The organism is Methylobacterium currus (assembly GCF_003058325.1).
Lineage (GTDB): Bacteria > Pseudomonadota > Alphaproteobacteria > Rhizobiales > Beijerinckiaceae > Methylobacterium > Methylobacterium currus.
Genome location: NZ_CP028843.1, coordinates 2,997,229 through 3,053,056, shown reverse-complemented (window position 1 = coordinate 3,053,056; position 55,828 = coordinate 2,997,229). Strand labels below are relative to the sequence as shown.

Here is a 55,828-nt window from a genome sequence, read left to right as displayed (position 1 = left end):
TGGCCGTTGCCCTGGGGATCGAGCGCCACGGAGAGCGCCGCCTTGGCGCGGCGCCAATCCTCGCCGGACAGGTCCGAACCGAAGTTCTTCGGCGCCGCGGGCTCGATGCTGCCGGTGCTCTCCGGCTCCGGCGGCGCCACGTCCACCTGCGGCGTGAACATGATGAGCGGCTGGCTGCAGCCGCCGCTCGCCAGGACGCTGCCCAGGGCGCTCGCCGCGACGACGAGCCCGAGCGTCACCGAACCGACTTTACATGCACCGCGACGCATTACACCTGTTCTCACGACCGGACGGCCCGCCGCGACGCATGAGGATGCGACGCCGGCCCGCCCCCGGTTCCGGTTGTCACATTGGCACTGAAGCCACTTGGGTAAGGACGATGCCGTGGACGGGTTAACGAAAGATGATTTCACCCAGAACCCGGATCCCTGGGGCCTGTTCCGGCAGTGGTTTGCCGACGCGCAGGCCTCGGAACCCGAGGATCCGAACGCCATGGCGCTCGCCACGAGCGGCGCCGACGGGCTGCCGGACGTGCGCATCGTGCTCCTGAAGGACGCCGACGAGCGCGGATTCGTGTTCTACACCAACACCTTGTCGATGAAGGGGCTGGAACTCTCGGACAATCCGCGCGCCGCCCTCGTGCTGCACTGGAAGAGCCTGCGCCGCCAGGTGAGGGCCCGCGGCACCGTGACGAAGGTCGAGGACGCCGAGGCCGACGCCTATTTCGCCACCCGCGCCCGCGACAGCCGCCTCGGCGCCTGGGCGAGCCGCCAGTCGCAGCCCCTCGACAGCCGCGAGACCCTGATGCGGGCCGTCGAGGAGGTGGGCGCGCGCTTTCCCGGCGAGACCGTGCCGCGCCCGCCCCACTGGACCGGCTACCGCATCGCCCCGGTGACGATGGAGTTCTGGCAGGACGGCGCCTATCGCCTGCACGACCGGGTCCGCTTCACGCGCCGGGACGGAGGCTGGCAGGGGACCCGGCTCTATCCCTGATCGGTGACGCGCCGGAGCTTTGCTGCGGCGCGGCGAGCCCTGGATTTCCGGGGCGCCGGGCCCTACCCTGGGGCTCTCCGCGCCGCGCGCCAGCCGCCGGCGCCCCGCACCGGACATCCCGAGGAACGGCCGTGGCCCAACCGTCGAACGAACGCCGCCGCGTGATGCTGCTCACCGGCGCGAGCCGGGGCATCGGCCACGCCACCGTCAAGCGCTTCTCGGCGGCGGGCTGGCGCGTCATCACCTGCTCGCGCCACTCCTTCCCGGAGAATTGCCCGTGGGAGATGGGGCCGGAGGACCACCTCCAGGTCGACCTCGCCGACCCGGACGACACGATCCGCGCCGTCAAGGAGGTGGCCGGGCGGCTCGAAGCCGAGGGCGGGCTGCTGCATGCCCTGGTCAACAACGCCGGCATCTCGCCGAAAGGCGCCGGGGGTGCGCGGCTCGGCGCGATCGACACCCCGTTCTCCGACTGGCAGCGGGTCTTCCAGGTCAACTTCTTCGCCCCGATCCTGCTCGCCCGGGGCCTGTGCGAGGAGCTGACCCGGGCGCGCGGCTCGATCGTCAACGTGACGTCGATCGCCGGATCGCGCGTCCATCCCTTCGCGGGGGCGGCCTACGCCACCTCGAAGGCGGCGCTCGCCGGCCTGACCCGCGAGATGGCCTCCGATTTCGGCCCCCTGGGCGTGCGGGTGAACGCGATCTCGCCCGGCGAGATCGACACCTCGATCCTGTCGCCGGGCACCGACAAGCTCGTGGCGCAGATCCCGCAGCGCCGCCTCGGCACGCCCGACGAGGTCGCCAAGGCGATCTACTTCCTGTGCACCGAGGCCTCGTCCTACGTGAACGGCGCCGAATTGCACATCAACGGCGGCCAGCATGTCTGAGCGGCGGGCATTCGCCGTCGCGCTCGCCTGCGGCGGCCTTGCCGCCCTGCTCTCCGCGGCGCACGCCGCTGCCGAGCCCCGGGTCACGCTCCTCGACCTGCCGTTCCGGGTGACGCAGCTGCGCGATGCGGGCAGCGAGGCGGCGCTGGCCGTCACGACCGCCGGGCTGCCGCAGCTGCCGCGCAAGGCCGGCCCGGTCGCGGTCGTGTGGGGCGAGGGCGGCGCGGCCGTCCTGACGCTGTCGGGCAACCGGATCGCGGTCGTGTCCCTTCCCCTCGACGCGATCGAGGGCCTGACCGTCGGCGAGACGCCGAAAGGCGCTCTGCCGGGCACGCGCCGGGTGCTGGCGGGGCCGGTCAGCGCCTACCTGTCGGGCCCGAGCCGCGGGCCGGACGGGCGCCCGGGCGCCGCGGGCGTGACATTGCGCGAGCGCCAGACGGTGACGATGAGCGCCGACCCGAAGCCCGTGCCGGTGGTGACCGCGACGGTGCCGCCGGGGAGCGGTGCGGTGTTCTCCGCCGATACCCTGCGGCCGGTCGAGATCGACGGGGCGCTCCACCTGCTGGCGCTCGGCGAGCACCCGGAGGGCACCGGGCTCTCGCTCATCGGGCGCCAGGACGGCACCTGGCGGGTCCGGGCCGAGACCCCGTCCGAGCCGGGTCCCCTCGCCCTCGCGGCCGACCTCCCGGGCCCGACGCCCGGCGCCGTGCTGGTGCGCGGCGCGGAGGGCCGGCTCGAACACTGGAGCCTCGCGGGCGGCAAGCCCACACGGCTGGCGCAGGGCGGCAAGGGTGGCGACGGCAAGGGGGCTGACGGCAAGGGGTTCGCGGCCCCCGGTGCCGTCCTCGGGAGCGAGCTGGTGGTGGCGTCCCGCGACCGCGCCGCCCTCGCCTATGTGTCGCTGAAGGACCTGACCGAGCGCGCCCGCGCGAGCCTGCCGGCGCCGGTCGGGGCCGGCCTCGCGGTGCTCGGCCGGCAGGTCGTGGTGGCCTTGGCCGATGGACGGCTCGCCACGGTGCAGGATGGGGATGCGCAGCCTTGAATGCGGATGCCGAGGACCCGGCCTGGCGCCGCCGCTACCCCCTTCGCCCCTTCCTCGCCGCCTCCGCGGCGGTGGTGCGCGACGGACGGGTCCTGCTCGCCGCCCGCGGCCAGGCGCCGATGCGCGGGATCTACACCCTGCCGGGCGGACAGGTGGAGGTGGGCGAGAGCCTGGCCGAGGCGGCCTTGCGCGAGCTGCTCGAGGAGGTCGGGGTGGTGGCCGAGGTGGTCGCGGGCCTGGACCCCCTCGAGGTGATCGAGCGCGACGCCGACGGCGCGGTGCTGCACCATTTCGTGATCCACCCCCACGCCGCCCGCTGGCGCCACGGCGAGCCGACGACCGGGCCGGAAGCCCTCGACTTGCGCTGGGTGACGCCGGCGGAGGCGCGCGACCTGCCGACCACCCAGGGCTTGCACGGGGTGATCGCCCAGGCCCTCGCGGCGGTGGGAGACGGGGCATGAAGCGCGCCGTCATCCTGGCCGCCTGCCTGGCCGCGGCGATGCCCGCACTCGCCCAGACCCGGCCGAAGCCCGCCGCTCCCAAGGCGCCCGAGAAGGAGGCTCCCGCCCCTCCCCCGCCGGCCGACGCACCGGCGCCCTATGACCGCGACCTCCTGCGCCTGTCGGAGATCATCGGCGCGCTGAGCTTCCTGCGCGAATTATGCGGCAACCCCGACGCGCCGGAATGGCCCGCCCGGATGAAATCCCTGCTCGATGCCGAGGGCACCAGCCCGGGCCGGCGCGACCGCCTGGCCGGGGCCTATAACCGCGGCTATGGCGGCTACGCCGTCACCTACCGGGTCTGCACGCCCTCGGCAGTCGAGGCCGCCACCCGCTTCATCGCGGAGGGCGAGCGCCTGTCGGTCGCCCTGGCCGGGCGTTTCGGCGGCTGACCGCCTCCCTGTTGCGGGATCGCCACAGCTGTGGCGCCCGTGTCGAAGAGGGAGGCATTCTCGTGGCGCTGTTAACCTCTTCGCAATTCCTTGCTGGCCCGCCGCCGGGCGAGAGCCTATGAGTCACGTCATCACACGAGGCCGCTGCGGATCCGAGACCGCCGTTCTCACCAGAGACCCGATCTCAAGGCTGTCGATGACCGAATTCGAAACCCACGACCCCGCGCTCGATTCCGATCAGGACGCGAAGCGCGCCGCCCTGAGCTACGTCTCGGAGGCCTTCGCGGAAGGTTGCCTGGACGGGATCGACGGCGACTGCATGGCCCAGGCCGCCCTGTTCGCGGCCTTCCAGGAGCTGGTCCAGACCTACGGCGAGGAAGCCACCGCGCGCTACGCGGAAGGCTTTCCCGAGCGGATCCGCGGCGGCACCTACACGGTGCGGCCCCAAGCGCGGCATTAACCTTCGGCCGTCACGCCCGTGCCGCGGCGGCGTTAGCGATCGGGATCCGGAGAAGAGCCCCGCGCGTTCGCGGGGCATGACATTCCACGATCCCGCTCCCGCCCGCATGGCCCGCCTCTGGCGCCCACGCCGGGTCGTCGTCACTGCGGCGGCGCGGGAGCACGCCCATGGACGGGCGATCATGGCCCGCGCCGAAGCCCTCGGGCTCACCGTCGAGGCGCTGCCCGGCAACCGCCTCACCGGCCTGCGCCATCCGGACCCGCGCCGGGCCTATATCGAGGCCAAGAACACCCTCGCGGTGGTGGTCGCCCCGCCGACCAAGCTGAAGCTGCAGCCGATCCCGCCGAGCGCCGATTGGCGCGTCGACCTCGCCGAGGGCTGCCCGGCCCATTGCCAGTATTGCTACCTCGCCGGCTCGCTCTCGGGGCCCCCGGTGACCCGGGTCTACGCCAACCTGCCCGAGATCCTTGACAACCTCGCCGCTTACGCCGGCCAGGGCGGCGTCACCTCGGCGAATGCGGAGCGCGCGCATGAGGGCACAACCTTCGAGGCCTCCTGCTACACCGATCCCCTCGGCATCGAGCACCTGACCGGCTCCCTCTCCGCGGCGATCCGGCATTTCGGCGCCTGGAACGCGCCGGTGAGCTTGCGTGCCACCACGAAGTTCGCGGCGGTGGAGCCGCTGCTCGGCCTGGAGCATCGGCGCCGCACCCGGCTGCGCTTCTCGGTCAACGCCGCTTCGGCCGCCCGCTACGAGGGCGGCACTGCCCCCCTGCGCGACCGCCTCGCCGCGATGGGCGCGGTCGCCCGCGCCGGCTATCCCGTGGGGCTCACGGTCGCGCCGATTCTACCCGTTCCGGATTGGCGCGCGGCCTATGCCGACCTGTTCGCGCGCGCCGCCGCGGAACTCGACGGCGTCCGGGACCTCGACGTCACCGCGGAGCTCATCACCCACCGCTTCACCCCCGGCTCGAAGGAGGTGCTGGCGGGCTGGTATCCGGGCTCCGACCTGCCGATGCGGGAGGACGAGCGCAGCCGCAAACTCACCAAGTTCGGCTCGGTGAAGTACGTGTTTCCGGCCGAGCTGATGCGGGAGATGCGGCAGGGCCTCACGCGCGACCTGTCGGAGCGGCTGCCGGCGGCGCGGGTGCTGTACTGGACGTGAGATCGGTCAGATCAGGGTGCCGGTGGAGGCGGCGGGCGAATCGGGCAAACACGGAATGGAGCGGCATCCTCCGCCGCCCGGAGACCGAACCATGACCGCCCGCTTCACCCTGGTCGACGTGTTCCACGACGGCGCCTTCACCGGCAACCCGCTCGCGGTGGTGAGCGGGGCCGAGCCCAACTCGGCGACGATGCAGGCGATGACGCGCTGGTTCAACCTGTCGGAGACGGTGTTCCTGCTGCCGCCGACCGATTCCCGTGCCGATTACCGGGCGCGCATCTTCACTCTCGCCCATGAGCTGCCCTTCGCCGGCCACCCGACCCTCGGTGCCTGCCACGCCTGGGCGGCCCTCGGCGGCTCGCCGCGTCACCCAGGGCGCATGGTGCAGGAATGCGGCGCCGGCCTCGTGCCGATCCGGCAGGACGCCGACCGCCTCGCCTTCGCCGCGCCGCCGCTCCTGCGCGCGGGCGCGGTGGACGAGGCCACCCTGCGGGAGGTCGCGACGGTGCTGCGGATCGACCCCGAGAGGATCGTCGAGGCGCGCTGGGCCGATAACGGCCCGGGCTGGGTCGGGGTGATGCTGGCTTCCGCCGAGGAGGTGCTGGCGGTCGAGCCGATGCGCCACCACGAAGGCCGGATCGATATCGGCCTCGTCGGGGCCCACCCGCCGGGTGCGGAGGTGGCCTGGGAGATCCGCACCCTGTTCAGCGACGGCGCCGGCGCCCTCGTCGAGGATCCGGTGACCGGCAGCTTCAACGCCGCCGTCGCCGGCTGGCTGCGGGAGACCGGCCGCGCCACCGGGCCCTATGTCGCCGCGCAAGGCACGCGGCTCGGCCGAAGCGGCCGGATCTTCGTCGACTACGACGGCGCCGACTGGATCGGCGGGCGCACCCTCACGGTCGCGGAGGGGACGATCCCCCTCGACCTCGGTTCGCGCCGGTCTTGATTCGCGCGACTCTCAGTTGGCGTAGGTGAAGACCCCGTCGCGCCAGACGTAGAGCACGTAGCCGGGCGCCGTCACGTCGCCCTTCTGGTCGAAGCCGACATTGCCGAGCACCAGGGTGAAGCGCTCCGCATGCAGGGTCTCGGCGATGGCCTTCGGGTCGGTGGACTTGGCGAAGTTGCCGGCCTCGGCGAGGGCCTGAAGCGCGGCATAGCCGTAGAGGGTGAAGCCGGCGGGGTCGATCCCGTCGGCCTGGAGCGCCTTCACGGCGGCGGCGGCCTCCGGCTTGCGGCGCAGGTCCGGGTTGAAGGTCATCAGCACGCCGTCGCTCGCCGCGCCGGCCAGCGCCCCGAATTCCTTGGTGGCGATGCCGGACGTGCCGAACCATTGCGGGCGATAGCCGGCATCCGCCGCCTTGCGCACCAGCTTGCCCATCTCCTGGTAGTGGCCGCCGTAATAGACCACCTCGATCCCCGCCCCTTGCAGGCGCTTGATCAGCGCCACGTCGTCGGTCTGGCCCGGGACGATCGCGGCGAACAGGGTCTCGTTCTGGCCGATCTTGTTCAGGTTGGCCTTGGTCGATTCGGCGAGGTTCCGCGACAGCGGCGTGTCGTCGTAGAGGATCGCGATCTTCTTGTCGCGAAAACGCTCCGCCAGGATCGTAGCCGAGAGCCGGCCCTGGTCGTCCTCGCGGCCGGAGACCCGGAAGATGGTCGGCAGGCCGCGATCGGTCAGGCGCGCGGCGTTGGAGGCCGGGCTGATCATCACCGCGCCGGCCGCCGCGTAGACGTCGGAGGCGGCGAGCGAGGCGCTGGAGCAGACGTGCCCGATCACCAGCCGGACGCCGGCGCGCACGAAGCGCTCGGCCACCGCCATCGCCTGGCCCGGGTCGCAGGCATCGTCCTGCACGTCGAGCACGATCGGCTCGCCGGCGATGCCGCCGCGGGCATTGGCGTCCCGGACGGCGGCCTGCACGCCCTGGAGCACCTGCTCGCCGATGCCCGCGATCGCGCCGGTGCGCGGCACCGCGACCCCGACCGTCACGTCGGCGCAGGCGGCGCCCGCCCCGACCAGCAGCGCTCCGATCGCCAGCCACAGGGCGGCGACGGCCCTGGTGCGCGTCATCCTCGGCGCTCCCGCATCGTTCGAACCACTCCGACCTCCGGCCTCGATCGTCCGGCCGCTTAGCACGGCCGTCGCCCCCTTGTCCGTGCGAAGCACGGGAATCATTCCTCGTCCGTGCGAAGCACGGCGATCCGTCCCTTTCCGTGCCAAGCACGGCCGGCGCCCCCTCGTCCGTGCGGATCCGCAAGGGCGCCCGGCTCTATCGGGCGCGAGCCCGCGGGGGCGCAAGGGGGGCGCGGCGCGTCAGGGTGCTGCGGCGAGCATAGCACGGACGCCCCGGCTGGAACGCCCGTCCGGTGCCGGATATGGAGGGATTCAGGGAGGAAATCGCGTGATGACACACGATGACGGCATCCGGGTCGCGGTGCTCGACGACTACCAGGGCGTGGCCGCCGGGCTGGCCGATTGGAGCAGCCTCGGCCCCGAGGTCACGGTGGATTTCTTGTCCGAGCCGGTGCCGCGGGCGGAGGCCGCCGCGCGGCTCGCGCCCTACGCCGTACTCTGCCTGATGCGCGAGCGCATGCCGCTGGACGCCGAGTTGATCGCGGCCCTGCCGGCCTTGAGGCTCGTGGTGTTCACCGGCGGGCGCAACCCGTCCGTCGACAGCGCGGCGCTCCACGCCCGCGGCATCACCGTCTGCAACACCCGCAACGGCGAGGGCGGCATCGCCACCGCCGAACTGACCGTCGCGCTGATGCTGGCCTGCGCCCGCAACCTGCCGCGGGAATTCGCCACCATGTCGAACGGGCGCTGGCAGGAGACGCTCGGCGAGGGCCTGAAGGGGCGCAGCCTCGGGCTTCTCGGCCTCGGCCGCATCGGGGCCCGGGTGGCGGCTGTGGCCAAGGCGCTCGGCCTACGGGTGACGGCCTGGAGCCCCAACCTGACGCCGGAGCGGGCCGAGGCCGGCGGCGTGGCCCTCGTCACGCGCGAGGCCTTGTTCGCGGAGAGCGACATCGTCAGCCTGCACATGGTGCTGGCGCCCTCGACCCGCGGCATCGTCGGAGAGGCCGAGATCGCCCGGATGCGTCAGGGCGCGATCCTGATCAACACCTCCCGCGGCCCGCTCGTCGACGAGGCAGCCCTGGTGGCGGCCTTGCGCGAAGGCCGCATCCGGGCCGGGCTCGACGTGTTCGACCGCGAACCCCTGCCCGCCGACCATCCGCTGCGCCGCCTGCCGAACGCGGTGCTGACGCCGCATCTCGGCTACGTGACGCAAAGCACGTTCCGGATGTTCTATGAGGACACCGTCGAGGCGATCGCGGCCTGGCGCCGGGGCGCGCCGGTGCGGGTGGTGACCGCCTGACGCGAGCGAGGGGCCGGCGCCGGGCGCCCGCCCCTCCGGGGCCCTTACCGTACGCCGGCGTAGACCGAGGCGCCGGCCGAGACCGGGGCCGTGATGGTCGAGAACACGCTGAGGACCTTCTGAACCTCGGTGAAGGGCGCGTTCGAGACGTAGACGAGGTCGCGGTTGCGCATCCGGAAGGCCTGGGAGACGAACAGGCTGTTGGGATCGCGCATGTTGATCCGGTACACCACCGGCACGAAGTTCGAGGACAGCAGCGGGCTGCCGGGCCGCAGGCGACGCACCACCGAGGCCGGCTCGAACCGGAAGATGAACACGCCGGCCGGGTCGGCCTGCACGTCCGAGAGGCCCCGCGCCTTGGCCAGCGCCTGGGCCAGCGTGATGCCCTCGGCCGAGAACGGGATCTCGGCCTGGGCGCCGAGCGCCCCGACGGCCAGGAAGGTCTGGGGGTCGCGCACCAGGGTGAGGGTGTCGCCCGGACGCAGGAAGATGTTCTCGCGCGGGTTCGAGACGATCGCGGTGAGCGGCACCGTCGCGGTGGTCGATCCGCGCGACAGCCGCACGAAGGTCTCGCTCACCGGCGCGCGCACGCCGCCGGCGGAGGCGACCACGTCGAGCAGCCGGTCGCCCTTGGTCGAGAGCGGCAGGCGGGCGCCCGCCGTCACCTCGCCGGTCACCGTCACGGCGGTGCTGGTCGGCTGCACCACGGTGACGATCACCTGAGGCTCGATCGCCTTGCCGGCGAGCTCCTGCTCGATCTGGGACTGCACGTCCTGGACACGCTTGCCCGCCACCTGGATGCGGCCGGCATACGGCACCGTGATGGCGCCGTCGCGGGTGACGACCTGCGGCGGGATGGTGGCCGATTTCGAGCCGGAGGAGAACCGATCGACCGACAGGGTGCCGGAGAACAGGCCGCCGGTGCTGGCCTCGTAGATGGTCACCGCCACGGTGTCGCCGACGCCGATCACCGGCTCGACGGAGGGGCGGCGGTCGCCGAAGGAGGCGAGGAGGCTGTCGAGGGGACGGCCGCGCAGGGCCTCGACCACCGCAGCGTTGACGTCGACGATCTCGTAGCGGGCGAGCAGGCCCTGGTCGGTGGCGACGTCGGCACCCGACGCGACCGCGTTGGCCGACGGGCCGGAGGCCGGCAGGAAGTTGGAGCAGCCCGAGACCGCGAGCGCGGTGCAGAGGGCGATCGGGAGTGCGCGCATCAGCGAGAGTGCTCGTCCTTACCTTGAGAGTGGTCCCTAGCCGAGTCGGGGACCCCTGTCCGTGGCCCCCGTGTCACAGTGCTGTCGGGAGCCCTCCCCCGGCGTCGCCTTCCCCGCTAGACACAGGGTCCGAAGGCCGGCGCGGCCTTCATCGTGTCGTGTCAACACGACAAGGGTTACCAAATCACGGCGTCAGGATGGCGTGGCGCGGATGACAGGGCAGCGATGACCACACAGATCGGCTACACGCCGCCCGACGCGGCCGCCCAGGGCCAAGGACACGAGTCCCGGCCGGTGCGGCGGCGCCACGTCGTCTACCTGCCGGGCTACGATCCGGATTCGGGCAAGCGCTACAGGGCGCTGTTCGCGCGGGAATTCACCCGCTACGCCAAGCGCTTCGACCTCGGCAAGAAAGCCATCACCCGGGCCGAGACGAGGGCCGACGGCCTGGTGCAGACCTGGACCGTGGAGACCGGGCATCCCGGCCTGGAGACCCGCACCACCTACGAGGTGCTGCTGTGGGACGACCTCGTCCGGGCGGATTTCCGCCGGCCGCTGATCGCCTCGATGGCGCTCCTCACCGCCGGCATCCTGCACAGCCTCGTGACGGGCAAGCTCTTCCGCCTCTACGGCCTGAACTGGAAATACGGCAACGTCATCCTCTATCCCTTCGGCATGACGGTGATCCTGGGCGCGCTCGCGGCCCTGCTCGGCACCGGCGTCGCGCACCTGCTCGCCGGCTGGCTGCCCGGTCTCGCGGCCGGGGTGATCGGGGCGCTCGCCGGGATCGGCCTCGTGCTGGGCGCCACCCCGCTCCTCGACCGGATCTTCCTGCGCCAGCTCATCAACGACTGGGTGTTCAACTGGCAGCACAGCAACGGCTGGCGCCCGGATTACGAGGCGCGCCTCGCCCTGTTCGCCGACCACGTCGCGGGGATCTGCCGGGCGGGCGAGGTCGACGAGGTGCTGATCGTCGGCCATTCCTCGGGCGGGCTCACCGCCGCCGAGGTCGCCGCGCGAGTGCTGGAGCACGACCTGCCGGAGACCCCGCGCCTGTCGCTTCTCACGCTCGGGGCCGGGCTGCCCCTCGTCGCCATCAACCCGCGGGCCCGCCGGGTGCGGGCCGACGTGATGCGCCTCGTCGGCAGCGCGCGGCTGGTCTGGGCCGATTACCAGGCGCCGCAGGACTGGATGAACTTCCCGGGCTTCAACCCCGCCCACGACCTCGGCGAGACCCCGGCGGGCCCGGTGCGCAACCCGCTGATCCGCTCGACGAAGTTCCGCGACATCATCGTCCCGGACGTCTACCGGCGGATCTCGTTCCGGCCGTTCCGGATGCACTTCCAGTTCCTGATGGCCAACGACCTGCCGGGCGAGTACGACTTCTTCGCCCTGACGCTCGGGCCGCAAGCCCTGGGCGACCGGGTGATGGCGCCCGCGATCGTCCCGCTGCGGCCAGAGGCCGCCCCCGAGCCGGTGCCGGTGCACCGCGAGATCTGAGAGGTCTCCTCGATGCCCATCGCCCTCGTGGTCACCGACGTCGACGGCACCCTCGTCACCGGCGACAAGCGGCTGACCGAGCGGTCGGTCCGCGCCGTCGAAGGTTTGCGTGAGCGCGGCATCGCCTTCACCTTGGCGTCGAGCCGCCCGCCGATCGGCCTGCGCGCCCTGGTCGCGCCGCTCGGGCTCAGCCTGCCGATGGGCGCCTTCAACGGCTCGACGGTGGTGCGCCCCGACCTCACCCCGATCGACGAGACGCTGATCCCGGAAGATGCGGCGAGGCATGCCGCCGCGCGCCTCGCCACCGACGGCATCGACCTCTGGGTCTTCGCGGACGGCGCGTGGCTCCTGACCGACCCGGACGGCCCCTATACCGATCTCGAGCGCCGCACCCTCCAGGCCGATCCCTGCGTGGTCGACGACCTCGCACCCTATCTCGCCCGCGCGGCCAAGCTCGTCGGCGTCTCCCGCGACCACGCGGGCCTCGCCGCCCTCGAACCGCGCCTGGCGGCCGAGATCGGCGACGGCGCCGCGGTCCATCGTTCGCAGGCCTACTATCTCGACGTCACGCCGCCCCGGATCGACAAGGGGCACTTCGTGGCGCGCATCGCCGGAGAATTGGGAGTTTCCCTCGCCGAGGTCGCGGTGCTCGGCGACATGGCCAACGACACGGCGATGTTTTCCCGCGCCGGCCTGTCGATCGCGATGGGCAACGCGAGCGACGCGGTGAAGCGGGCGGCGACCCATGTGACGGGGACGAACGAGGAAGAGGGGTTCGCGGAGGCGATCGGGCGGTTCGTTCTGACGAGCGGCGACTGAGGCGTTTTCCAACCCGGCCTGCCGCGACATCGTCCGCAATGTCCGGATCAGCCTCCGCATCTCATCGATGCGGCGAGCACCATGAAGAGGTCACGCCGCGCGACACGAAAGTCTGCGCATTGATGATCTCATAATCAAACGAATAGGTGCCGGACGGATAGGGGATCCTGCTGCCGCCGTCCTCGCAGGGCGCCCGGCCCGAGACGCGCTTGCCCACGGCCTTGAACGGCTTGACCATGCAGTAACCGGATTGATTCTCGGCGGCGGGTGACAGGAACTGGTAGGGCTTGGGGACGTCCTGCACGACGTAGACGCCAATGCTTTCGGAGAGGTCCGGGAACCGGACGGCGCCTGCCCGGCTCGGCCTGGCACGCGCCTCGGGTGAACTCACCCTCTCGGAGCGGCAGGCGCGGGACGGCGAGAGCCGGAACGGACGACCCCGGGAGGAGCGCGGCGAGGAGGCTGAGACGGCGCCCGGCAACCATGCCGGACCCTTCCCTGCGACCCGCTTCGACGATGAGGGCGAGGCCGTCCACCGTTTCGGTCGCGGCGAGGGCCGCCCGCGCCGGACGCTGCCGCAGGACGTGCCCCGACGAGACTACCGAGCGAGCGCCGCATCCACCTCCCGCCCCCGCCCCAACCCCCGCATCAGCTCGGCGAGGTGCGGCCGGATGCGGAGCTGCTCGGCGTGGAGGCGGCGCACGGCCTCGGCGAGGCTGCCGTCATAGCCCAAAGCCTCGTCCGCGAAGGCGATCAGGCGGGCATTGGGCCAGGCCTTCTCGCGCAGATCGTGGACCTTGGCGACGACGGACTGCGCATCGAGGTCCGGATGGGCCTGGCCGAGCAGCATCGTCATCGCGGCGGTGGAGCGGGAGATGCCGGCGTGGCAGTGGATCAGGAGATGCGTCTTGCGCCGCGCGGTCTCGGCCGCCAGCTCCTCGCCGAAGCGCAGGATCGCCTCGACGTCCCGGCGCTCGGGCAGGATCTGGCCGTCGGTCGGCTCGATGATGTCGTGGAAGCGCAACGTGGTGCGGTGATGCGCGTCGTAGGTGCCGAAGGCCTCGGGCTCGGGCCAGGCCGGATCGAGGATCGACAGCACGTGGGTGACGCCGCGGGTCGAGTGGTGGCCCAGCTCCTCGAGGCCGCAGACCGTGTGCAGGGAGATCGGTTCGGGCTTCACGGTCAGGTCGCGCTCCGGCGAGGGGCGGGGCGCGGGGACGCCGCCGCGGGATAGCCTTGGGTTAGCACAGGCCTGACGCCCGCACGAGATCCCCGATCCCGCCCGGGATCCGAGAGCCCGCACGGGGATCCGAGAGCCCGCACGGAAGGCTTCACCGGCGGCAAGGCGTATCCGGCCCCGGTGCGCTTTCGCGCGAAGCGCGCTACCTGTGATCCCACGGACGCCCTGGAATGGAGGGCATTTTTCGCCGATGGGGAGAGCATGAAGCGTCGCGACATCCTGACGGCCGGCATCGGCCTCGCCGGCGCCGCCGTGGCGGCCCCGGCCGTGGCGCAGAGCGCGCCCGAGCTGCGCTGGCGCCTGCACTCCGCCTTCCCGCGCAACCTCGACGCGCTCTACGGCGCCGCCGAGCTGTTCGCCCGCCTGGTCGCCGAGGCGACGGACAACCGCTTCCAGATCGAGGTCGCGGCGGCGCCCTCGGGCGAATCCGCCGCACTGCTCGATTCGGTCGGGGCCGGCACCCTGGAGATGGCCTATTCGGCCGCCTATTACGAGGTCGGCCGCGACCCGACCTACGCCCTCGCCACGGCGGTTCCCTTCGGCCTCAACGCCCGCCAGCAGAATGCCTGGATGCTGCAGGGCGGGGCGCTCGACCTGTTCAACGAGATCTTTGCCAAGAGCAAGCTCTACGCCCTGCCCGGCGGCAATACCGGCACCCAGATGGGCGGCTGGTTCCGGCGCGAGGTGAAGTCCGTCGCGGACCTGCAGGGCCTGCGCTTCCGCATCGCCGGTCTCGGCGCGCAGGTGCTCGCCAGGCTCGGCGTCGCGACCCAGACGACGCCCGGCGCCGACCTCTACGCGGCGCTGGAAGGAAAGACCCTCGACGCCGCCGAGTGGATCGGCCCCTACGACGACGAGAAGCTCGGTCTCAACAAGGTGGCACCGTTCTACTATTATCCGGGCTTCTGGGAGGGCGGCTCCATGCTGCACTTCTGGTTCAACGCCCAGAAATGGGGCGAGCTGCCGAAGGCCTACCGGGCGATCGCGACGGCTGCGGCGGCGAGCGTCAACGGCGATCTGCAGGCCAAGTACGACGCGCGCAACCCGGCCGCCCTGCGCCGGCTGGTCGGCGGCGGGGCGCAGCTGCGCCCCTTCCCCCAGGAGGTGATGGAGGCCGCCCTCAAGGCGGCGAACGACATCTATGCCGAGCTCGGCGCCAAGAACCCGGACTTCAAGCGCCTCTACGACGCGCTGAAGACGTTTCGCAATGAGGAATATCTCTGGTTCCAGGTCGCCGAGTACACTTACGACAACTTCATGATCCGGGCACGGGCCCGGGGCTGATCGGCGTCGCCCCCGGGCCGGGGCGCGCCTATTCGGCGGCCTCCTCGCCCGGCAGGGTGCCGCGGCCCTCCTCGCGCATCAGCGCCCGCACCACGCTCGGCACCGCCTCCAGCGCGCCGGCCAGGGTCTCGTCGGCCACGAACAGGCTCTTGATCTCCGGGCTGGTGATGCAGACGAGGCCTTCCCCGCTCTCCTCGACCCGCAAAGTGAATTGCCGCATCGATCGACCGCTCCCTTACGCTCGGCTCCGATCGCCCCGCGATGCACGAGGCGGGCCAGCATACGGGGGACAACGTGGAGCGCGGCCATAAGCTCCGCCGGCCGCAAGGGGAGCTTGACCGAAATTTCTCGCCGCGAGAACAGGGCAAGAAAAAAGGCCACTCTCGCGAGCGGCCCGAAGTCTAGGGAGGAAACGCCCAAGGAGGGCAGCGGGAGCGCGACGCGATCGCGTTCCCGCACCGCAATAACATAGGTGTGCGCCGCCGGATGGCAAGGCGCGATTGTCGGCAGGGCTGCCACTTTCGCGGGCAGCACTCGCCCGACGCTGGACCAAACCCGACCACAGCCTAGTTTCCCGGGCGTGACGGGAGCGCGGCATGGCGATTCAGGCGGGGCGGATCCGGGTTCTGAAGGACGTGGCGCCGCGGGACGGCGCCTACGTGCTCTACCTGATGCAGCAGGGCATGCGCAGCCGCGACAACCCGGCCCTGGAATACGCCGTCGAGGAGGCTAACCGCCTCGGGCTGCCGGTCGTGGCGGGGTTCGGCCTGCTCGACGGCGGCGCCCATTTCCCGGAGGCCAATGCCCGCCACTACGCCTTCCTGCTCCAGGGTCTCGCCGACGCCAAGGCCGGCCTGGAGCGCCGCGGCATCGCCTTCGTGCTGCGCCGCACCACCCCGGCCAAGGCTGCCCTGAATTTGGGCAGACAAGCCGCGATGCTGGTCCTCGACCGCGGCTACCTGACGATCCAGAAGAGCTGGTACGCCGAGATCGTTAAGGGCTTCGACGGCCGCCTGGTCCAGGTCGAGGGCGACGTGGTGGTGCCGGTCGAGGTCGCCTCGGGGAAGCACGAATTCGCCGCCCGGACGCTGCGGCCGAAGCTGCATCGGACCTGGGAGCCCTATCTCGCGCCGTTGCGGGCGCGAAAGGTGAAGCATCCGGCCGACGCTCTCGGCTTGACGAGCGACATCGACGTCTCGGATCCCGACGCGGCGCTCGCCGCGATGACGCTGGACCGTACCGTGACGCCGGTGCGGCGCTTCCGCGGCGGCGAGACCGAGGCCTATCGCCGGCTCGACGCCTATCTGGCCGGGCCGTTCGCCGAGTACGGCACGGTGCGCAGCCGGCCCGAGGCGGGGGCCGCCTCGCATTTGAGCCCCTACCTGCATTTCGGCCAGATCTCGCCGGTGGCCGCCGCCCTCAAGGTGCAGGCCGCCAAGGCCGGCGGGCCGGAGGACCGGGCGGCGTTCCTGGAAGAGCTGATCGTCCGGCGCGAGCTGGCGATGAACCACGTCCACACCAATCCGGGCTACGACGCCTACGCGCAGGCGGTACCGGACTGGGCCCGCAAGGCGCTGGCCGAGCATGAAGGCGATCCCCGCCCGCACCTCTACGACGAGGAGGCGCTGGCGCAAGGCCGCACCCACGACGAGTACTGGAACGCCGCGATGCGCGAGATGCGCGTCACCGGCTACATGCACAACCACCTGCGCATGTACTGGGGCAAGAAGATCCTCGAATGGTCCCCCTCGCCGGAGGAGGCCTTCGCGGTGACGCTGCGGCTGAACAACCGCTACTTCCTCGACGGGCGCGACCCGAATTCCTTCACCAACGTCGCCTGGCTGTTCGGGCTGCACGACCGGCCGTGGGGCCGGCGCAAGGTGTTCGGCACCGTGCGCTATCTGGGGCAGAACACGCTCAGGAAGTTCGACGCCAAGGCCTACCTGAAGGCGGTCGACGACCTGTGCCGGGCGGAAGAGGCGTGACGGCCCGCCCGCGCGGTTGACCGGCCCGCCCCGCCGGGGCCATCAACCCGCATGACCACCCCTCAAGCCTCCGCCCCCCTCTCGCCCTGGCGGGCCACGATCCTGACCCTTTACCCCGAGATGTTCCCGGGCCATCTCGGGCTCTCGCTCGCCGGCGACGCGCTGGCGCGGGGCGCCTGGAGCCTGGAGGCGCGCAACATCCGCGACCACGGCATCGGCCGGCACCGGGCGGTGGACGATACGCCGGCCGGCGGTGGGGCCGGGATGGTGCTGCGCTGCGACGTGCTCGCCGCCGCGATCGACGCCGCGGCGCCCGCCGGCGATCCCCGCCCGCGCCTGCTGATGAGCCCCCGCGGCCGGCCGCTGACGCAAAGCAGGGTCCGGGCGCTCAGCGAGGGGCCGGGCGTCATCGTGGTCTGCGGCCGCTTCGAGGGGGTCGACGAGCGGGTGATCGCGGGGCGCGCCCTCGAGGAGGTCTCGATCGGCGATTACGTGCTGTCGGGCGGCGAGCCCGCGGCCCTGGTGCTGCTCGATGCCTGCGTGCGCCTCCTGCCCGGCACGATGGGCAAGCACGCTTCCGGCGTCGAGGAAAGCTTCGAGAGCGGCGGCCTCGAATATCCGCACTACACCCGGCCCCGGGAATGGGAGGGGCGGGAGATCCCGGAGGTGCTGACCGGCGGCAACCATGCGGCGATCGCCCGCTGGCGGGCCGCGGAATCGGCCCGCCTCACCCGCGAGCGGCGCCCGGACCTCCTGGCGACGGACCGGGATTCGTGACCGGCAACCAACTCCGGCGCAGGATGTTGAAAACGCGACGCAGGTAAATGTCCGAGGGAACAGGCCTTCCTAGACCCGTCCCGTCGCCGGGCGCCTTGCCTCGCGCCGTCCTCCGCGATGTCTCCCTCGGACCGCCCCGCCCGCCATGCCCGATTCCGCCCGCTACCTGCAGCACCGGCCCGAGATTCTGGAGGCCTTGCGCCGGGGCGAGGCGGCCCTCGACCGGGTCATGGAGGGCACCGGCCGCCTCTACTCGGCCGGCCGCCTGCTGGTGGAGGCCGACAGCCCGAACACCACGATCTTCCGCCTGCGCAAGGGCTGGGTCGGCCGCCTGCGCACGCTGGAGGACGGGCGCAGCCAGTTCATCCTGATCTTCCTGCCCGGCGACCTGTTCGCGGTGAAGAGCCTGTTCGTCACCCACAGCCCGGACGCCGTGCAGGCCCTGTCCGAGGTCCTGGTCGAGCAGGTCGACCACCTCACCCTCCGCGCGGCCTACGAGCGCGATCCCGACCTCGCCACCCGCTGCATGTGGCAGGTGATCGAGGAGGAGCGCCGGCTGCACAACTGGGTCGTCGGGCTCGGCCGCGGCAGCGCCGACGAGCGCCTGGCGATGCTGCTGATCGATTTCCGCGGCCGCCTGATCCGCTCGGGAGTGCTGCCGCCCCAGGCCCTGGCCTACGACCTGCCGATGACTCAGGAGCAGATCGGCGACCATCTCGGTATCTCGAACGTGCACGTCAACCGGGTGCTGCGGGCATTCCGGGAGGACGGCATCGTCACGATGCGGGGGCGCCGGGTGACGATCGGCGACCTCGACACACTGGGGCGGATCGCCAGGCCGCTCCTCGACCCGCCCGAGCGCGGCCGCCCGGAATTCGTCGGGGAGCGTGCCGGGCAGGCCGGCGACGGGGGGAAGGGTGGCGACGATGCCGGCCACTGAGGAAGGGATGATCCGGCCCCAGCCGCCGGGCATGCTGCCCTGATGCTGATCGAGAGCCTGATGCTCGCCCTCGTCGAGCGCAAGGTGGTCCCGTCGGCCGAGCGGGTCGAGGCGGTGATCGAGGCCGAGCGGCGGCATCATCCGGTCGCGCTGCCATCGGATGATGCTCCAGGCCTCTGATTTTGCCGGATTTTCTGCAACGATCCGGGATCCGCTTCGCCGGACAACGCTCCGGCCGAGGCCCACCAGGAGCCGCAGACCGCGACCCGCGCCGTCGCGATGCGCACCACCATCGCCAACAGCCTCGCGGCCACCGGTCAGGCGACGAAGGGCCGATCCGAGGCAGGCCGATACGCCCTGGCGCCCGGTCCGCGCCGCAGGGTATCGCTGGCCCTCAGATCCCCCCGGAGCCAAGTCCGTGAGCCGCCCGATCCCGCGCCGCCTCGCCCTCATCGCCCTCCTCGCCATAGCGCCCGCCCTTGGCCAGCGTGCCGCCGCGCAGGAGCGGGCGATCACCCTGGCCTCGACCACCTCGACCGAGCAATCGGGGCTGTTCAACCACCTGCTGCCGATCTTCCAGCGCGAGACCGGCATCGCGGTGCGCGTCGTCGCGGTCGGCACCGGCCAGGCGCTCGCCATCGGCGCCAAGGGCGATGCCGACGCGCTCCTCGTCCACGACCGGCCCGGCGAGGACACGTTCGTGGCCGAGGGCTACGGCCTCGACCGCCGCGACGTGATGGCGAACGACTTCGTGATCGTCGGGCCGAGTGCCGACCCGGCCGGCCTCAAGGGCGGGCGCGACGCCACCGAGGCGCTCGCCCGCATCGCCCGCGCCAAGGCGCCCTTCGCCAGCCGCGGCGACGACAGCGGCACCAACCGCACCGAGCTGCGGCTGTGGAAGAAGGCCGGGATCGAGGCCCGGGGCTTGGGGAGCAGCTACCGCGAGCTCGGCCAGGGCATGGGCCCGACGCTGAACGCGGCCGCCGCGATGGACGCCTACACCCTGACCGACCGGGCGACCTGGGCGAGCTTCAAGAACCGCCAGAACCTTGTGATCCTGGTCCAGGGCGACCCCGCCCTGTTCAATCCCTACGGCTCGATCCTGGTGAACCCCGCCAAGTCGCCGCAGATCCACGCCGCCAATGCCAGGATCTGGCACGAATGGCTGACCTCCGAGCGCGGCCGGGCGGCGATCGCCTCGTTCAAGATCAACGGCGAGCAGCTGTTCTTCCCTGCCGGCACGATGCCGAGCCAATGACCGCCCCGGTCATCACCCCGGTCTTCACCCCGGTCTTCACCCTCTTGGGAGAGCCGCCGCGCGATTGATCCCGAAGGCGGCGGCGCTGACCACCAGCGTCAGGGTGACGAGGACGAGCCCGAGGCTGAGCGCGAGCGCCAGGTCGCCGCGGCTCGTCTCGAGGGCGATACTGGTCGTCATGGTGCGGGTGTAGCCGCGGATGTTGCCCCCCACCATCAGGATGGCGCCGACCTCGGCGATCGCCCGCCCGAACGCCGCCAGGAAGGCGGTGACGAGGGGAGCGGGCGCCATCGCCAGCAGGATCAGGGCCGCGTGTCCGGTCCCGACCCCGTCGACCCGCAGGGCGTCGCCGTATTCCGCCCACAGGGCCTCGCAGGTGCGGTGCGAGAGCGCCGCGACGATCGGCAGGGCGAGCGCCCCTTGGGCGATCACCATGGCGCCGGGCGTGAAGAGCAGGCCGAGGCTCCCGAGGGGGCCTGAGCGCGAGACGAGCAGGTAGAGCACCAGCCCCACCACCACCGGCGGCAGGCCGAGCAACGCGTTGACGAGGACGAGGAGCGCGCCGCGGCCGGGAAACCGCGTCGCGGCGAGCAGCGCCCCGAGGGGAGCGCCGAGGAGGAAGCCGAGGCCGGCCGCCGTCAGGCTGACGCGCAGCGACAGGCCGACGATGGCGACGAGTTCGGCATCCGCCCGCAGGATCATCGCGACCGCCAGCCCCAGGGCGCGCCCGAGCTCGTCCATGTCACCTCCGTCTCACCCCGGTCCGGGTCCGTCCTATCCGGGTGGGCCGGCCCGTGCCATAGTGCCGGAGGGACCGGTGCGCGTTCCGCCGGCCGCCCATCGGGCGCGCGGGGCCGGACCCGAGCCAGGAGGGCGCCGCCATGCCAGCGGCTCATCCGCTCCAAGAGACGGATCTCGAGATGGCCCTGCGCCACGTCATCGAAGCGGAGGTCCGGGTCATGCGCCAGCGCGCCCTGGCGGCCCGCCTCGCACCCTGGGGTGGTCAGACCGCTGAACTCGCCGAGGCGCTGCTCGCCGACTTCCAGGCGACGCTGGAGGCCCACCGCGCCCACCTTGTCCGCCTGCTGCCGCCGCAGGGTTGACGTCGCGTCCGGCCTGGCGCATGCGAGACGGCGGGACACCTCTCCCCACCGAGAGGCGCCCATCTGGAAGGATGGACACCAGCATGACGACCCGCCCCGCGGCACGCCCCCGCGCGCCCTTCTTCTCGTCCGGACCCTGTGCCAAGCGCCCCGGCTGGACGCCCGAGGCCCTCTCCGACGCGGCGCTCGGCCGCTCGCACCGGGCGAAGCTCGGCAAGGCCAAGCTCAAGGAATCGATCGACCTCACCCGCACGGTGCTGCAGGTGCCGGCCGATTATCGCATCGGCATCGTGCCGGCCTCCGATACCGGCGCCGTCGAGATGGCGATGTGGTCGCTGCTCGGCCCCCGCCCGGTCGACATGCTGGCCTGGGAATCCTTCGGCGAGACCTGGGTCACCGACGCGATCAAGCAGCTCAAGCTCGATGCCCGCGTCATCAAGGCGCCCTATGGCCGCCTGCCCGACCTCTCCACGGTCGACACACACAGCCGCGACGTGGTGTTCACCTGGAACGGCACCACCTCGGGCGTGCGCGTGCCGAATGCCGACTGGATCGCCGCCGACCGCGAGGGCCTGACGATCTGCGACGCCACTTCGGCGGCCTTCGCGCAGGATCTCGACTGGGCGAAGCTCGATGTCGTCACCTTCTCCTGGCAGAAGGTGCTCGGCGGCGAGGCGGCGCACGGCATGCTGATCCTCTCGCCCCGCGCCGTCGCGCGGCTGGAGAGCCACGTCCCGGCCTGGCCGATGCCGAAGATCTTCCGCATGACCAAGGGCGGGAAGCTGATCGAGGGCATCTTCCAGGGCGAGACCATCAACACGCCCTCGATGCTGGCGGTCGAGGACTACATCGACGCCTTGCGCTGGGCCGAGACGCTGGGCGGCCTCCCGGCCCTGCGGGCGCGCGCCGACCGCAATGCCGGCGTGATCGCCGAGTGGGTCGCCCGCACCCCTTGGATCGCCAACCTGGCCGAGGAGCCGGCGACCGCCTCCAACACCAGCGTCTGCCTGGTGGTGAGCGATCCCGACGTGGTCGGGCGCGGCCCCGAGGCGGTGGCCTCCGTCGCCAAGGGCATCGCCACCAGCCTCGAGCGCGAGGGCGTCGCCCTCGACATCGGTTCCTACCGCGACGCCCCTCCGGGCCTGCGGATCTGGTGCGGCGCCACCGTCGAGGCCTCCGATCTCGAAGCCCTGACCCCGTGGCTCGACTGGGCCTTCGCCCAGGAGAAGGCCCGCCTGACCCAGGCGGCCTGACCCACCCGCATCGCCACACAAGGCGCCGGAGCCCCGCACGAGCGGGAGCCGGCGTCGGCCGGGTTTCGCTCCCCGACAGGCCGCGTTCGATCGACATCTCCTGTCCGCGCCGACGCTCATGAGGCAGGCGCGGGATCCCCTCTCCCGTGTGGGAGAGGGGTAGGGGTGAGGGTGGAGACGGTTCCGGACATAACCGGACCGTTCCGCTGCCAGCACGACGCTCTCAGCCTCACACTGAAGCGTGCCACCCTCACCCCTGACCCCTCTCCCACACGGGAGAGGGGAAGCGCGCCTCCTCGACGAGGTCGGCGCGAGCGGAGACGTGTGACGTCGCGATCCGCGCGGGCAAGCGATGCCCCCGGCCGACCCGCTCCCCTGCGGGGCGATGGCGCGCACCCGTTCGAGGCCGCCATGCCCACCACTGTCAAAAAAGTCCTGATCTCCGACACCCTCTCCCCCGCCGCCGTCGCGATCTTCCGCGAGCGCGGGATCCAGGCCGATCTCCGACCGGAGCTCGGCAAGGACAAGGAGGCGCTCGCCGCCGCCATCGGCGCGTATGACGGCCTCGCCGTCCGCTCGACCACGAAGGTCACCGCCGCTTTGCTGGAGCGCGCGCGGAACCTGACCGTGATCGGCCGGGCCGGCATCGGCGTCGACACGATCGACGTGCCGGCGGCCACCGCCCGCGGCGTGATCGTGATGAACACGCCGCACGGCAACGCCGTGACGACGGCCGAGCACGCCATCGCGCTGATGCTGTCGCTCGCCCGCCAGATCCCGCAGGCCGACGCCTCGACGCAGGCCGGGCGCTGGGAGAAGAACCGCTTCCTCGGCATCGAGCTCACCGCCAAGACCCTCGGGGTGATCGGCTGCGGCAATATCGGCGCCATCGTCGCCGATCGCGGCATCGGCCTGCGCATGCGGGTCATCGCCTACGACCCGTTCCTGACCCCGGAGCGGGCCGTGGCGCTCGGCGTCGAGAAGGTCGAGCTCGACGAGCTGCTGCGGCGGGCCGACGTCATCACCCTGCACGTGCCGCTGACGGAGAAAACCCGCAACATCCTCTCCGCCGAGGCGCTGGCCCGCACGAAGCCCGGCGTGCGCATCGTCAACTGCGCCCGCGGCGGCCTCGTGGACGAGGTGGCGCTCCGCGCCGGGCTCGAGTCCGGCCATGTCGCCGGCGCGGCCTTCGACGTGTTCACGGAGGAGCCGGCCAAGGAGAACGTGCTGTTCGGGCACCCGAACATGGTCTGCACGCCGCATCTCGGCGCCTCCACCACCGAGGCGCAGGAGAACGTGGCGCTCCAGGTCGCCGAGCAGATGTCCGATTACCTGCTGCAGGGCGCGATCCGCAACGCTGTCAACTTCCCGTCGATCTCCGCCGAGGAGGCGCCGCGCCTGCGGCCCTACGTGACGCTGGCCGAGCAGCTGGGCTCGTTCCTCGGCCAGCTCACCGAGGCGCCGATCCGCGGCATCCGCATCGTCTATGAGGGCGAGGCGGCGGAGCTGAACACCAAGGCGCTCACCGCCGCCGCCGTGACCGGCGCGCTGCAGCCGTTCCTAGAGGACGTCAACATGGTCTCGGCGATCGAGGTGGCGCGGGCCCGCGGCATCCAGGTCGAGACCGCGACCCGCACCGCCGTCGAGGGTCCCTACGCCTCGCGCCTGCACCTCACGATCGAGGCCGAGGACATGCCCCGCGACGCTGCCGGCACGGTGTTCGGCGACGGCCGCCCGCGCTTCGTCGAGATCCGCGGCATCGCGCTCGAAGCCGCGGTGGCGCCGCACATGCTCTATATCCGCAACGCCGACCAGCCCGGCTTCATCGGCCGCTTCGGCACGCTGATGGGCGAGGCCGGCGTCAACGTCGCCACCTTCCATCTCGGCCGCGACCGCCCCGGCGGCGACGCGATCTGCTTTGCGGCGGTTGACGAGCCGGTCTCGCCCGACCTCCTGCGGGCGATCGAGGCGATCCCGCAGGTGAAGCGGGCGCGGGCGGTGAGGTTCTGAGCCGGATGGAGGCGGGAGGCCGCCTTGCCTCCCGCACCCTCAGCGGATGGATTCGACTGCGACGGCGGCCGCCGCCGCGATGTCGCGCCTGCGCCGCTCGGCCGTCAGCGCCGTCGCAGCTTCCCGTCCTGCCAAAGCGAGGCAGTCGCGGTCGCCCAGCGACGAGCCGAGAGGCAAGGTGATCGGCCTCAGCGTGCCGGCGAACACGGACAGATCCGCATCGGCCGGCACGACCCGAATCGGAAGCGGCCGCAGCGTCGCCTCGATGTCGGAGCGCGCCGCGCCGAGCTTGGCATAGTGACTGACGACCTCTGCCCAGTTCACGGCACCCATGGCGGCGCCATCGATCACGGCCTTCACGCGATCCACGCCCGGCTCGTCGCGCAACAGCGCGAGCGGGGCTGAAGCGTCCAGAACGAAGCCGCTCATTCGGCCCCTGTGTCACCGGCGCGCGCCGCAAGGAAGTCGTCGACCGAGGCACCCGCCTGGCCAGCGACGAGACGCCGGCTCAGAGCCTGCGCCCGGGCGACGGCTTGATCGAGCGTGCGCAGCACGATGGCATCGCCGGTATCCTCGACCAGCACTTCTCCGCCGCGCGTGAGGCCGTGCCGTTCGCGCAAGGTCGCGGGGAGGCTGACGCTTCCGTCGGGCAGTACCACGGCTTTCATGGCGATCCCCTCTCTGCGATCATTCCAGCACGCCTCGGCCTGCTCCGGACCGTGGTTTCGGGCGCGCGGAGCCCCCCGTCTTCGGTGACGGCGCCGCTGCGCCGATCTCCCCCTCCCCGCCTTTCGTGCTAAACCCCCGCCATGAAGATCGACGGCCGCCACTACCGCACCATCTTCCCCGCGCCCGACGGCGAGGGGATCTGCGTGATCGACCAGACCCGCCTGCCCTTCGCCTTCGAGACGAAAGTGTTGCGCAGCGAGGCGGAGGCCGCGGTCGCGATCCGCACCATGATCGTGCGCGGCGCGCCGCTGATCGGCGCCACCGCCGCCTACGGGCTGGCGCTGGCGATGCGGGAGGACCCGTCCGACCGCAACCTCGACGGGGCGCGGCGCCGGCTCGCCGCGACGCGGCCGACCGCGATCAACCTGGCTTGGGCCCTCGACCGGGTCGCGGCCCTGCTGCAACCCCTCGGCCCAAGCGAGCGCGAGGCCGCCGCCTTCGCGGAGGCCGCCCGCATCGCCGACGAGGACGTGGCGAGCTGCCGGGCGATCGGCGAGCACGGGGCGGCGCTGATCGCCGCGATCGCGCGCAAGAAGTCCGGGCCGGTCAACGTGCTGACCCATTGCAATGCCGGCTGGCTCGCCACCGTCGATTGGGGCACGGCTTTGGCCCCGATCTACGTCGCGCACGATGCCGGCTTCCCCGTCCATGTCTGGGTCGACGAGACCCGGCCGCGCAACCAGGGCGCGGCGCTGACCGCCTTCGAGCTCAACGCCCACGGCGTGCCCCACACCGTCATCGCCGACAATGCCGGCGGGCACCTGATGCAGCACGGGCAGGTCGATCTCTGCATCGTCGGCTCGGACCGGACGACCTCGACCGGCGACGTCTGCAACAAGATCGGCACTTACCTGAAGGCGCTGGCCGCCCGCGATTGCGGCGTGCCGTTCTACGCCGCCCTGCCGTTCTCGACGATCGACTGGACGCTGACCGACGGCGTCGCCGGCATCCCGATCGAGGAACGCGACGCCCGCGAGGTGACCCACCTCACCGGCCGGACCGATGACGGCGCCTTCGCGACCGTGGCGGTGGTCTCGCCCGGGAGCCCGGTGGCCAACCCGGCCTTCGACGTGACGCCGGCGCGCCTCGTCACGGGAATCATCACCGAGCGGGGCGTGGCGGAGGCGACGCCGGAGGGGTTGCTCGGCCTGTATCCGGAGCGGCGGGCGGCCGCGTAACGCAGCGAGTGCGAGGCGGCGGGGCACGGACCGGCGGCCCCGCCGCGTGAGGCGCGCTACATCGCCTCCGGCCCGCGGCCCATCGCGGCGACGCCGGTGCGCGAGACCTCGACCAGTCCCACCGAGGCCATCAGCTTGACGAAGCGGTCGATCTCGTCGGTCGTGCCGGTGAGCTCGAATACGAACGAGGTCAGGGTCGCGTCGAGGGTGCGGGCGCCGAAGGCGGCGGCGAGGCGCATCGCCTCGACCCGGTGCTCGCCCTTGCCGGCCACCTTCACGAGAGCAAGCTCCCGCTCCAGCGAATCGCCCTGCAGCGTCAGGTCCACCACCCGGTGCACCGGCACCAGGCGGTCGAGCTGCGCCTTGATCTGCTCGATCACCGCGTTGGTGCCCGCGGTCACGATGGTGATGCGCGAGATATGCCGGGCCTCCTCGGTCTCCGACACGGTCAGGCTCTCGATGTTGTAGCCGCGGCCGGAGAAGAGGCCGGCGATGCGGGCGAGCACGCCGGGCTCGTTGTCGACGATGACCGCCAGCGTGTGGCGGTTCACCGGCTCGACGCGGACCGGATCGGGGTAGTGGGTGTTCATGGCGTTCATCGTCCTCAAACCCTCGCCCGGTCAGACCAGCATCTTGCCTTCGTCGGAGATCACGTCGCCCAGATCCGCCCCGGTCTCGCCGAGGTAGTCCGACAGCAGCATCTCGTTATGCGCCTTGCCCGACGGGATCATCGGGAAGCAGTTCTCGGTCTTGTCGACGATGCAATCGAAGATCACCGGACCGTCATAGTCCAGCATCTCGGCGATCGCCGCGTCCAGGCTGCCGGGGTCGGAGCAGCGGATGCCCTTGGCGCCGTAGGCCTCGGCCAGCTTGACGAAGTCGGGCAGGCTCTCCGAGTAGCTCTCGGAGTAGCGCGAGCCGTGCAGCAGCTGCTGCCACTGGCGCACCATGCCCATATACTCGTTGTTCAGGATGAAGATCTTGACCGGCAGGCGGTACTGCACGGCGGTCGACATCTCCTGGATGTTCATCTGGATCGAGGCTTCGCCGGCGATGTCGATCACCAGGGCGTTGCGATGGGCGAGCTGGGCGCCGATCGCCGCCGGCAGGCCGTAGCCCATCGTGCCCAAGCCCCCCGAGGTCATCCAGCGGTTCGGCTCGTCGAACTTGTAGTACTGCGCCGCCCACATCTGGTGCTGGCCGACCTCCGTGGTGACGTAGGTCTCGCGCTCCTTGGTCGCCTCGTAGAGGCGCTGGACCGCGTATTGCGGCTTGATGGTGGTGCCCGACGGCCAGTAGCCGAGGCATTCGCGCGCCTTCCAGCCGCGGATCTTCGACAGCCACTCGGTCAGGCGCCCCTTGTCGGGCTCCGGCGTCAGACTGCGCCACTCGCGCAGCATGTCGGCCAGCACCGAGGCGCAGTCGCCGACGATGCCGATATCGGCCTTGACGGTCTTGTTGATCGAGGAGGCGTCGATGTCGACGTGGATCTTCTTGGAGAAGGGCGAGAAGGCGTCGAGCCGGCCGGTGATGCGGTCGTCGAAGCGCGCGCCGATGCAGACCATGACGTCGCATTCGTGCATCGCCAGGTTGGCCTCGTAGGTCCCGTGCATGCCGAGCATGCCGAGGAACTGCGGGTCGGAGCCCGGGAAGGCCCCGAGACCCATCAGCGTCGAGGTGACCGGGAAGCCGGTGGCGCGGGCCAGTTCGCGCAGCAGCTGCGCGGCCTCGGGACCGGAGTTGATGACGCCGCCGCCGGTATAGAAGACCGGCCGGCGCGCGCCGGCCATCAGCGCCACCGCGGCGCGGATCTTCTCCGGATCGCCTTGGGTCTGCGGGTTGTAGGTCTTGTGGCTGTTGTCGACCGGGCGGCGATAGATGCCGCTGGCGAACTGGATGTCCTTCGGCAGGTCGATGACCACCGGGCCGGGCCGGCCATGCGAGGCGACGTAGAACGCCTCGTGCAGGATCCGCGGCAGGTCCTCGATCGATTTGACTAGGTAATTGTGCTTGGTGCAGCTGCGGGTGATGCCGACCGTGTCGCATTCCTGGAACGCGTCGGAGCCGATCAGGTGCGTCGGCACCTGGCCGGTGATGCAGACGAGCGGGACCGAATCGAGCAGCGCGTCGGTGAGACCGGTGACGATGTTGGTGGCGCCCGGCCCCGAGGTGACCAGCACGCAGCCGACCTTGCCCGACGAGCGGGCATAGCCCTCGGCCGCGTGGACGGCGCCCTGCTCGTGCCGGACCAGGATGTGCTTCACCGAGTCCTGGTGGAAGAGCGCGTCGTAGATCGGCAGCACCGCGCCGCCCGGATAGCCGAACAGGGTGTCGACTCCCTGATCCTGAAACGCCCGGATCACCATCTCGGCGCCCGTCATGACCTCGCCCGCACTCATCGCCGCGCTCCGTTCCTTGGTCTCGTCCGCGCTCTCGGGTCCGTTTTACGCAACAAAAAAGGGCCCCGAAGGACCCTGCACGCGCCACCCTTGGGATGCCGGGCTTCTCAAGCCCGCCCCTTCGGTGGCGCCTCCGCTACAATAAGGACCGCACGCATGCTGTGATAAGCCTGCCCTTGAGAGAGTGGCGCGGACCCTACGCGCGTCGCCCGGCAGGGTCAACCGGTTATCGAGCCGCGTTAACGATCCGGCTCAGCGAGGCTGGAGCGTCGGATAGGCCCGCCGCACGGCCCGCGCGATCGCGACGGAAAGGACCACCTTCACGCCGTCGCCGGGCAGGAACCAGGCCGAGCCGATCGCCGCCTTCGCGAGGTCGACCCGTGCCACCACGGCGATCCACGGGATGCCGACCGCATAGGTGAGCACCACGCCGCCGAGGACGAGGATCAGCGCCTCCTTCCAGAGGGGGAGATCTCGCAGGGAGCGCTCGACCAGGAGCCCGATCACGAAGGCGGCGACCGGCCACATCAGCACGAAGCCGCCGCCCGGCCCCATGACGATGCCGAGCCCGCCCCGGCCGCCGGCCATCAGCGGCAGCCCGGCGCAGACCAGGAGGACGAACAGGGCCAGGGCTGCGCCGCCGCGCTTCGCCCCTGCGATCGCGCCGGCCAGCATCGCCCCCATCGACTGCGCGGTGATCGGCACGCCGACCACCGGCAGGGTCACGGGCGGGAACAGGCCGAGGGCGGCGGTGAGGGCGGCGAAGAGCGCGACGAAGACGATGTCCCGGGTCGACATGGGAGTCCTTGGATTCAGAGTGCAGGGTGTCAGTGGCCGGACCGGTCCGGGTCGTAGGACCGGGCGTCGATCGCCGCCGCGATGTCGTCGCTCATCTTCAGCATCCGCACGACGACCGGCACGGTCAGCGCTACGAGGCTGCGCTCCAGGCCCCGTGCCTGCTGCGCCTCCCGCACCTCCGCGGTGATGGCGGCCAGCACCGGGATGAACCGCAAGGTGAGCGCGATGGCGAGGCCGGCCTTGGCGGGATTGACGCCGAGGGGCTTCAGCCAAACGAGGCCGCGTTGCAGCGCCTCGATCAGGTCGGCGCTGCGGGTCGTGAGCGTCACGAGGCCGGCGAGCAGCACCAGGCTTGCCAGGCGGGAGGCCACCAGAAGTCCGGCGAGCCAGCCGTCGAGGGCGAGCTGGACCAGGACCAGCACGGCGAGGATCCAGGCGAGCGGCCGCAGCTGCGCGAGCGCGAGGCGGCCCGGAATGCCGGCGAGCCGGTAGAGCAGCCCCGTCAGGCCCAGGGTCGCGAGTGCCAGGACGGCGGCCATGTCGAGCCGCGGCAGCGCGAACAGGACGGTGCCGACGGCGATCATCGCAAAAATCTTCGCCCCCGCCGGGCAGCGGTGGACCGGGCTCTCGCCCGGGACGTACGGGGTCACGACATCATCGCGACGTAGGCCGGCAGGGCGGCGGAGGGGCGGTCGTCGATGACGACGCGGCCGTCCTCGAACACCAGCACCCGGTCGAAATGCTCGAGGAAGGCGAGGTCGTGCGAGACCACGACGACGCGCTGCGCCAGCCCGTCGATCGCTTGGGCGATCCGGCGCTTGTTGCGCAGGTCGAGCAGCGTCGTCGGCTCGTCGAACACGATCACGTCCGGCGCCATCGCGAGGACGCCGGCGATGGCGAGGAGCTGCTTCTGCCCGCCGCTGAGGAGGTGGGCCGGGTGGTCGCGAAGGTCGTGCAGGTCGTAGCGGCGCAGGGCCTCGTCGGTGCGCCGGGCGATCTCGTCTTTGGCAAGCCCGAGATTCTTCAGCCCGAAGGCGAGGTCTTCGGCCACCACCGGCAGCACGATCTGGTTGTCGGGGTTCTGGAACACGAAGCCGACCTTGCGGCGCACCGCCTTGCCGTCGCGCCGGGTGTCGAGCCCGTCGACCCGCACCGTGCCGTGGCTCGGCACCAGGAGACCGTTGAGCAGGCGCGCGAAGGTGCTCTTGCCGCTGCCGTTGCCGCCCACCACCGCGATCCGCCTTTCCGCCAGGTCGAGGGTGAGGTCGCGCAAGACCGTGCGCTCCCCGAAGGCATGGCCGACATGCCTGATCTCGATCATGACGCAACCGCTCCTCTCGCGCCGGGCGGCGCCTCATAGCACCTCCGGCGCAGACCGACAGGGGCGCTCGGGCGGTTTGGAAACTTCCCCCGCCTCCCCTATCTCAGGCGCGGGCGGATGGGCTCGCGGGAGTGCACGGGATGACGACCGGGACGGCTTACCTCTTGGTCGATATCGCCGGAACGGACTGCGCCCTGCCGCGCCGGGCGGTGCGGGAGATCCTGCCCCTGCCCCGCCTGTGGCGCCCGCCGGGGGCGCCGGGGGCGCTCGCGGGCTTCCTCAACCTCGCCGGCAGCGCCGTGCCGGTCCTCGACCTCGCGGTCCTATTCGGCCTCGGGCGGCCGGTCACCGCGAAGGCGGCGCTCTACCGTCACCTCGTCCTCCTTCACGGAGACGCTCCGCTGGCCCTGCTGGTCGACCGGGTCGCGGATGTCGTGCGGGTCGAACCGGCTCACGTCCGGCCGGTCGGCGACGCGGCCACCCTGAACGGCTGCGTCGCCGCCGAGATCCGCCTTGGAGAGACGCTGGTGCACGGCCTCGCCATCGACCGCATCCTGCTGGCCGAGGAGCGCGAGCGGCTGGCGGCGCAGACGCGGGACGCGCAGGCGCGGCTCGCCGAGTGGGCGGCCTGAGCCGGACATGCCAAGCGTGCGGGGCACGGCCCCGGTCGGCGATCCGGCCTTCGCGGCCCTGAAGGCGCGTCTCGTCGCCCGCACCGGCCACCATTACTATGCCGACAAGGACGACCTCCTGTGGGAGCGGCTGGGCCGGCGCATGCGCGCCCGGGGCGTGCCCGATCCCGCCGGCTACCTCGTGCTGCTGGAGAATTCGGAGGCCGAGTGGGCGGCGCTCGAATCCGAGATCACCATCGGGGAGACGTTCTTCTTCCGCTACGCCGAGCAATTCGCAGCCCTGCGCGGCACGATCCTGCCCGAGCGCATCGCCGCGCGGGGGTCCGAGCGCCGGTTGCGGATCTGGAGCGCCGGCTGTTCCACCGGCCCCGAGACCCATTCGGTCGGGATCGTGCTGCACGAATTGCTGGGCGAGCGACTCCCTGACTGGCGCATCGCGCTCACCGGCACCGACATCAACCGCGACGTCCTGGCGGTCGCGCGGCGCGCGGTCTACGGCACCTGGGCTTTGCGCACCCTCGGGGCGGAGGAGCGGGCGCGCTACTTCCGGCCCGGCCCGCGGGAGGGCACCTTCGCGCTGCGTCCCGAGTTCCGCGGGCTCGCCCGGTTCGAGCCGCAGAACCTGATGAGCCTCATCGACGGCACCGCCTCCCTGGCGCTGACCGACTACGACCTCATCCTGTGCCGCAACGTCCTGATCTACTTCCATCCGGACGTGGTGCAGGCCATGGTGCGGGCGCTGGCCCAGCGCCTGCGGCCCGGGGGCTGGCTGCTGCTCGGCCATGCCGAGCCGAACCCGGCCTTCGCGGAATTCCTGGAACCCGTCTCCCTGCCGGGCACCGCCGCCTATCGCCGCCCAGAGGATGGCGGGATACCGGACATGAGCGCGCCGCCGGCGCTGCCGGAGCCGGTCCCGGACTGGGCGCCGCTCCTGCCACCGATGCCGCCGGCCCCGTCCCCACCCCCTCCCCGGCCTCTCCCGGCGAAGCCCGTGCCCGCCCGGGTCGCGACGAGCAGGCCGACGGACACGCCCCTCGCCACCGTCCGGGCGCTCGCCGATGCGGGTGACCTCGAGGCGAGCTGGCAGGCCTGCCGGGCCGCCCTCGGGCGGGACCCGACCGATCCGCGCCTGCGCTACTACGAGGGCCTGCTCGCCCGCGCCCGGGCGCGGCCGGACGAGGCGGAACGCGCCTTTCGCGGCGCGCTGTACCTCGATAAAGGTTTCGTCATGGCGCATTACCACCTCGGGTTGACCCTGATCGCTGCCGGCCGCGCCGAGGCCGGCCGCCGCGCCGTGGCCAATGCCCTGCGGCTCGCGGCAGCCCTGCCCGCCGAGGCGGAGCTGCCGGAGGGCGACGGGCTCACGGCCGCCGAATTGTCCGGTGCCGCCCGGCCGTTCCTCGGCGGCGAGGCCGCCTGATGCCGCAATCGACGCGCCCTGCCGCCATTCCGGCCGGTCCGGCCCTGCCCGGCGAGGCCGCCCTGACCCCGGCCCGGATCGAGGAGATCCTGGAGGCCCGCACCCGCAGCCTCGCCACCCGCGGCGCGGCGCCGGAGGCGCGGCCGACCCGGTCCCTCCTCGTCTGCCGCGCCGGGGCCGAGACGGTCGGCCTGCCCCTCGAGGGCGTCGCCGAGGTGTTTCCGTTCCGGCCCTGCACGCCGGTGCCGGGGGCGCCCCCGTCGCTCGTCGGCCTCACCGGGCGGGGCGGGATCCTCGTCAGCGTGATCGATCTCGCGGTGGCCCTGGGTGCCGCGCCGGCGCCCGCGGAGGAAAGCCTCGGCCATGTCGTGGCCCTGCGCCGCGACGGTCCGCGGATCGGCCTCCGGGTCGAGCGCGTCCTGTCGGTGGTCGAGGCCCAGGTCGAGGCCTTGGCCGGAACCTCGGTCGAAACCGGGGGCCTGGGCAGGCGGGCGGTGGCAGGCTATGCCCGCGCCGCATCGCCGGGCTCCCGTCAGGAATCGAACGGTTCCGGATCGGGCTTCGCGGTGATCGACCTCGCCTCTCTCCTGGCGCCGCTCCTCGCGGCCGGCCGTCCCGGGCCGGCCTGACTTAGCCTCCAGCCAAAGAGAACCCCACGCGTGTCGCTCTCGATCGGGAACCGCATCCTCCTCGGCTTCGCCGCCGTCGTCCTGGTGATCGTGGCGCTCGGCGTCTACGCGGTCGGGCAGATCGGCGAGGTGCGCAACGCCACCGACATCATCGTCACCCGCGACCTGACGGTGATGCACCAGCTGGAGAACATCCGCGAGGCGCAGCGCCGGATGAGCGACCTGCGCGACGAGGCGACCACCCGCTACTACCTGCGGGCGATGGGCCGCGATCCGACGGCCAAGGAGGAGCCGACGGTGACCTGGCGGCGCAACGCCGCCGCCGCCGAGACGGCGCTCGCCGGCGCGATCACCACCGCCAACGACTACCGGGCCCAGTCGCTCTCGCCCGACCGTGCCGCCGCCTGGCAGCGCATCGCCGAGCTGCTGGTCGCCGCCGGGGCCGAGTTGCGCACCACCCGCACCGCCACCGAGCGCCAGTTCGAGGCGATCACCGCCAACGACGTGCCGGGCATCCAGGCGGCCGAGACCGCCCTCGACCAGTCCGGCGACAACTTCGTGCGCACCATGGGGGCGGCGCGCGATGCCCTCGACGGCGCCATCGCGGCCGGCCAGCGCCGGGTCGGGGCGATCTACGAGGAGAGCCGGCTCTCGACCATCGCGGCGCTGGTGGTCTGCGTCGTGATGGCGCTCGTCATCACGGTGCTGATCCGCCGCTCGGTGGTGCAGCCCCTCGACGCGGTGATGGCCTTCGTCGGCAAGGTCGGGGGCGGCGACCTCACCGGCCGGATCGCCGAGACCAGCCGCGACGAGCTCGGGCGCCTCGGCGCCGTGCTCAACCAGATGGTCGAGGGCCTGCGCCAGTTGGCCAGCCAGAACCGCGCCTCGACCTCGAACCTCAACGCGGCGGCGGCCGAGATCCGCGCCTCGGCCCAGGAGCAGGCGGCGAGCGTGGAGGAGCAGTTCGCCGCCGTGCAGGAGACCGCCGCCACCGTCGACGAGATCACCCATGCGGGGGCCCAGATCGGCAAGCGCGCGCAGGAAGTGATCGCCACCGCCCAGGCCACCGCCCAGACCTCGAGTGCGGGCTTGCGCGCCGTCGACGAGACCGCGCGCGCCATGGACGCGATCCGCGAGCAGAGCGAGGCGGTGGCGGAGAACATCGTTGCGCTCAGCGAGAAGACGCAGGCGATCGGCGAGATCATCGCCACGGTCAACGACGTCTCCGAGCGCACGCATCTGCTCGCGCTCAACGCCGCCATCGAGGCGGCGGCGGCGGGCGAGAGCGGGCGCAGCTTCGCGGTGGTGGCCTCCGAGATGAAGGCCCTCGCCGACCAGGCCAAGGAGGCGACCGCCCAGGTTCGCGCGATCCTCGGCGACATCCAGCGCGGCATCAACGCCTCGGTGATGCTCACCGAGGAGGCGGTCAAGCGCGTGGCGGTCGGCAAGGAGCGCACCGACACCACCCACGCGACGATCGAGGAGATCACCGCCCGGGTGCAGGAGAGCGTGCAGACCTTCCAGCAGATCGTCGCCTCGACCAACCAGCAGCAGCTCGGCATCGAGCAGGTGATGGGCGCGCTCCAGAACATCCGCCAGGCGAGCCAGCAGACCGCGGCCGGCACCCGCCAGGTCGAGGCCGCCGCCGCCAACCTGAGCGAGCTCGCCGGCGCCCTCCTGGCGCTCGCCGAGCGCTACCGGCTCTGACGTAAGGCGTCGCGCTCAACCCGATGGACGATATCCGCCAGCTCCTCCTCGCGGCCTTCGACGCCGAGCACCGCGAGCACATCGCGGCGATCCGGACGGCGCTCGCCGAGGCCGAGGCGGGACGGCCGGCCGACTGGAACGACGTGTTCCGCCGCGCCCACAGCCTGAAGGGGGCGGCCCGCGCCGTCGACCTGCCGGCGGTGGAGGAGGTCGCCCACCGGCTGGAAGCCCTGTTCGACCGGGTGGTGCAGGGCCGGGCCGGCCTCGACCGCGCGACCGCCGGCGTGGTCGACCTCGCCCTCGACCGGATCGAGGGGCTGGTCGCGGGCCTCTCGGACGACCCCGAGCCGTCGGCGCCGGCCGACGCCATCGCGGCCCTCGATGCCTGCCTGTCCGGCGCGCCGATCCCCGAAGCCCCACCGCAGGGCAAGCGGGACCCCGAACCGGATACCGGGCCCGAGCCGACATCCGAGCCGGCGCCGCAGGCGCACCAGGATCACGCCGTCTCCTATCTGCGCATCGCCAGCGACCAGGTCGAGAGCCTGTCGAAGTCGGTGCACGACCTGACGGCCGTGCTCCAGGGCCAGGAGGTGATCGGCGGCGCGGTGGCAGGCCTCGAATCCGCCGCGCGCAACCTGCGCCGCAGCGTCGACACGGTGCAGGGCCGCACCGGCGAGATGGTGGCGCTGGCCCGCCGCCTGCGCGAGGCCGGCGATCCGGCGGGCGCGGCGCTCGACGGCTTCGTCGACCGGGTGCGGCGCCTCGACGGCGACCTGCGGGCCGTGATCCGCGGCATCTCGAGCCTCGCCCGGGTGCAGAGCCGCAGCACCGGCGCGGTGGACACCGCCCTGCGGCGCCTGCGCGACGAATCCGACCGCCTGCTGCTGGTCCCGGCCGAGACGGTGTTCGGCGGCTACGGCCGGATGGTGCGGGAGATCGCCCGCGAGGCCGGACTGCCGATCGAGGTGCGGCTGCACGGGCTCGACCTCCAGGTCGATCGCGGCCTGCTCCAGGCCCTCAAGGACCCGGTGCTGCACGCCCTGCGCAACACGATCAGCCACGGCGCGGAACGTCCCGAGGCGCGCCGCGCCCTGGCGAAGCCGGAGGCAATGTCGGTCACCCTCTCGGTCGCCTCGAAGGGCTCGCAGCTCGTCGTGAGAATCCGCGACGACGGCCGCGGCCCGGACCTCGCCCGCATCCTCGAGACCGGCCGGCGCCAGGGGCTGGTGCCGCCCGGACCCGAGCCCGGCCGGGACGAGATCCTCGACCTCGTCTTCGCGCCGGGCTTCTCCACGGCGACGGCCGTCGACCGGATCGCCGGGCGCGGCATGGGCCTGTCGGTGGTGGCGGAGGCCGCGCGCGCCTTGCGCGGCCGGGCGTCCTTGCGCCCGGCGGAGCCCTCCGGCACGGAAGTGACCATCACCGTGCCGCTCTCCGCCGCGCGCCAGCCCGTGCTGCTGGTCGAGGCGGGCTTTCGGCCGGGGGAGGCGCCGCAGACCTTCGGCCTGCCGAGCGGCGCGGTCGCCGGGCTCCTGCGCCTCGGCGAGCGCGACCTCGCGTCCGTGGCGGGCGAGCCGGCGGCACGGATCAAGCAGGGGGGACGGGACGTTGTCGTGCCGCTCGTTCCCCTCGCGTCGCTCCTCGGATCCGGTGTTGTCCCCCTTCCTCTCCGTGACGGCCAGGTCCGCGCCGTCCTCCTGCGCTGCGGCGCGTCCCTGTGCGCCGTCGCCGTCGACCGGCTGCTCGACGTGCGGGTGCTCCTCGTCGGTCCGGCCCCGCCCTTCGGCGGCGACCCCGAGCTGATGTCCGGCACCGTCATGCTCGCCGACGAGAACCCGGCCCTGGTGCTCGACCCCGAGGGCCTGTGCGCCCGGGCCCGCGGCGGCGGGCTGGTGGCGGCCCCGGCAGCGTTGCCCGAGCGCCGGGCGCGGCGCGTGCCCACCGTGCTGGTCGTCGACGATTCGATCACCACACGGACGCTGGAGAAGAGCATCCTGGAGGCGCATGGCTACCGGGTCTTCGTCTGCGTCGACGGCCAGGACGCCCTCGACCGGCTGCGGCGGGACGGAGGCGACGTCGACCTCGTGGTGGCCGACGTCGAGATGCCGCGCCTCGACGGGTTCGGCCTGCTCCAGGCGGTGAAGGCCGATCCGGGCTTGACGCGGCTGCCGGTGATCCTGATGACCTCCCGCGGCGATCCCGCCGACATCCGCCGGGGCCTCGATCTCGGGGCCGACGCCTACATCACCAAGCAGAAGTTCGACCAGCGCGAGCTTCTCGACACGATCGGTCAGCTGCTGTGAGCGCCCCCGTCCGCGTCATGCTGGTGGAGGATTCGCTGGTGGTGCGCCAGCTCCTCGCCCACATCGTCAGCCGCGATCCGCGCCTGGCCCTGGTGGCCGCCGTCGCCTCCGGCGAGGAGGCCCTGCGGGAGATCCACCGGGTCCAGCCCGACGTGATCTCGATGGATATCCGCCTGCCGGGGATCGACGGGCTGGAGACGACCCGGCGGATCATGGCCGAGCGCCCGACCCCGATCGTGGTCGTCGCCGACGCGGTCGAGGATTCCTCGCTGAAGATCTCGATGAACGCCCTGCGGGCCGGCGCCTTGAGCGTGGTCGAGAAGCCGGTCGGCACCGGGCACCGCGCCTACGAGGCGATCTCGGACCAGATCTGCACCCAGCTGCGCATCATGAGCCAGGTCCCGGTGATCCGGCGCCGGCCGATCGGCGCCGAGCGCCTGGCCCGCCCCGACGCGCCCCGGGAGGAGCTGCGCGGAACGATCCCGGCGACGCAGGCCCCGAGCGTGCTCGCGGTCGCCGCCTCGACCGGCGGGCCGCCGGCCTTCGCCAAGCTGCTGGGCGCCCTGCCGGCGAATTTTCCGCTCCCGGTCCTGCTCGTCCAGCATATGGGCGCCGCCTTCATGGAGGGCTTCGCCGACTGGCTGAACGGCGTCGTGCCGCTCACCGTCGTCATCGCGGGCGAGGGCGTGCGGCCCGTGAGCGGCCACGTCTACGTCGCGCCGGGCGACCGCCACCTGACGCTCGGGCCCGGCGGGCTCCTGACGCTCCTCGACGAGCCGCCTCTCGGCGGGCAGCGCCCCTCGGCGACGCTGCTGTTCCGCTCCGTCGCCCGTTCGGCCGGCCCGCGGGGCCTCGGGGTGCTGCTCACCGGCATGGGCGAGGACGGCGCCGCCGGTCTCCTCGACATGCACCTGGCCGGGGCCGCCACCATCGCCGAGCACGAGAGCTCGGCCGTCGTCTACGGCATGCCGGCGGCCGCCGTGCGCCTCAAGGCCGCCGGGAGCGTGCTCCCCCTCGACCTGATCGCGTCGCGGATCCTGCGGTCGGTGCAGCCGGGCCTCTCGGCGTGACGGCGCTGCCCGCGACCTCGCCCCGCATCCTCCTGGTCGAGGATTCCGAGACCCAGGCGCTGCAGCTGCGGCTCTTCCTGGAGCGCAACGGCTTCTCGGTCACGCGGCACGCCACCGCGGAAGGAGCCCTCGAGGCGATGAATCACGGCCTGCCCGATCTCGTGGTGGCCGATTACCACCTGCCGGGGATGAACGGCGACGAGCTGACCCGGCAGATGCGGCTCGCCATGCGCACCCGGGCGACGCCGGTGCTGATGCTCACCGAGGCGAGCGGGCGCGACTTCGAGCGCCAGGGCCTGGAGAGCGGCGCCGACGCCTACGTGCCGAAATCCGCCGACCGCGACCTCCTGCTCCTGCGCATCCGCGCGCTGCTGCGCGAGCGCGCCGCCGTGCCGGCGGACGAGCCCGGCCGCCCGGCGAGCTTCCGCCGCGCCCGCATCCTGGTCGTCGACGGCTCGGCCACCTTCCGGGCCTACCTCTCGGCGCTGCTCGCCCAGGAGGGCCACGAGGTCGTCACCGCCGACGGGCCCGACCAGGCGATGGCGGCGCTCGAGGCGCCGGGAGAGGGCTTCGACTGCGTCACGGTCGACCTCTTGGGGACCGGCTTCGACGCCATCGCGCTCTGCCGCCGGATCGACGGCTTCCGCGGCGCCGCCACCGGCGCGGGGGCGCCGGGCTTCTACCTCGTCGGCATCGGCTCGGCGGCCTCCTCCAGCAAGGACCTGCTGGTCGAGGCGTTCTCGGCCGGGGCCGACGACGTGGTGGCGAAAGGCGCCGACGCCGATCTCCTGGCGATCCGGGTGCGGACTCTGGTGCGCCGCAAGCTCCTGGAGGAGGACGACCGTCGGGTCGCCGACGAGGTGCGCCGCCACGCCCTCGCCGCCGAGCGCGCCAAGGCCGAGGCCACCGCCGCCGAGGCGAAGGCGGCGCTCGCCGGCGCCCTCGCCCAGGCGAACCACGACCTCGAACAGGCCAACCACCGCCTCAAGGACACGCAGGCCAAGCTCGTCCAGGCCGCCAAGATGGCGTCCCTCGGCGAGCTGGTCGCCGGCATCGCCCACGAGATCAACAACCCGCTGGCCTTCATCCTGGCCCATCAGGGCACGGTCGAACGGCTGATCGGCGAGGTGGCGGGCGCGGTGCCGGAGGGCACGCCGGCCCGGCGCGCCCTCGACAAGGCCCGCGACCGGGTCGGGTCGATGCGCCTCGGCCTGTCCCGGATCCAGGACCTCGTCGTTAACCTGCGCAAGTTCTCGCGCCTCGACGAGGGCGAGATGCAGACCGTCAACGTGCCGGACGCGATCGAGAACGTGCTGGCGCTGATCCAGCACAAGCTCGGCACCCGCATCACGGTGCGCAAGGACTTTTCCGGCGCGGCCGAGATGCGCTGCTCGCCGGCCCTGCTCAACCAGGTGGTGATGAACATCCTGGGCAACGCCGCCGATGCGATCCCCGGGGACGGCACCATCACGATCGAGACCGCGATCCGCGACGACAACGACGTGATCCGGATCTGCGACACCGGCCCTGGCGTGCCGGAGGGCTTGCGCGAGCGGATCTTCGAGCCGTTCTTCACCACGAAGCCGGTCGGATCCGGCACCGGGCTCGGCCTTGCCATTGCGTACAGCGTCGTGCAGGCGCATAGCGGACAGCTATCCGTGGAATCGTCGCCGGAGGGAGGGGCCTGCTTCGTGATCAGCATTCCGAGGCGGGCCGCATGACCATGGCGACGACGAGCGAGGCGATGAATTCGGGCGTGCGCGGCACGATCCTGGCGGTCGACGACGAGCCGGATATTCTGGTCGCCCTCGAGGATCTGTTCGAGGACGAGTACCGGGTGCTCACCACCAGCCGGCCGGCGGAGGCGCTGGAGCTGATCGCCGCCGAGCCCGACATCGACGTCATCCTGTCCGACCAGCGCATGCCGGGCCTGACCGGCGACGCGCTGCTCGCCCAGGCGCGCGAGATCTCCGACGCTCAGGCGATCCTGCTCACCGGCTATGCCGACATCTCGGCGGTGGTCTCGGCGCTCAACCGCGGCGGCATCACCGGCTACGTCACCAAGCCGTGGGACCCCGCGCTCCTGCGCAACGCGGTGCGGGGCGCCTACGAGCGCCACCGCCTCGCCCGGGATCTCGCCACGGAGCGTGCGCTCCTGCGCGGCCTCCTCGACCATTCGGGCGACGCGATCGCGTTCAAGGACACCGAGGGGCGTTTCCTGCGCCTCAACGCCCGCATGGCCGCGCGCCTCGGCGCGCCCTCGCCCGAATCCTGCCTCGGCCGCACCGAGTCGGAGATCCTGGGTGCCGGCGCCGACACGGCGGAGGCCGCCGACCGGGCGGCGATCGCGTCCGGCGCGCCGACCGAGACGGTGGCGGCGAGCGGACCCGAGGCGGCCCCGACCTGGAACCAGGTCACCCGGGTCCCGATCCGCGACCCCGGCGGCGCCGTCGTCCACCTCGCGGTGATCGAGCGCGACATCACCGAGCAGCGCCTGCTGGAGACGCGCCTGCGCCAGGCCGACAAGATGCAGGCCCTCGGCACCCTGGCGGGCGGCGTCGCGCACGACTTCAACAACCTGCTCACCGCGATCCTCGGCAGCCTGGAGCTCGCCCTGCCGAAGGTGGCGGGCGACGCGCGCCTGTCGCGGCTGATGACCAACGCCGCCCAGGCGGCGCAGCGCGGCGCGGCCCTGACCAAGCGCCTTCTCACCTTCAGCCACCGCCGCGACCTCCAGGCCCGGGTCGTCGACCTCAACGCGGTGATCCGCGGCATGGACGACCTGCTCGGGCGCAGCCTCGGCGGCTTCGTGCAGGTCGAGCGCTCCTTGAGCGACGACCTGTGGGCCGCCAGGGTCGATCCGGACCAGCTCGAACTGGCGATCCTCAACCTCTGCATCAACGGACGCGACGCGATGCCGGAGGGTGGAATCGTCGCCCTCTCGACCCGCAACGAGACGGTCCGGGGCAGCACCGATCCGAACCTGACGGACGGCGACTACGCGGTGATCGCGATCCGCGACACCGGCACCGGCATCCCGCCGGAGATCTTAGGCCGGGTGTTCGAGCCGTTCTTCACCACCAAGGGCGTCGGCCAGGGCACAGGCCTCGGCCTCGCGATGGTGTTCGGCCTCGTCCAGCAATCGCGCGGCACGATCCGGATCGACAGCGCGGTCGGGCGCGGCACCACCGTGCTGCTCTACCTGCCGCGCTCCCGCGAGGCGGTCGAGGCGTCGCCCACCGCACCGGCCGCGCCGGCTCCGGCGCCGCGCCGGGCCCGGGTTCTGGTCGTCGACGACGATCCGCAGGTCCGCCACGTCACCGCCTCGTTCCTCAACGGCTTCGGCTACGACGAGGCCGAGGTGCCGAGCGGCGAGGCGGCGCTCGAACGGCTCGACGCGGAGCGGTTCGACATCGTCGTGGCCGACCTGGCGATGCCGGGCATGAGCGGCCTCGACCTCGCCGAGGCGGTGCGCGCGCGCTGGCCCTCCCTGCCGTTCCTGCTCGTCACCGGCCACGCCGAGGCGGCGCGCATCCCGGCGGATTTCTCGGTGCTGGAGAAGCCCTTCCCCTCCGCCGATCTGGCCGCCCGGGTGGCGGCCCTGCTCGCGCCGGAGGCGTGACCCGGAATCCGGGCCGACCCGCACCCCAGACGCCGCGATGGCGCGATGGCGCCGCGATGGCGCCGCGGATCTCCTGCCGCCGAATGTATCGCCAACGGCACAGCCGGCCCGGAACGGCTTGGACCCGAGAGTTATTCACGCTTGCGTCAGCAAGTTTGGCTAAGTGTTGCCCGTGCGTTGCCGATCGGTCATCCCCGTCGCGCCGCAGCGGCGCGCCTGCCGACGAAGAGTGTGACGAACATGCCCCGGACGCTGAGACCGATCAGCCAAGTCGTCGTCCTGGCCGTCGTGGCCGCCGGGGCGGTCTTCGCCTACACCATCTTGCGTCCGAGCCACCGCCAGGAGCCGATCACCGCCTTCGCGGACGTGGCGGCCCGGCCGCCGGCGGCCAAGGGCTTCACCCTCACCCCATCCCAGCTCGCGACGGTCTCGAGCGAGCCGGTGGTCAAGCGCCGGTTCTTCGAGGAGATCGTCACCGAGGGCAAGATCGGGGTCGACGAATACCAGGCGACGCCGGTCTTCTCGCCCTATCCCGGCCGCGTCATCGCGATCTTCGCCCGCACCGGCGAGCAGGTGAAGCGCGGCCAGCCGCTGTTCTCGGTCCAGGCCAACGAGATGGTCCAGGCCCAGAACGACTACCTCGCCGCCCTCAACGTGCTGAACAAGAGCCGCTCGCAGCTCGGCTTCGCGCAAGCCGCCGAGAAGCGGCAGCGCGACCTGTTCGAGACCCGGGCCACCACCCTGCGCGATCTCCAGGTGGCCCAGAACGACCTCACCACCGCCACCAACGACAACCGCACCGCCGAGGTCGGACTGGAGGCGGTCCGCAACCGCCTGCGTATCCTCGGATTGCGCGACGAGGAGATGGCGGCCCTGCAGAAGGGCTCGGCGATCAACCCCGACACGCCGATCAACGCGCCGCTCAGCGGCACCATCATCCAGCGCAAGATCGGTCCGGGCCAGTATGTCGGCTCGAGCGGCGAGCCGTCCTACATCATCGGCGACCTGTCGAAGGTGTGGCTGGTGGCGCAGCTGCGCGAGGCCGATGCCGCCAAGGTCGAGATGGACGAGAAGATCACCTTCCGGGTGCCGGCCCATCCGGAGCGCGATTTCGAGGGCCGGATCAACTTCATCGGCACCTCGGTCGATCCGACGACCCGGCGCATCACCGTGCGGGCCGAGATCGACAACCGGCAAGGCCTGCTCAAGCCCGAGATGTATGCCAGCGTGCGCATCATCAACGAGCGCGAGACCCTGTCCCACGCCGTGCCCCGCGCCGCCGTGATCCTGGAGGGCAACAAGGCCAGCGTCTGGGTGCTCAAGCCGGACAACTCGGTCGAGAACCGGCCGATCCGGGCCGGCATCGTCGACGGCTCCACCGTCGAGATCCTCGACGGCTTGGCGGAAGGCGAGCGGGTGATCTCCCGCGGCTCGCTCTTCATCGACCGGATGTCGACCCAGAGCTGACCCTTACCGCTTCCGCACCTTTTTCCGACCCCGCACCTTCGGATCAACGGCCATGACCGGCATCGTCGGCCTCGCCCTGCGCCAGCGCGCCCTCGTCGTCCTGGCCTTCGTGGCCCTGCTGATCGGCGGTCTCGCGGCGTTCCAGAGCCTCAACATCGAGGCCTATCCCGACCCGACGCCGCCGATGGTGAACGTCATCACTCAGGCGCCGGGCCTCTCGGGCGAGGAGATCGAGCGCTACATCACGGTGCCGATCGAGGTGATCACCTCGGGCCTCCCCGACCTGAAGCAGGTCCGCACCGTCTCGCTCTACGGCCTGTCCGACGTGAAGCTGCAATTCGGCTTCGCCAACAGCTACCGCGAGGCCGAGCAGCAGGTGCTCAACCGGCTGGCCCAGCTCGACACCCTGCCGAACGGCGCCAAGCCGACGATCTCGCCGGTGAGCCCGATCGGCGAGATCTTTCGCTACAAGCTCGTCGCGCCGGACGGCTACAGCGTGCTCGATCTCAAGACCCTGCAGGACTGGGTCCTGCGCAAGCGCTTCCGCGCGGTGCCGGGCGTCATCGACGTGATCGGCTGGGGCGGCAAGACCAAGACCTTCGAGATCGGCGTCGACCTCGACCGGTTGATGGCCCACGGACTCACCCTGTCGGGCGTGGTCAAGACCCTCAACGACAGCAACCTCAATGTCGGCGGCAACCGCATCACCTTAGGCAGCCAGTCGGCGGTGGTGCGCGGCGTCGGCCTGATCCGCTCCGTCGACGATATCGGCGAGACGGTCCTGGCGCAGTCGGGCGGTGCGCCGGTCCTGGTGAAGGACGTCGCCACCATCACCATCGGCCACCAGCCGCGGCTCGGCATCGCCGGCATGAACGAGGACGACGACATCGTCCAGGGCATCGTCCTGATGCGCCGCGGCGAGCGCTCGACCCCGTCGATCGAGGCGGTGAAGGCGGAGGTGGCGAGGATCGAGGCCGCCGGCATCCTGCCGCCGGGCGTGCGCATCGAGCGCATCTACGACCGCGCCGACCTCATCGCCGTCACCACCCACACCGTCCTGCACAACATGATGGTCGGGATCCTGCTGATCCTGGTGGTGCAGTGGCTGTTCCTCGGCAACCTGAGGAGCGCCCTGATCGTCGTGGCGACGATTCCCTTCGCGTTGTTCTTCGCCGTCATCATCCTGGTGGTGCGGGGCGAATCGGCCAACCTCCTGTCGGTCGGCGCCCTCGATTTCGGCCTGATCGTCGACGGCACGGTCATCATGGTCGAGGCGATCTTCCGGCGCCTCTCGGGCCACGGCGCAGCCCTGCCCCCCGGCCTCGTCGGCGCCAAGGGCATGCCGCGGAAGCTCGGGCTGATCGCGCTCGCCTCCTCGGACGTCAGCCGCTCGATCGTCTTTGCCGCCATCATCATCGTGACCGGCTTCCTGCCGCTGTTCACGCTGTCGGGCGTCGAGGGCAACATCTTCGGGCCGATGGCGCAGACCTACGCCTACGCGCTGGCGGGCGGCCTCATCGCCACCTTCACGGTGACGCCGGTGCTCTCGGCCTACCTGCTGCCGGAGCACATCCACGAGGTCGAGACGATCCTGGTCCGTACCCTCGACAGGCTCTATCGGCCGGTGGTCCGGGCGGCCCTCGCCCACCGTACGCTCACGCTCGGCCTCGCGGCGCTCCTCGGCCTCGGCGTGGCGGTGGAGGGGCGCAATCTCGGCCTCGAATTCCTGCCGAAGCTCGAGGAGGGCAACCTCTGGATCCGCGCCACCATGCCGGCGACGATCTCGCTGGAGGAGGGCAACCTCTACGTCAACCGGATCCGCCGGGTGATCGCCGAGGTGCCGGAGGTCGAGCGCGTGGTCTCGCAGCATGGCCGGCCCGACGACGGCACCGACGCCGCCGGCTTCTTCAACGGCGAGTTCTTCGCGCCCCTCAAAGCCGCCGAGCAATGGCGCGAGGGCATGACCAAGGACGCGATGACCGGCGCCCTGCTGGAGCGGCTGCGGACCGAATTCCCGGGCGTCGAGTTCAACCTGTCGCAATACCTTCAGGACAACGTCGCGGAGGCGGTGTCGGGCATCAAGGGCGAGAACTCGTTCAAGGTGTTCGGCCCCGACCTGCAGACCCTCACCGACGTGGCGCGCCAGGTCGAGGCGACCCTGAAGCGCGTGCCCGGCGTCACCGATCTCGGCGTCTTCACCTCCCTCGGCCAGCCGACGGTGCAGATCAACGTCGATCGCACCCGGGCCGCCCGCTACGGCCTCACCCCCGGCGACATCAACACCACGGTCCGCACCGCGATCGGCGGCGACGCGGCGGGCGAGCTCTACGACACCGGCAGCGAGCGCCACTACCCGATCATCGTGCGCCTGGCCTCGCAGTACCGCCAGAGCGTCCGCGCCATCCGCGAGCTGCGCATCGCCGGGCAGACCCAGGGCGGCGCGACCGTCCAGATCCCGCTGAGTGCCGTCGCCGACGTCGAGCTGGTCTCCGGCCCCGCCTACATCTACCGCGAGGGCCAGGAGCGCTACCTGCCGGTGAAGTTCAGCGTGCGCGACCGCGATCTCGGCAGCACCATCATCGAGGCCCGCGAGCGGGTGGCGCAGGAGGTGAAGCTGCCGCCGGATTACCGGCTGGAGCTCGTCGGCGAGTTCAACAACATGCAGGGCGCGCTCGCCCGCCTCTCGGTCACGGTGCCGCTGGCGATCCTGCTGATCGCCGTGCTGCTGTTCGTGAATTTCGGCTCCCTCGTCGACACGCTGCTGGCGCTCAGCGTGATCCCGATGGCGGTGGCCGGCGGCGTCCTGGCGCTCGCCGTCACCGAGACGCCCTTCTCGGTCTCGGCGGCGATCGGCTTCATCGCGCTGCTCGGCATCGCCGTGATGGACGGCATCATCGTGCTCACCCACTATAACGGGCTGATCGCCCGCGGCGAGGAGCGGGCCGAGGCGATGCTGCGCACCTGCTATACCCAGATGCGCCCGGTGGTGATGACCTGCGTCGTCGCCGGCGTCGGCCTTCTGCCGGCCGCCTTCTCGGCCGGGGTCGGCTCGCAGGTGCAGAAGCCCCTGGCGCTGGTGGTGGTCGGCGGCATGAGCCTGGCACCGATCCTGATCCTCATCATCCTGCCGGTGCTGATCCTGCTCTTCTCGCGTCGGCGCCCGGCACCGGTGCATGTCCCGGCGGAGCCGGGCGCGCCCGCACCGGCGGAGGCAGCGATGCAGTGACGGCGGGGGGCGCCGCCCCTGCCGGAACCGGATGGCCAAGGCCCGGCTTCCGGCCGGGCGCGGCGGCCGTCACGGGACGCTCGTGCAGCGGGGCAACGGGCGATCGTCGCGTGTGTCCCGAATATCGCTGGCCAGCCATGCGACAGGAGCTAACATCGACCGACATCCCGATGAGCCGACCTGCCCGTGAGCCCCGTCCCCCGGTCCCTCTTCACGACGGACAGCCTGCCCGAGCGCGACCGTTTCGATGCGTGGCGCACGCTGTTCGCGGCTCACGCCCTCGACGCAGACCCGGTCGGGTTCTGCGGCAGCATCGAGACGACCCAGGTCGGTCCGATGGCGCTGCGGGTCATGAACGCTGCCCCCCAGGGGCCTGCCCGGTCCCGATCCCAGATCCGGCGCGACGGCCAGGACGGCTTCATCCTGCATCTGAGCCAGCACGCCTACCGCGTCGAGACCGAGCACGGCGTCACCGACGTGCCGGTGGGCGCGGTCAGCCTCAACGACCTGTCGCAGCCCTATCGCCGCAGCCGGGTGCCGGAGACCGGCTCGCTGATCCTCGCCTTGCCGCGCGCGTCCGTGGCCTCCGTGCTGCCCGACGAGGAGGCGTTGCACGGGCTAATCCTGCATGGCGGCGCGGGCCGCCTCCTCGCCGACCACCTGCGGAGCCTGGCCACGCATAGCCACGCGATCACGAGCGTGGACGCGGGCCCTATCGCCCAGGCCACGCTCCACATGGTCGCGGCCTGCGTGCGCCCGAGCCTGGAAGCGGCCGAACGGGCGATGACCCCGCTCGATGCCGCCCGGCTCCGGACCGCCAAGCAGTTCCTCCGCGGCCATCTCCGCACGCCGCTCCGGATCGACGCGATGGCGAAGGCGCTCGGCCTGTCGCGCTCGCAGCTCTACCGCCTGTTCGAGCCGGAGGGCGGGATCGCGCGCTCCCTCGCGCGCCAGCGCCTGGCGGCGATCCGCGCGGCTCTCGACGATCCGCTCGACCGGCGGTCCATCGGCGAGATCGGAGAGGCCTACGGCTTCGGCAACGGCGCCCTCCTCAGCCGGGCGTTCCGGCAGGCCTATGGCGTGACTCCGCGCGACTATCGGGGCTCGATCGGCCGGGCTTGAAGCGGCGGGCGACGAGGCCGGCCCCGGACCTCCCTCGCGAGAGAACCAGGGTTCCGTGATGCGAACCGGGGATCATCCGCGCAACGGCTCCGAGGGCGTACGGGTGCCGCCGGCACCCCTCGGGCGCGGCTCAGGCCGCGACCTGCCCGCTCCCGCCGGCCTCCCGGCTCTCGGCGGCGGCCAGCAGCACGCAGGTCGCCACCACCTCCGCGGCGGCCTCGACCTCGGCGAGGCTCGGATAGGACGGGGCGAGGCGCAGCAGGCGGTCCTGCGGGTCGCGGCCGTAGGGATGCGTGGCGCCGGCCGGCGTCAGCGCAAGGCCGCAGCCGGCGGCGAGCTTGACCACGCGGGTCGCGCAGCCCTCCGGCACTTCGAGCAGGATGAAGTAGCCACCCTCCGGCTCGCTCCAGCGGGCCACGCCGGTATCGCCGAGATGGCGGCCCAAGGTCTCGGTCACCGCGCGGAACTTCGGCGCCAGGAGCCGGCGATGGCCGTCCATCAGGGCGTCGATCCCGGCCTTGTCCCGCAGGAAGCGGATGTGGCGCAGCTGGTTGAGCTTGTCCGGCCCGATGCTGCGCTTGCCGGCCTGGGCGAGGTACCAGCGGATGTTGGCCTCGGAGGAGGCCAGCATCGCCAGGCCCGCGCCGGCCAGCGTCACCTTCGAGGTCGAGGCGAAGACGATCGCCCGGTCCGGGTGGCCGCCCTCGGCGCAGGCATCGAGGACATTGCGGAGCTGGGGCCGCCGCTCGGTCAGATGATGCAGCGCGTAGGCGTTGTCCCAGAACAGCCGGAAGTCCGGCGCGCCGGTCTCCATCCGGGCGAGCCGCTCGACGGTGGCGTGGCTGTAGGTCTCACCGCCCGGGTTCGAATATTGCGGCACCGCCCACATCCCCTTCACCCGGGGGTCGCGGGCCTCCCGCTCGACCACGTCCATGTCCGGGCCGTCGGCGGTCATCGGCACCGGGATCATGCCGATGCCGTAGGTTTCGCAGAGGGCGAAGTGGCGGTCGTAGCCCGGCACCGGGCAGAGGAAGCGGATCTCCTCCTCCTTCGACCACGGCCGCGCCCCGCCCGGCACGCCCTTCAGCAGCGCGTAGACGATCCAGTCGTGCATCAAGGCGAGGCTCGAATTGTTGCCGACGACGATCCGCTCCGGCGGGGCGCCGAGCACGGGGGCGAACAGGGCCCGCACCTCGGCGAGGCCCTGCACGCCGCCATAGTTGCGGGCATCCTCGCCGCTCTCGGTGCGGTGGTCGCGGTTGCCCGGCAGGGCCGCCAAGCCCTCCGACAGGTCGAGCTGCTCGGGCGAAGGCTTGCCCCGGGTCATGTCGAGCTTGAGGCCGCGCCCCTGCAGCGCGGCGTAGCGGGCCTGGAGGTCGGCGAGGGCGGGGATCGCGGTCATGGGACGGTTTCGCTGGTGGGACGGAAAGCGCGTCACCTTTGCGCCTCCCGGGCGCCGGAATCCAGCGGCTTGCCGGCGGCGGTCCCTCGCCGGGACGATCTTTTCCGCCGGCTCCGCCTTGCTGCCCGACTTGCGGCCCGACTTTTGCCCCTACTTGCCGGGCTTCTCCGACAGGATGGCGCCGGTGCGGGGATCGGCCTTGAATTTCATCGGCTTGCCGTCCTTCATCCCCTCGCCCTCCCAGTGCCCGTCATCGGCCTCGATCTCGGAGATCATGGTGTAGCCGGCGGCCTCGACCTTCTGGATCACCTGGCCGATCGGCATCCAGTCAGCCCCGACCTTGTCGGCAAGCGCGGCCGTGCCGGTGCCGGCGAGGATCAGGGCGGCGAGGGCCGGGATGGTCAGCTTGGTCATGGATCACGTTTCCTTCGAAGGCGGATGCCGCAGGAAGATCGTGCGTCGCGCCGGGATGTTCCGAACAAAAAAGGCGGCCCTCGCGGGCCGCCTTCAAGGCAATCGACGCGATGACCGCCTTATTCGGCAGCGGTCTCGTCGGCCACCTGGACCGGGCCGGAATCCTTGCCGCGGGCGTCGACGTCGCGGTCGACGAACTCGATCACCGCCATCGGGGCGTTATCGCCGTAGCGGAAGCCCGCCTTCATGATGCGGCAATAGCCGCCCGGGCGGCCCTGGTAGCGGGGCCCGAGCACGTCGAACAGCTTCTTGACCATCACCTCGTCACCGCGAAGCGCCGCGATCGCCTGACGGCGGGCGTGCAGGTCGCCGCGCTTGCCGAGGGTGATCAGCTTCTCGACCACGGGACGCAGGTCCTTGGCCTTCGGCAGGGTGGTGATGATCTGCTCGTGCTTGATCAGCGCGGCCGACATGTTCGAGAACATCGCCTTGCGATGCTCGACGGTGCGGTTGAAACGGCGACCCCGGAAACCGTGACGCATGGCTCTCTCCTTTGGTTCTCGGCCGCCGTGCCACGGGTCGGCCGTCCTTTGTGGTGCGAGTGGCGAAGACCGCCACTCCGGATGCGCCCCCGAGCGAGGGCGCATCCGGAGTGGCGGCGCAAGGAATGACCCCGCGCCGCCGCGAAAGGCCTAGTAGTGCTCCTCGAAGCGCTTGGCCAGATCCTCGATGTTCTCCGGCGGCCAGCCGGGCACGTCCATGCCGAGGTGCAGGCCCATCGCGGCCAGGACTTCCTTGATCTCGTTGAGCGACTTGCGGCCGAAATTCGGCGTGCGCAGCATCTCGGCTTCGGTCTTCTGGATGAGGTCGCCGATATAGACGATGTTGTCGTTCTTGAGGCAGTTGGCCGAGCGGACCGACAGCTCGAGCTCGTCGACCTTCTTGAGCAGGGCCGGGTTGAAGGGCAGCTGCGGCGCGAGCGGCGCGGCCTCCTCCTTGCGGGGCTCCTCGAAGTTCACGAAGATCTGGAGCTGATCCTGGATGATGCGGGCGGCGTAGGCCAGCGCATCCTCGGGCGAGACCGCGCCGTTGGTCTCGACCGTCATGGTCAGCTTGTCCTTGTCGAGATCCTGGCCCTCGCGGGTGTTCTCGATGCGGTAGGACACCTTGGTGACCGGCGAGAACAGCGCGTCGACCGGGATCAGGCCGATCGGCGCGTCCTCGGGCCGGTTGCGCTCGGCCGGGACGTAGCCCTTGCCGGCCGACACCGTGAACTCCATGCGGATCTCGGCCCCGTCGTCCAGGGTGCAGAGCACCAGGTCGGGATTGAGGATCTGCACGTCGCCGATCGTCGCGATGTCGCCGGCGGTGACCAGGCCCGGGCCGGTCTTGCGCAGGGTCATGCGCTTCGGGGTGTCGCTCGACGACCGGATGGCGATCGTCTTGATGTTGAGGACGATGTCGGTGACGTCCTCGCGCACGCCCGGAATCGAGGAGAACTCGTGCAGCACGCCGTCGATGTGCACGGAGGTGACGGCCGCGCCCTGGAGCGAGGAGAGGAGCACCCGGCGCAGGGCGTTGCCGAGGGTCGTGCCGAAGCCGCGCTCCAGCGGCTCGGCCACCACGGTGGCGATCCGCTTCGGGTCGTGCCCGGGGGTGACCTCGAGCTTGTTCGGCTTGATCAGCTCTTGCCAGTTCTTCTGAATGACCACGTTCGCACCTCTCGCCAACTTACACCGGGGCGGCCCGGAAGGCCCTCCCCTCGCGGTCTCCCCCGCGCCCGGGAGACACCACCGTCCTGATCTCTCACGCGTTCGAAGCAGGGGCGGTCAGGACGCCGCGCTCCACTGCTCCGGGACCCAGGCGAAGCCGGCGCCATCGCGCCGGACCGAGCCGAGAGCCGGAAACTCGAGATGCATCCCGGCGACCAGGCTGCGGTCCGCCGCCGCCTGATCGAGGATGCGCTTGCGCGTGGCGGCAGCCATCGCGCCGTCCACGTCGAAGGAGACGCCCGCCTCCGGCCGGGCGAGCTGGATCGCCGGCAGGTGCACCACGTCGCCCCAGATCAGCAGGCTCTTCTCGCCCGACTGGACCCGGTAGGCGGTGTGGCCGGGCGTGTGGCCGGGCGCCAGGATCGCCTCGATCCCCGGCAGCACCTCGCCCTCGCCGGCCCGGCGGATCCGGTCGCCGTAGGTCCCGACGAGCGCGTGGGCGCGGCGGAACCCCGCCTTCGCCCGCTCCGGCGCCCGTCCCTCGGCCCCCTCGGCGAGCCAGTAGGCGGCCTCGGCCTGCGGGATCACCACCTCGGCATTCGGGAAGAGGGCGGCGCGATCGGGCCCCACCAGACCGCCGATATGATCGGAATGCAGGTGGGTCACCAGCACGGTGCCGATCGCCTCCGGCGCCACGCCGCAGGCGGCCAGCGCCGCCGGCAGGTGCCCGAGGGTCGCAGGCCCGCCCGCCCCCATCCCGGCATCGACCAGGACCGGGGCCGGCCCGCCGAGGATCAGGAAGGCGTTGACGGAGATCCGCGGCGCCTCAACACTGCGGAAACCCCGCTCCTGCAGGCTCGCGGCCTCGTCGACGGGGATGCCCTGGACCAGCCCCAGCGACGCCACGAGATAGCCGTCGCTGAGGGCGACCACAACGCGATCGCCCAGCGTCCAGGGGAGGACGCCGGGCCGGACGATGTCGGCGGTGAGGGGTGTCGACACGCAATCCTCTTCGCGGGCCGTCGGTCGGGAGGCTTCTCGCGACGCCTCCCGGACCTGTGGACGATCAGACGCGGCGACGCTTGCGCGGGCGGCAGCCGTTATGCGGGATGGGGGTCACGTCGCGGATCGACGTCACCGTGAAGCCCGCCGCCTGAAGCGCGCGCAGAGCCGACTCGCGGCCCGAACCGGGGCCCGAGACCTCGACCTCGAGAGTGCGCATGCCGTGCTCGGCGGCCTTGCGGCCGGCATCCTCGGCCGCGACCTGGGCGGCGTAGGGGGTCGACTTGCGGGAGCCCTTGAAGCCCATGGCGCCGGCCGACGACCACGAGATCGTGTTGCCCTGGGCGTCCGTGATGGTGATCATCGTGTTGTTGAACGAGGCGTTCACGTGGGCGACGCCCGACACGATGTTCTTGCGTTCGCGACGACGGACGCGGGTTGCTTCCTTGGCCATACTGTCTTTCGATCCTTCAGGCGCGCCCGTGGTGCCAGGCGCTCGGGACGTCTCTTACGAGTAGCGGTGACGGCGCTCTCGCGCCGCCGGTGTCGGGCGGAACCGAAAGCCCGGCCCCGCCGATTGGACTAGCGGATCGCGGCTTACTTCTTCTTGCCGGCGATCGGCTTCGCCTTGCCCTTGCGGGTGCGGGCGTTGGTGTGGGTGCGCTGGCCGCGGACCGGCAGGTTGCGGCGGTGACGCAGGCCGCGGTAGCAGCCGAGATCCATCAGGCGCTTGATGTTCATCGCGACTTCGCGGCGCAGGTCGCCCTCGACGACGTAGTCGCGGTCGATCGTCTCGCGGATCTGCAGCACCTCGGCGTCGGTGAGCTGGTTCACGCGACGCTCGGCCGGGATGCCGACCTTCTCGGTGATCTCCTCGGCCTTCTTGGCACCGATGCCGTGGATGTACTGCAGCGCGATGACGACGCGCTTGTTGGTCGGGATGTTGACGCCGGCGATACGGGCCATGGTGTTCCTGCTCTCCATCGCGCCCAGGCGTCGGGCCCGGACGGCATTCTCTAAGGTCTCACGCGCGTCCGGTGGAGTCCGGCCCCTGCGCGTCGTCCCGACGGCAAATCGGCCCGGAGCGGCCTCCAGAGAGGCACGCCGGGCCGTCCGGGTCTGAACGAAGGAGCGCCCACTAGCGCGGGCGCGAACCGTTGTCAACTCGTTACCTGCGTCACGCCGACACGGCCTGGAACGGGGCGAGCATCGCTTCGAGCTGCCTCGTCACCTCGTCGATCGGCGCCATGCCGTCGACCTGGCGCAGGAGGCCGGTACCGGCGTAATGCGCAGAGAGCGGCGCCGTCTGGGTGCGATAGGCGTCGAGCCGGGTCTTGAACACCTCCGGCGTGTCGTCCTTGCGCACCGGCTCGCCGCGAGCCTCGGTCTCGGCCGCGCGCTTGGCGATGCGCCCGACCAGCGCGTCCTCGTCGACCTTGAACTCGATCACCGCGTCGAGGCGCAGACCCTTCTGGGCCAGCATCGTGTCCAGAGCGACGGCCTGCGCCACCGTACGCGGGAAGCCGTCGAGGATGAAGCCGCTGCGGGCGTCGGGCTCCTCGATCCGGTCGGCGACGATGCCGATCACGATGTCGTCGGAGACGAGCGCGCCGCTCTCCATCAGGGCCTTGGCCTTGAGGCCGACCGGGGTGCCGGCCGCCACCGCGGCCCGCAGCATGTCGCCGGTCGAGAGCTGCGGGATTCCGAACCGCTCGACGATCCGCGCCGATTGGGTGCCTTTCCCGGCGCCGGGCGGGCCGAGCAGAATGATCCGCATAACCTGTCACTCCCCTCCACCGCGTCCCGCACGGGATCCTTCCTCCCAGGGGCGCGGCCTCTCTGCTTGTTCTAACCCGAGACCCGCTCCGGCCGTTATCCGACCATGCGCTAAGGCCCGGCCCCGGCGCAAGGGCGCCCGGGCCGGTTGTATTGGCCCCCGGGAATTGTCGCTCGCGACGGTGTCAGCGCCGGCGCGCGCCGCGCAGCTTCGCCTTCTTCACCAGGCCCTCGTACTGGTGCGCCAGCAGGTGGCCATGGACCTGCGCCACCGTGTCCATGGTGACCGAGACCACGATCAGGAGCGACGTGCCGCCGAAGTAGAACGGCAGCGAGGCGTAGGAGACCAGGATCTCCGGGATCAGGCAGATCACCGTCAGGTAGGCGGCGCCGATCACGGTGATGCGCGACAGGACCTTGTCGATGAACTCTGCGGTGCGCTCGCCGGGACGGATGCCGGGGATGAAGCCGCCATGCTTCTTCAGGTTGTCCGCGGTCTCCTGCGGGTTGAACACCACCGCCGTGTAGAAGAAGGCGAAGAAGATGATCAGCGCCGCGTAGAGCAGCATGTAGAGCGGCCGGCCGTGGCCGAGATAGGTCGCCAGGGTGGCGATGATGCCGGTGCCGTTCGGATCGGTCTGGAAGCTCGCGGCGGTGGCCGGCAGCAGCAGCAGCGACGAGGCGAAGATCGGCGGGATGACGCCCGAGGTGTTGAGCTTGAGCGGCAGGAACGAGGTCTGGCCCTCGTACATCCGGTTGCCGACCTGGCGCTTGGGGTAGTTGATCAGGAGGCGGCGCTGGGCGCGCTCCATGAACACGATGAAGTAGACGACGGCCGCGGCCATCACCAGCACGCCGAGGATCACCACCGTCGAGAGCGCGCCCTGCCGCCCGAGCTCGAGGGTGCCGGCGATCGCCGAGGGCAGGTGCGCGACGATGCCCGCGAAGATGATGAGCGAGGAGCCGTTGCCGATGCCGCGCGAGGTGATCTGCTCGCCGATCCACATCAGGAACAGCGTGCCGCCGGTCAGCGTGATGACGGTCGAGACCAGGAAGAACGGCCCCGGATCCTGCACGATGCCGCCGGAACTCTGCAAACCGACCGCGATGCCCCAGGCCTGGAAGATCGCCAGCACCACCGTCAGGTAGCGGGTGTACTGGTTGAGCACCTTGCGGCCCGACTCGCCCTCCTTCTTCAGCGTCTCGAGCGACGGCACCACCGAGGTGAGCAGCTGCACGATGATCGACGCCGAGATGTACGGCATGATGTTGAGCGCGAAGATCGCCATGCGCTCGACGGCACCGCCGGAGAACATGTTGAACAGGCCGAGCACGCCGCCCTGCGCGTTGGCGAAGCTCTGGCGGAGCGCATCGGGATCGATGCCGGGCAGCGGGATGTAAGTCCCGAGCCGGTAGACGATCAGGGCGCCCAGCGTGAACCAGATCCGCTTCTTGAGCTCTTCGGCCTTGGCGATGGCGCCGAAGTTGAGGTTGGCGGCGAGCTGCTCGGCTGCAGAGGCCATGGGTTACGTGTCCTCAGGGTCGGGATCCGCGGCGTCGCGGTCAGGGATGCGCGGGCATCCCCCAAAACACGAGCGGCGGCCTCGCGCTGGTCGCACGGGCCGCCGCCGATGATCGGTGACTTAAAGTGTGCCTCAGGCGGACGCAACCGCGTCGTCGGCGGTCGCGAGCGACTGGGTCACCGA

Annotated in this window: 56 protein-coding genes (2 of these 56 running past the window's edge); 32 read left to right on the top strand and 24 right to left on the bottom strand. The window is 71.6% G+C overall.

What is annotated here, in order from left to right; translation table 11 throughout:
- Positions 1–239: the 5' portion of an RT0821/Lpp0805 family surface protein gene (locus tag DA075_RS14290; protein ID WP_414468130.1), read on the bottom strand. It extends 211 nt beyond the left edge of the window; the window shows 239 of its 450 coding nt (coding positions 1–239); the start codon lies at positions 237–239; its stop codon lies off the left edge, out of view.
- Between the two features lie 145 nt (positions 240–384).
- Between DA075_RS14290 and pdxH the strand changes: the two genes are divergently transcribed.
- The 8 genes from pdxH (at position 385) to DA075_RS14250 (ending at position 6,385) form a co-directional block, all read left to right on the top strand.
- Positions 385–993, top strand: coding sequence for a pyridoxamine 5'-phosphate oxidase (pdxH, locus tag DA075_RS14285; RefSeq protein ID WP_099953799.1), 609 nt, complete (start codon positions 385–387; stop codon positions 991–993).
- A 164-nt stretch (positions 994–1,157) separates the two neighbouring features.
- The gene (locus DA075_RS14280; protein ID WP_099956591.1) at positions 1,158–1,880 is read left to right on the top strand and encodes an SDR family NAD(P)-dependent oxidoreductase; all 723 of its coding nucleotides are present in this window, start codon (positions 1,158–1,160) and stop codon (positions 1,878–1,880) included.
- Positions 1,873–2,922 carry a hypothetical protein gene (locus DA075_RS14275; protein ID WP_099953798.1) on the top strand — a complete coding sequence of 350 codons (1,050 nt, stop codon included), beginning with the start codon at positions 1,873–1,875 and terminating at the stop codon, positions 2,920–2,922. The genes DA075_RS14280 and DA075_RS14275 overlap by 8 nt, the downstream gene beginning before the upstream one ends.
- Complete coding sequence (locus DA075_RS14270) at positions 2,919–3,383, top strand: NUDIX hydrolase (RefSeq protein WP_099953797.1); 465 nt, start codon at positions 2,919–2,921, stop codon at positions 3,381–3,383. Before DA075_RS14275 ends, DA075_RS14270 begins: the two co-directional genes overlap by 4 nt.
- Positions 3,380–3,814 carry a TIGR02301 family protein gene (locus DA075_RS14265; protein ID WP_099953796.1) on the top strand — a complete coding sequence of 145 codons (435 nt, stop codon included), beginning with the start codon at positions 3,380–3,382 and terminating at the stop codon, positions 3,812–3,814. Before DA075_RS14270 ends, DA075_RS14265 begins: the two co-directional genes overlap by 4 nt.
- Before the next feature lie 196 nt (positions 3,815–4,010).
- Positions 4,011–4,274 (top strand): hypothetical protein, encoded by a 264-nt coding sequence (locus DA075_RS14260; protein WP_099953795.1) that lies wholly within the window; start codon positions 4,011–4,013, stop codon positions 4,272–4,274.
- Between the two features lie 76 nt (positions 4,275–4,350).
- On the top strand, positions 4,351–5,439 hold the full coding sequence (locus tag DA075_RS14255) for an SPL family radical SAM protein (RefSeq protein WP_099953794.1): 1,089 nt from the start codon (positions 4,351–4,353) through the stop codon (positions 5,437–5,439).
- A gap of 91 nt (positions 5,440–5,530) precedes the next feature.
- Complete coding sequence (locus DA075_RS14250) at positions 5,531–6,385, top strand: PhzF family phenazine biosynthesis protein (protein ID WP_099953793.1); 855 nt, start codon at positions 5,531–5,533, stop codon at positions 6,383–6,385.
- Between the two features lie 12 nt (positions 6,386–6,397).
- Here DA075_RS14250 and DA075_RS14245 read toward each other — a convergent pair whose 3' ends face one another.
- Positions 6,398–7,507 (bottom strand): branched-chain amino acid ABC transporter substrate-binding protein, encoded by a 1,110-nt coding sequence (locus DA075_RS14245; RefSeq protein ID WP_099953792.1) that lies wholly within the window; start codon positions 7,505–7,507, stop codon positions 6,398–6,400.
- A gap of 334 nt (positions 7,508–7,841) precedes the next feature.
- Here DA075_RS14245 and DA075_RS14240 point away from each other — a divergent pair, with 334 nt between their 5' ends.
- A complete protein-coding gene (locus tag DA075_RS14240; protein ID WP_099953791.1) occupies positions 7,842–8,810 on the top strand; it encodes a D-2-hydroxyacid dehydrogenase family protein in 969 nt (322 codons plus the stop codon).
- Between the two features lie 44 nt (positions 8,811–8,854).
- Here DA075_RS14240 and DA075_RS14235 read toward each other — a convergent pair whose 3' ends face one another.
- Positions 8,855–10,024 carry a polysaccharide biosynthesis/export family protein gene (locus DA075_RS14235; protein WP_099953790.1) on the bottom strand — a complete coding sequence of 390 codons (1,170 nt, stop codon included), beginning with the start codon at positions 10,022–10,024 and terminating at the stop codon, positions 8,855–8,857.
- A gap of 225 nt (positions 10,025–10,249) precedes the next feature.
- Between DA075_RS14235 and DA075_RS14230 the strand changes: the two genes are divergently transcribed.
- Together DA075_RS14230 and DA075_RS14225 are read left to right on the top strand one after the other, a co-directional pair.
- Positions 10,250–11,524: an alpha/beta hydrolase gene (locus DA075_RS14230; RefSeq protein ID WP_099953789.1), complete on the top strand. Its 1,275-nt coding sequence runs from the start codon at positions 10,250–10,252 to the stop codon at positions 11,522–11,524.
- 12 nt (positions 11,525–11,536) lie between these two features.
- Positions 11,537–12,343: a Cof-type HAD-IIB family hydrolase gene (locus tag DA075_RS14225; protein WP_099953788.1), complete on the top strand. Its 807-nt coding sequence runs from the start codon at positions 11,537–11,539 to the stop codon at positions 12,341–12,343.
- Positions 12,344–12,404: 61 nt separating this feature from the next.
- On the opposite strand, the gene DA075_RS14220 is transcribed toward DA075_RS14225, so the two are convergent.
- Together DA075_RS14220 and DA075_RS14215 are read right to left on the bottom strand one after the other, a co-directional pair.
- Positions 12,405–12,734 carry a hypothetical protein gene (locus DA075_RS14220; RefSeq protein WP_123834287.1) on the bottom strand — a complete coding sequence of 110 codons (330 nt, stop codon included), beginning with the start codon at positions 12,732–12,734 and terminating at the stop codon, positions 12,405–12,407.
- A gap of 207 nt (positions 12,735–12,941) precedes the next feature.
- Complete coding sequence (locus tag DA075_RS14215) at positions 12,942–13,523, bottom strand: tyrosine phosphatase family protein (RefSeq protein ID WP_099953786.1); 582 nt, start codon at positions 13,521–13,523, stop codon at positions 12,942–12,944.
- A gap of 261 nt (positions 13,524–13,784) precedes the next feature.
- Here DA075_RS14215 and DA075_RS14210 point away from each other — a divergent pair, with 261 nt between their 5' ends.
- The gene (locus DA075_RS14210; protein ID WP_099953785.1) at positions 13,785–14,867 is read left to right on the top strand and encodes a TRAP transporter substrate-binding protein; all 1,083 of its coding nucleotides are present in this window, start codon (positions 13,785–13,787) and stop codon (positions 14,865–14,867) included.
- 28 nt (positions 14,868–14,895) lie between these two features.
- Here DA075_RS14210 and DA075_RS14205 read toward each other — a convergent pair whose 3' ends face one another.
- Positions 14,896–15,087 carry a hypothetical protein gene (locus DA075_RS14205; RefSeq protein ID WP_048429329.1) on the bottom strand — a complete coding sequence of 64 codons (192 nt, stop codon included), beginning with the start codon at positions 15,085–15,087 and terminating at the stop codon, positions 14,896–14,898.
- 376 nt (positions 15,088–15,463) lie between these two features.
- Between DA075_RS14205 and DA075_RS14200 the strand changes: the two genes are divergently transcribed.
- From DA075_RS14200 to DA075_RS14185, 5 genes are all read left to right on the top strand, one after another.
- Entirely contained in the window at positions 15,464–16,852 is a 1,389-nt protein-coding gene (locus tag DA075_RS14200) for a deoxyribodipyrimidine photo-lyase (RefSeq protein WP_099953784.1), read from the top strand.
- A gap of 51 nt (positions 16,853–16,903) precedes the next feature.
- The gene (gene trmD / locus DA075_RS14195; RefSeq protein WP_099953783.1) at positions 16,904–17,629 is read left to right on the top strand and encodes a tRNA (guanosine(37)-N1)-methyltransferase TrmD; all 726 of its coding nucleotides are present in this window, start codon (positions 16,904–16,906) and stop codon (positions 17,627–17,629) included.
- A 145-nt stretch (positions 17,630–17,774) separates the two neighbouring features.
- Positions 17,775–18,569 carry a Crp/Fnr family transcriptional regulator gene (locus tag DA075_RS14190; RefSeq protein WP_099953782.1) on the top strand — a complete coding sequence of 265 codons (795 nt, stop codon included), beginning with the start codon at positions 17,775–17,777 and terminating at the stop codon, positions 18,567–18,569.
- Positions 18,570–18,611: 42 nt separating this feature from the next.
- Positions 18,612–18,749 (top strand): hypothetical protein, encoded by a 138-nt coding sequence (locus tag DA075_RS36575; RefSeq protein WP_164712324.1) that lies wholly within the window; start codon positions 18,612–18,614, stop codon positions 18,747–18,749.
- Positions 18,750–18,987: 238 nt separating this feature from the next.
- The gene (locus DA075_RS14185; RefSeq protein WP_420813144.1) at positions 18,988–19,827 is read left to right on the top strand and encodes an ABC transporter substrate-binding protein; all 840 of its coding nucleotides are present in this window, start codon (positions 18,988–18,990) and stop codon (positions 19,825–19,827) included.
- 36 nt (positions 19,828–19,863) lie between these two features.
- Here the strand turns inward: DA075_RS14185 and DA075_RS14180 are convergent, their stop codons facing one another.
- A complete protein-coding gene (locus DA075_RS14180; protein WP_099953780.1) occupies positions 19,864–20,568 on the bottom strand; it encodes an ABC transporter permease in 705 nt (234 codons plus the stop codon).
- Between the two features lie 140 nt (positions 20,569–20,708).
- Here DA075_RS14180 and DA075_RS14175 point away from each other — a divergent pair, with 140 nt between their 5' ends.
- The 3 genes from DA075_RS14175 (at position 20,709) to serA (ending at position 24,193) form a co-directional block, all read left to right on the top strand.
- On the top strand, positions 20,709–20,930 hold the full coding sequence (locus DA075_RS14175) for a hypothetical protein (RefSeq protein ID WP_099953779.1): 222 nt from the start codon (positions 20,709–20,711) through the stop codon (positions 20,928–20,930).
- An 83-nt stretch (positions 20,931–21,013) separates the two neighbouring features.
- Complete coding sequence (locus DA075_RS14170) at positions 21,014–22,183, top strand: phosphoserine transaminase (protein WP_099956590.1); 1,170 nt, start codon at positions 21,014–21,016, stop codon at positions 22,181–22,183.
- A gap of 411 nt (positions 22,184–22,594) precedes the next feature.
- Positions 22,595–24,193, top strand: a complete 1,599-nt coding sequence (gene serA, locus DA075_RS14165) for a phosphoglycerate dehydrogenase (protein ID WP_099953778.1) — start codon at positions 22,595–22,597, stop codon at positions 24,191–24,193.
- A gap of 39 nt (positions 24,194–24,232) precedes the next feature.
- Here serA and DA075_RS14160 read toward each other — a convergent pair whose 3' ends face one another.
- Together DA075_RS14160 and DA075_RS14155 are read right to left on the bottom strand one after the other, a co-directional pair.
- The gene (locus DA075_RS14160) at positions 24,233–24,622 is read right to left on the bottom strand and encodes a type II toxin-antitoxin system VapC family toxin (RefSeq protein ID WP_099953777.1); all 390 of its coding nucleotides are present in this window, start codon (positions 24,620–24,622) and stop codon (positions 24,233–24,235) included.
- A complete protein-coding gene (locus tag DA075_RS14155; RefSeq protein WP_099953776.1) occupies positions 24,619–24,861 on the bottom strand; it encodes an AbrB/MazE/SpoVT family DNA-binding domain-containing protein in 243 nt (80 codons plus the stop codon). The genes DA075_RS14160 and DA075_RS14155 overlap by 4 nt, the downstream gene beginning before the upstream one ends.
- A gap of 141 nt (positions 24,862–25,002) precedes the next feature.
- Between DA075_RS14155 and mtnA the strand changes: the two genes are divergently transcribed.
- A complete protein-coding gene (gene mtnA / locus DA075_RS14150; RefSeq protein WP_099953775.1) occupies positions 25,003–26,100 on the top strand; it encodes an S-methyl-5-thioribose-1-phosphate isomerase in 1,098 nt (365 codons plus the stop codon).
- 56 nt (positions 26,101–26,156) lie between these two features.
- Here mtnA and ilvN read toward each other — a convergent pair whose 3' ends face one another.
- The 5 genes from ilvN to DA075_RS14125 all read right to left on the bottom strand — a co-directional run bounded on the left by ilvN (position 26,157) and on the right by DA075_RS14125 (position 30,618).
- Complete coding sequence (gene ilvN / locus DA075_RS14145) at positions 26,157–26,699, bottom strand: acetolactate synthase small subunit (RefSeq protein WP_099953774.1); 543 nt, start codon at positions 26,697–26,699, stop codon at positions 26,157–26,159.
- Between the two features lie 21 nt (positions 26,700–26,720).
- Positions 26,721–28,499, bottom strand: a complete 1,779-nt coding sequence (locus tag DA075_RS14140; RefSeq protein WP_099953773.1) for an acetolactate synthase 3 large subunit — start codon at positions 28,497–28,499, stop codon at positions 26,721–26,723.
- A 252-nt stretch (positions 28,500–28,751) separates the two neighbouring features.
- Complete coding sequence (locus tag DA075_RS14135; RefSeq protein WP_099953772.1) at positions 28,752–29,297, bottom strand: biotin transporter BioY; 546 nt, start codon at positions 29,295–29,297, stop codon at positions 28,752–28,754.
- 29 nt (positions 29,298–29,326) lie between these two features.
- Positions 29,327–29,947, bottom strand: a complete 621-nt coding sequence (locus DA075_RS14130; RefSeq protein WP_099953771.1) for an energy-coupling factor transporter transmembrane component T family protein — start codon at positions 29,945–29,947, stop codon at positions 29,327–29,329.
- Positions 29,944–30,618 (bottom strand): energy-coupling factor ABC transporter ATP-binding protein, encoded by a 675-nt coding sequence (locus tag DA075_RS14125; protein ID WP_099953770.1) that lies wholly within the window; start codon positions 30,616–30,618, stop codon positions 29,944–29,946. Before DA075_RS14125 ends, DA075_RS14130 begins: the two co-directional genes overlap by 4 nt.
- Before the next feature lie 140 nt (positions 30,619–30,758).
- Between DA075_RS14125 and DA075_RS14120 the strand changes: the two genes are divergently transcribed.
- The 11 genes from DA075_RS14120 (at position 30,759) to DA075_RS14070 (ending at position 47,816) form a co-directional block, all read left to right on the top strand.
- Positions 30,759–31,250 (top strand): chemotaxis protein CheW, encoded by a 492-nt coding sequence (locus DA075_RS14120; RefSeq protein ID WP_099953769.1) that lies wholly within the window; start codon positions 30,759–30,761, stop codon positions 31,248–31,250.
- Between the two features lie 7 nt (positions 31,251–31,257).
- Positions 31,258–32,670, top strand: a complete 1,413-nt coding sequence (locus DA075_RS14115) for a CheR family methyltransferase (protein ID WP_099953768.1) — start codon at positions 31,258–31,260, stop codon at positions 32,668–32,670.
- Positions 32,670–33,299, top strand: a complete 630-nt coding sequence (locus tag DA075_RS14110; protein ID WP_099953767.1) for a chemotaxis protein CheW — start codon at positions 32,670–32,672, stop codon at positions 33,297–33,299. The genes DA075_RS14115 and DA075_RS14110 overlap by 1 nt, the downstream gene beginning before the upstream one ends.
- 30 nt (positions 33,300–33,329) lie before the next feature.
- Positions 33,330–35,006 (top strand): methyl-accepting chemotaxis protein, encoded by a 1,677-nt coding sequence (locus DA075_RS14105; protein WP_099953766.1) that lies wholly within the window; start codon positions 33,330–33,332, stop codon positions 35,004–35,006.
- Positions 35,007–35,029: 23 nt separating this feature from the next.
- Positions 35,030–37,309, top strand: a complete 2,280-nt coding sequence (locus DA075_RS14100; protein ID WP_099953765.1) for a hybrid sensor histidine kinase/response regulator — start codon at positions 35,030–35,032, stop codon at positions 37,307–37,309.
- A 17-nt stretch (positions 37,310–37,326) separates the two neighbouring features.
- Positions 37,327–38,379: a chemotaxis-specific protein-glutamate methyltransferase CheB gene (gene cheB / locus DA075_RS14095; RefSeq protein ID WP_164712545.1), complete on the top strand. Its 1,053-nt coding sequence runs from the start codon at positions 37,327–37,329 to the stop codon at positions 38,377–38,379.
- On the top strand, positions 38,376–40,100 hold the full coding sequence (locus tag DA075_RS14090; RefSeq protein ID WP_244936576.1) for a response regulator: 1,725 nt from the start codon (positions 38,376–38,378) through the stop codon (positions 40,098–40,100). The genes cheB and DA075_RS14090 overlap by 4 nt, the downstream gene beginning before the upstream one ends.
- On the top strand, positions 40,097–42,001 hold the full coding sequence (locus DA075_RS14085; protein ID WP_099953763.1) for a response regulator: 1,905 nt from the start codon (positions 40,097–40,099) through the stop codon (positions 41,999–42,001). The genes DA075_RS14090 and DA075_RS14085 overlap by 4 nt, the downstream gene beginning before the upstream one ends.
- Positions 42,002–42,241: 240 nt before the next feature.
- Positions 42,242–43,468, top strand: coding sequence for an efflux RND transporter periplasmic adaptor subunit (locus DA075_RS14080; RefSeq protein ID WP_099953762.1), 1,227 nt, complete (start codon positions 42,242–42,244; stop codon positions 43,466–43,468).
- A gap of 52 nt (positions 43,469–43,520) precedes the next feature.
- A complete protein-coding gene (locus DA075_RS14075) occupies positions 43,521–46,694 on the top strand; it encodes an efflux RND transporter permease subunit (RefSeq protein WP_099953761.1) in 3,174 nt (1,057 codons plus the stop codon).
- A gap of 186 nt (positions 46,695–46,880) precedes the next feature.
- Positions 46,881–47,816: an AraC family transcriptional regulator gene (locus tag DA075_RS14070; RefSeq protein WP_099953760.1), complete on the top strand. Its 936-nt coding sequence runs from the start codon at positions 46,881–46,883 to the stop codon at positions 47,814–47,816.
- Positions 47,817–47,946: 130 nt separating this feature from the next.
- Here the strand turns inward: DA075_RS14070 and DA075_RS14065 are convergent, their stop codons facing one another.
- The 10 genes from DA075_RS14065 to rplO all read right to left on the bottom strand — a co-directional run.
- Positions 47,947–49,218, bottom strand: coding sequence for an aspartate aminotransferase type Ic (locus DA075_RS14065; protein WP_099953759.1), 1,272 nt, complete (start codon positions 49,216–49,218; stop codon positions 47,947–47,949).
- 150 nt (positions 49,219–49,368) lie between these two features.
- Positions 49,369–49,632: a PepSY domain-containing protein gene (locus DA075_RS14060; RefSeq protein ID WP_099953758.1), complete on the bottom strand. Its 264-nt coding sequence runs from the start codon at positions 49,630–49,632 to the stop codon at positions 49,369–49,371.
- Positions 49,633–49,751: 119 nt separating this feature from the next.
- Positions 49,752–50,174 carry a 50S ribosomal protein L17 gene (gene rplQ, locus DA075_RS14055; protein WP_099953757.1) on the bottom strand — a complete coding sequence of 141 codons (423 nt, stop codon included), beginning with the start codon at positions 50,172–50,174 and terminating at the stop codon, positions 49,752–49,754.
- Between the two features lie 150 nt (positions 50,175–50,324).
- A complete protein-coding gene (locus DA075_RS14050) occupies positions 50,325–51,362 on the bottom strand; it encodes a DNA-directed RNA polymerase subunit alpha (RefSeq protein ID WP_414468138.1) in 1,038 nt (345 codons plus the stop codon).
- 99 nt (positions 51,363–51,461) lie between these two features.
- A complete protein-coding gene (locus DA075_RS14045) occupies positions 51,462–52,346 on the bottom strand; it encodes an MBL fold metallo-hydrolase (protein ID WP_244936575.1) in 885 nt (294 codons plus the stop codon).
- Positions 52,347–52,410: 64 nt separating this feature from the next.
- Positions 52,411–52,800, bottom strand: coding sequence for a 30S ribosomal protein S11 (gene rpsK / locus DA075_RS14040; RefSeq protein ID WP_015928609.1), 390 nt, complete (start codon positions 52,798–52,800; stop codon positions 52,411–52,413).
- 143 nt (positions 52,801–52,943) lie between these two features.
- Positions 52,944–53,312 (bottom strand): 30S ribosomal protein S13, encoded by a 369-nt coding sequence (gene rpsM / locus DA075_RS14035; protein WP_048450473.1) that lies wholly within the window; start codon positions 53,310–53,312, stop codon positions 52,944–52,946.
- 211 nt (positions 53,313–53,523) lie between these two features.
- Positions 53,524–54,123, bottom strand: coding sequence for an adenylate kinase (locus DA075_RS14030; protein ID WP_099953756.1), 600 nt, complete (start codon positions 54,121–54,123; stop codon positions 53,524–53,526).
- Between the two features lie 184 nt (positions 54,124–54,307).
- Complete coding sequence (gene secY / locus DA075_RS14025) at positions 54,308–55,645, bottom strand: preprotein translocase subunit SecY (protein WP_099953755.1); 1,338 nt, start codon at positions 55,643–55,645, stop codon at positions 54,308–54,310.
- A 132-nt stretch (positions 55,646–55,777) separates the two neighbouring features.
- Positions 55,778–55,828, bottom strand: partial view of a 50S ribosomal protein L15 gene (gene rplO, locus DA075_RS14020; protein WP_048450469.1) — the 3' end only. 438 nt of this gene lie beyond the right edge of the window; the window shows 51 of its 489 coding nt (coding positions 439–489); its start codon lies off the right edge, out of view; it ends in the stop codon at positions 55,778–55,780.

Coding starts and splice junctions, on each gene's coding strand:
- DA075_RS14280 (WP_099956591.1), top strand. CDS start 1,158: ATGCTGCTCACCGGCGCGAGCCGGGGCATCGGCCACGCCACCGTCAAG.
- DA075_RS14275 (WP_099953798.1), top strand. CDS start 1,873: ATGTCTGAGCGGCGGGCATTCGCCGTCGCGCTCGCCTGCGGCGGCCTT.
- DA075_RS14265 (WP_099953796.1), top strand. CDS start 3,380: ATGAAGCGCGCCGTCATCCTGGCCGCCTGCCTGGCCGCGGCGATGCCC.
- DA075_RS14260 (WP_099953795.1), top strand. CDS start 4,011: ATGACCGAATTCGAAACCCACGACCCCGCGCTCGATTCCGATCAGGAC.
- DA075_RS14255 (WP_099953794.1), top strand. CDS start 4,351: ATGACATTCCACGATCCCGCTCCCGCCCGCATGGCCCGCCTCTGGCGC.
- DA075_RS14250 (WP_099953793.1), top strand. CDS start 5,531: ATGACCGCCCGCTTCACCCTGGTCGACGTGTTCCACGACGGCGCCTTC.
- DA075_RS14245 (WP_099953792.1), bottom strand. CDS start 7,507: ATGACGCGCACCAGGGCCGTCGCCGCCCTGTGGCTGGCGATCGGAGCG.
- DA075_RS14240 (WP_099953791.1), top strand. CDS start 7,842: ATGACACACGATGACGGCATCCGGGTCGCGGTGCTCGACGACTACCAG.
- DA075_RS14235 (WP_099953790.1), bottom strand. CDS start 10,024: ATGCGCGCACTCCCGATCGCCCTCTGCACCGCGCTCGCGGTCTCGGGC.
- DA075_RS14230 (WP_099953789.1), top strand. CDS start 10,250: ATGACCACACAGATCGGCTACACGCCGCCCGACGCGGCCGCCCAGGGC.
- DA075_RS14225 (WP_099953788.1), top strand. CDS start 11,537: ATGCCCATCGCCCTCGTGGTCACCGACGTCGACGGCACCCTCGTCACC.
- DA075_RS14210 (WP_099953785.1), top strand. CDS start 13,785: ATGAAGCGTCGCGACATCCTGACGGCCGGCATCGGCCTCGCCGGCGCC.
- DA075_RS14205 (WP_048429329.1), bottom strand. CDS start 15,087: ATGCGGCAATTCACTTTGCGGGTCGAGGAGAGCGGGGAAGGCCTCGTC.
- DA075_RS14200 (WP_099953784.1), top strand. CDS start 15,464: ATGGCGATTCAGGCGGGGCGGATCCGGGTTCTGAAGGACGTGGCGCCG.
- trmD (WP_099953783.1), top strand. CDS start 16,904: ATGACCACCCCTCAAGCCTCCGCCCCCCTCTCGCCCTGGCGGGCCACG.
- DA075_RS14190 (WP_099953782.1), top strand. CDS start 17,775: ATGCCCGATTCCGCCCGCTACCTGCAGCACCGGCCCGAGATTCTGGAG.
- DA075_RS36575 (WP_164712324.1), top strand. CDS start 18,612: ATGCTGATCGAGAGCCTGATGCTCGCCCTCGTCGAGCGCAAGGTGGTC.
- DA075_RS14180 (WP_099953780.1), bottom strand. CDS start 20,568: ATGGACGAGCTCGGGCGCGCCCTGGGGCTGGCGGTCGCGATGATCCTG.
- DA075_RS14175 (WP_099953779.1), top strand. CDS start 20,709: ATGCCAGCGGCTCATCCGCTCCAAGAGACGGATCTCGAGATGGCCCTG.
- DA075_RS14170 (WP_099956590.1), top strand. CDS start 21,014: ATGACGACCCGCCCCGCGGCACGCCCCCGCGCGCCCTTCTTCTCGTCC.
- serA (WP_099953778.1), top strand. CDS start 22,595: ATGCCCACCACTGTCAAAAAAGTCCTGATCTCCGACACCCTCTCCCCC.
- DA075_RS14160 (WP_099953777.1), bottom strand. CDS start 24,622: ATGAGCGGCTTCGTTCTGGACGCTTCAGCCCCGCTCGCGCTGTTGCGC.
- DA075_RS14155 (WP_099953776.1), bottom strand. CDS start 24,861: ATGAAAGCCGTGGTACTGCCCGACGGAAGCGTCAGCCTCCCCGCGACC.
- mtnA (WP_099953775.1), top strand. CDS start 25,003: ATGAAGATCGACGGCCGCCACTACCGCACCATCTTCCCCGCGCCCGAC.
- ilvN (WP_099953774.1), bottom strand. CDS start 26,699: ATGAACGCCATGAACACCCACTACCCCGATCCGGTCCGCGTCGAGCCG.
- DA075_RS14140 (WP_099953773.1), bottom strand. CDS start 28,499: ATGAGTGCGGGCGAGGTCATGACGGGCGCCGAGATGGTGATCCGGGCG.
- DA075_RS14135 (WP_099953772.1), bottom strand. CDS start 29,297: ATGTCGACCCGGGACATCGTCTTCGTCGCGCTCTTCGCCGCCCTCACC.
- DA075_RS14125 (WP_099953770.1), bottom strand. CDS start 30,618: ATGATCGAGATCAGGCATGTCGGCCATGCCTTCGGGGAGCGCACGGTC.
- DA075_RS14120 (WP_099953769.1), top strand. CDS start 30,759: ATGACGACCGGGACGGCTTACCTCTTGGTCGATATCGCCGGAACGGAC.
- DA075_RS14115 (WP_099953768.1), top strand. CDS start 31,258: ATGCCAAGCGTGCGGGGCACGGCCCCGGTCGGCGATCCGGCCTTCGCG.
- DA075_RS14110 (WP_099953767.1), top strand. CDS start 32,670: ATGCCGCAATCGACGCGCCCTGCCGCCATTCCGGCCGGTCCGGCCCTG.
- DA075_RS14100 (WP_099953765.1), top strand. CDS start 35,030: ATGGACGATATCCGCCAGCTCCTCCTCGCGGCCTTCGACGCCGAGCAC.
- cheB (WP_164712545.1), top strand. CDS start 37,327: ATGCTGGTGGAGGATTCGCTGGTGGTGCGCCAGCTCCTCGCCCACATC.
- DA075_RS14085 (WP_099953763.1), top strand. CDS start 40,097: ATGACCATGGCGACGACGAGCGAGGCGATGAATTCGGGCGTGCGCGGC.
- DA075_RS14080 (WP_099953762.1), top strand. CDS start 42,242: ATGCCCCGGACGCTGAGACCGATCAGCCAAGTCGTCGTCCTGGCCGTC.
- DA075_RS14075 (WP_099953761.1), top strand. CDS start 43,521: ATGACCGGCATCGTCGGCCTCGCCCTGCGCCAGCGCGCCCTCGTCGTC.
- DA075_RS14065 (WP_099953759.1), bottom strand. CDS start 49,218: ATGACCGCGATCCCCGCCCTCGCCGACCTCCAGGCCCGCTACGCCGCG.
- DA075_RS14060 (WP_099953758.1), bottom strand. CDS start 49,632: ATGACCAAGCTGACCATCCCGGCCCTCGCCGCCCTGATCCTCGCCGGC.
- rplQ (WP_099953757.1), bottom strand. CDS start 50,174: ATGCGTCACGGTTTCCGGGGTCGCCGTTTCAACCGCACCGTCGAGCAT.
- rpsK (WP_015928609.1), bottom strand. CDS start 52,800: ATGGCCAAGGAAGCAACCCGCGTCCGTCGTCGCGAACGCAAGAACATC.
- rpsM (WP_048450473.1), bottom strand. CDS start 53,312: ATGGCCCGTATCGCCGGCGTCAACATCCCGACCAACAAGCGCGTCGTC.
- DA075_RS14030 (WP_099953756.1), bottom strand. CDS start 54,123: ATGCGGATCATTCTGCTCGGCCCGCCCGGCGCCGGGAAAGGCACCCAA.
- secY (WP_099953755.1), bottom strand. CDS start 55,645: ATGGCCTCTGCAGCCGAGCAGCTCGCCGCCAACCTCAACTTCGGCGCC.